The following is a 56051-nucleotide window of genomic DNA, read 5'->3' as shown; positions in this document are numbered from 1 at the left end:
TGTAACCGGCTTCGTAGAGCCGTTGCGCGGCATTCATGCATTGGCGCGCGCCCATGCCGAATTTGCGGCTGGCTTCCTGTTGCAGGGTCGAGGTCATGAACGGGGCCGATGGATTGCGGCTGCCGGGCTTGGCTTCGACCGACTGGACCAGCAGGTCACGGCTGTTGATCGCCTGCACCGCCAGTTCGGCCTGAGTTTCGTTTTCGATGCTGTATTTGTCGAGCTTGTCACCCGCCAGAACGGTCAGGCGGGCTTCGTATTCCTGCCCTCTTGGCGTGGCGAGAATCGCCTTGACCGACCAGTATTCGCGGGCATTGAACGCTTCGATTTCCATCTCGCGTTCCACGATCAGCCGCAGGCAGACCGATTGCACCCGGCCGGCAGACCGTGCGCCGGGCAGTTTGCGCCACAATACCGGGCTGAGGTTGAAGCCGACAAGATAATCAAGCGCCCGCCGTGCCAGATAGGCATGGACCAGGTCGTTATCGACCTGACGCGGGTTCTGCATCGCTTCGGTGACGGCGGTTTTGGTGATCGCGTTGAACACCACACGCGAAACCGGTGTGTCCTTCTTGATCGCGCGGCGTTTGCGCAGTGCTTCTTCCAGATGCCAGCTGATGGCTTCGCCTTCGCGATCGGGGTCAGTCGCGAGGATCAGTTCGTTGTCGTCTTTCAATGCGTCAGCGATGGCTTTGACATGTTTGCGGGAATCGGCCCCGATTTCCCATGTCATGTCGAAATCATGTTCGGTATCCACCGATCCATCCTTGGGCGGCAGGTCGCGGACATGCCCGTAAGATGCCAGAACCGTGTAATCGGACCCCAGATACTTGTTGATGGTTTTGGCTTTGGCCGGGGATTCTACGACAACAACGGGCATTGGTAAGGATAACCTTTCGAAATAAACTCAGCGGGCACTATAGGCGGGGCAAAATGGGCGCAGCCGGCGGGGATTGTCAATCCGCCAGATAATCTGCACCCTTTCGAGGGTAATGTGCCGCGCTGAGACACAGCGCAAGTGAAAGGATAATTGATGAAGATCACAAATACCATTCTGGCGGTGGTTCTGGCGCTGGGCCTGACCGGTGGGTCGGTGGCCTCGGCAGGCGATTGGTATGAACCGCAGCGCGGCACCGCCCTGCGCCAGGACCTGATGGACGCGCTGCGGCCACATGCCTGGTGGCAGCTGGGTAAACCGGTGCAATTCGTCGTGGATGAATTACGGGTGTCGGGCGATGTGGCCTTTGCGATGGTATTGCCGCAGCGCCCCGGCGGAGGTGCGATCGACCCGGCGACGACCCCGATGGCGCAGCGCGGCGACTATTATCCGGACGACACTGACGGGGTCCATATGGAAGCCATTTTCGTCAAGTCGGGAAACATGTGGGTGGTGGTGGAGTTTTCCATCGGCGGAACCGATGCCTGGTGGGCCGGGTGGCCATTCTGTGGCATCTGGCATGATGTGATCCCGGAATATTGTGGCGGTTGAGGCGGTGCCGGCCTCATCACGACAGCGCCAGCAAACCGCCGGGTTGCCGTTTGATCCGGCCTTCGAGTTCGAGATCGGTCAGCACCGGCATAACGGATTGGGCCGGTGCGTGCAGATCGCGGATCAACTGATCCTCGGCCAGCGGTGACGGGCCCAGACGATCGAGAATCTGCCGGTGCAATTCCGCAGTCTGTTTCAGATCGGGTTTACGACGGTCAGGATCGGCCAGCGGCAGTTGGACCTGATCTGCAGGGACCGGTTCAACCCGGACTGAGCGTGGCGGCAAGGCTTCGATCACGTCGTCGGCGTTGCGGACCAATCGCGCGCCGTCGCGGATCAGCATATTGCAGCCGCCGGTCCGGGCATCGAAAGGATGGCCGGGCACGGCCAGCACGTCGCGGCCCTGATCCAGCGCATTGCGGGCGGTGATCAGGCTGCCCGATTTTGCCGCGGCTTCGACGATCACCACCGCCTGAGCCAACCCGGAAATGATCCGGTTGCGGCGCGGGAAATCGCGCGGTCGCGGGCTTAACCCGAAGGCACGTTCGGAAATCCGCGCGCCGTTTTTCGGAATCTCCTGCCCCAGAGCGGCGTTTTCAGAGGGGTAAAGCACATCCACGCCGCCCGCCATCACGGCCACGGTTCCGGTTTGCAGGCTGGCCTGATGCGCGGCGGCATCGACCCCGCGTGCCATGCCTGACACGATGACATATCCCTGTGCCGCCAGATCCTTGGCCAGACCCCGCGCCATGCGGGTGCCAAGCGAAGAGGCATTGCGCGCGCCCACCAGCGCGATCATCGGCTGTCGCAACACGTCCTGCCGCCCAATCAGCCAGAAAAAGGGCGGTGCATCCGGGATTTCGGCCAGCGCGGCGGGATAATCGGCGGAGCCGATGCAGATCATGCTGGCGCCACAGTGGCGGGCAGCCTGCAATTCCGCCTGCGCAACGGGGGCGGGGCAGGGGGTGTAGGTTTCGACGCCAGCGGCTTTGGCCACCTCTGGCAGCGCCTGTAACGCGGCGTGGGCCGATTCGTGTTCGGCCATCAACCGGTAGAAGGTCGACACCCCGACCCGGGGCGACCGCAGCAGTCGAATCCAGGACAACCGGTCATCGTCGGTTTCGGGGGGGCGTATCGGGGCGCGGGAAGGGGGTATCAGTTCGGTCATGATGGGTCCGCCGTGTTGCAGACCCATCTCTACCGCGCTGGTGGTTAATGCGCGGTAAAGCTTGCTGTGGGCTTTACCGCCGCGCGCTGGAGCTCAGGCCGCCGATCCGCCGACGGTCAGGCCGCCGATCATCACCGTCGGCTGGCCGACGCCGACCGGCACCCATTGTCCGGCCTTGCCGCAATTGCCCATGCCGGGGTCCAGCGCCATGTCATTGCCAAGCGCCCGGATCCGTTTGAGCGCATTGGCCCCGTCGCCGATCAGGGTCGCGCCGCGCACCGGCGCACCAACCTTGCCGTTCTGCACCCGATAGGCCTCGGTGCAGGAAAACACGAATTTGCCATTGGTGATGTCAACCTGCCCACCGCCGAAGCCGACCGCATAGATACCGTCCTTCAGATCGGCAACGATATCTTCGGGACGGGCGTCGCCGCCCAGCATGTATGTATTGGTCATCCGTGGCATCGGCGCATGAGCATAGGATTCGCGCCGTCCGTTGCCGGTAGGTTTTACCCCCATCAGCCGGGCGTTTTGCCGGTCCTGCATGTACCCGACAAGAATGCCGTCCTCGATCAGCACATTTTTCCCCGATGGCGTGCCTTCGTCGTCAAAGCTAATCGATCCGCGCCGGTCGGGGATGGTGCCGTCGTCCAGAACCGTCACCCCCTTGGCGGCGACCTGCTGGCCCATCAGCCCGGCAAAGGCGCTTGATCCCTTGCGGTTGAAATCGCCCTCCAGCCCATGCCCGATGGCTTCGTGCAGCAGGATGCCGGGCCAGCCCGGTCCCAGCACCACGTCCATAACCCCGGCCGGGGCCGGTTCCGCATCTAGGTTGACCAACGCGATGCGCAACGCTTCGCGCGCCTTGGCCTGCCAGTCGGCGGGGTCGAGAAGCCCCGACAACCCGACACGTCCGCCGCCGCCGGCAGTGCCGGTTTCGCGGCGGCCATCCTGTTCGACGATGATGCTGACATTGACCCGGGTCATCGGACGTACATCGCGCAGATGGGTGCCGTCGGGGCGCAGGATTTCGACCTCTTGCAGCGATGCTGCGATGGTGGCGGATACCTGTACAACCCGCGAATCAAGGTCGCGCGAAAAGGCATCTATGTCGCGCAAGGTTTCGATCTTAACCGGAAACGATGCCCCGGCGATCGGATCGGAGTCCGTGTATAGCCGTCTGTTCGTGACCTGAGGCGGTTCGGCCAGAATACCGCCGCCGTCGCCCACCGCCAGCCGCGCGGTGGCGCTGGCGCGTTTCAACGCGGCTTGGGAAATTTCGGTGGAATGTGCATAGCCGGTTACTTCGCCCTTAACCGCGCGCAACCCGAATCCTTCGGAGGCATCATAGGACGCATTGCGCACCCGACCATCGTCGAAAACCAACGCTTCGGCCCGGCGCCGTTCAAGAAAAACCTCGCCATCTTCGGCACCTGCGGTCGCTTCGCGCAACGTGCCAAGGGTCTGTTCCAAATCCAGCGCCTGCTCGAACGGGCGGAAAGGCATATCGCTCATACTTGTTTTTCCTGTCTTTCCAGCGGCCCGGATTTGATCTAAATCAAAAAAGCGTCCGTTTGCCGCAATCGGAATTGTTGTTCTGTGACCCAGAATATGATTTCTAGCGACGACAAAACAATGGGATTCCTCCTCAAAAGGCCGGGACCCCTCAGAAAACCGAAGAATACACCGCAACCGATCAGGGTGACATATGCGACTTATCTCTAGCCTCACGGCCGCAGCAGCAACTGCCATCGCGGCTCCGGCCCTTGCCCAGGATGTCGAAACCGTCGGCAAACCCGTTTCCGGCGCGCTGGGCTTTCAACCGCCCGCCACCGAACTGGCCCGCGACCTGCAGTCGCTGGATCATCTGCTTTTGTACATCATCACGGCCATCTGCCTTTTCGTGATTGCGCTGATCGCCGTCGTGATCCTGCGCTATAACCGCAAGGCGAATCCGACCCCGGCGACTTTTACCCATAATTCGCCAGTTGAAATTGCCTGGACCATCATTCCGATTTTGATCCTGGTCGTGATCGGTGCGTTTTCACTGCCGGTTCTGTTCAAGCAGCAGGAAATCCCCGAAGGTGACATTCACATCAAGGTCACCGGGTATCAGTGGTACTGGGGCTATGAATATACCGATCACGATTTCGGCTTTGAAAGCTTCAAACTGGAACGTGAAGAACTGGCCGATTACGGCTATGCCGACGACGAATATCTGCTGGCAACCGACACCAAGGTCGTCGTTCCGATCAACAAGGTCGTGGTCATGGATGTGACCGGTGCCGACGTGATCCATTCGTGGACCATCCCGGCCTTTGGCGTGAAACAGGACGCCGTGCCGGGCCGGATCGCCCAGTTGTGGTTCAAGGCCGAACGCGAAGGCATCTATTTCGGCCAGTGTTCGGAACTGTGCGGCAAGGACCACGCCTATATGCCGATCACCGTCAAGGTGGTGTCGCAGGAAGCCTATGACGAATGGCTGAAAGGCGCAGTCGAAGAATATGCTGGCGATATGTCCACGTTGCCGGGCGTTAAGCTCGCCTCGGCGAACTAAGTCAGTGTCTGGCCGCCCCTTAATAGGCGCGGCCAGACTTTCCCACCGAAGCACCGCGCCGATCGGAGCGGTTTTGGAAGGCAGAAGATGAGCGATGCAAGCCTGAATACCCAGACCCAAACCGGTGAAGCGGGTTTTGGCGATTATTTCGCCCTGCTGAAACCGCGGGTGATGTCGCTGGTGGTGTTTACCGCGCTTGTCGGGTTGTTGGCCGCACCGGTCGGGGTGCATCCATTCATCGCCTTCTGCGCCGTGTTGTTCATCGCCGTCGGCGGCGGGGCATCGGGTGCGCTGAACATGTGGTGGGATGCCGATATCGACGAGGTGATGAAACGCACTTCGTCGCGTCCGATCCCGTCGGGCAAGGTCGCGCCGCAAGAAGCGCTGGCGATCGGAGTCACCCTGTCGGCCTTTGCGGTAATCATGCTGGGTCTGGCGTCGAATTTTGTGGCGGCGGGGCTTTTGGCCTTTACCATCTTCTTCTACGCGGTGGTCTATACCATGTGGTTGAAACGCTGGACGCCGCAGAACATCGTGATCGGTGGCGCTGCGGGGGCATTTCCGCCGATGATTGGCTGGGCGGTTGCCACGGGCGGCGTCAGCCTTGAATCGGTTCTGATGTTCCTGCTGATCTTCATGTGGACGCCACCGCATTTCTGGGCTTTGGCGCTGTTCATGAATTCGGATTACGAAAAGGCGGGTGTGCCGATGCTGACGGTGACCCACGGTCGCCGGACCACGCGCAAGCATATCCTGGTCTACACCATCCTGCTGGCACCGCTGGCGATCGGTGCCGGGCTGACCTCGATCGGTGGCCCGATCTACATGACCGTTTCGGTGGTGCTGAACGCGCTGTTCCTGTTCGGCGCGGTCAAGATCTGGCGCCGGGACGAAGACGCGGCGAGCGCGGACAAATACCGCACCGAGAAAAGCTTTTTCGGACTGTCGCTGATGTATCTATTCCTGCATTTCGGCGCGATTCTGGCCGAAGCTGCTTTGAAACCTTATGGTCTGGGAGGCTGGTAGGATGGGGTTCGAAAAAGTCGAACACGAACTGCACAAGCGCCGATCTGGGCGTAATCTTGGCGTCGGTCTGGTTCTGGTGGGATTCGTTGCCATCGTGTTCGGTCTGACCGTGGTCAAGGTCACACGCGGCGGGCTGGAACCTGCCTATCTGCAAAAACAGCAGGGGAGTAACTGAGCCATGGCGATGGACAGTAAAAACAAAACCGTTGTGATGCTGGTGGGTGTGGTGTTGGTGATGGGCGCGCTGGCCTGGGCGTCGGTGCCATTTTACAACTGGTTCTGTCGGGTCACCGGTTTTGGCGGCACGACCAATGTGGCCGAAGCCGGGTCGGATACGATTCTGGATCAGACCATCACGATACGTTTCGACGCCTCTAAGGATCGCGGTATGCCGTGGGAATTCAAACCCGTGCAGCGGGAAATGACCCTGCGGATCGGCGAAACCGGACTGGCCTTTTTCGAGGCCTACAATCCCACCGACCGTCCCATCGCCGGGCAGGCGGCCTATAATGTCGCGCCCTATTCTGCAGGTGGATATTTCGACAAGATCGACTGCTTTTGCTTCACCGAACAGGTGCTGCAGCCCGGGGAACGGGTCAATATGCCGGTCAGTTTCTTTGTTGACCCGGAAATCGTGAACGACCGCGAAGCGAAATTCGTTCACCAGATCACCCTGTCATATACTTTCTACGAAATCGATCTGCCCGAGGAGCAAGCTTCGCTTTCCACGGGCAGCGACAGCAACCTAAACTAAAAAACCTTCCAACGAGGGAAACGCAATGGCGCACGAGAAAAACCACGATTATCACATTTTGCCCCCCTCTCTGCATCCCCTGATGGGTGCAGTGGCCGGGTTCGTTATGCTGTTTGGAGCAGTGCTGTTCTTCCACGACCACGGTCCCTGGATGCTTCTTGCCGGGTTCGTCGGCGTTCTTTACGTGATGTTCGCGTGGTGGTCGGAAGTCGTCAAAGAAGGCAATACCGGCGATCACACCCCGGTGGTGAAAATCGGCCTGCGCTACGGCTTCATGCTGTTCATCATGTCCGAAGTCATGTTCTTCGCGGCCTGGTTCTGGAGCTTCTTCAAGCACGCGATGTACCCGATGGGGCCGCAATCGCCCGCAGTTGACGGTGTCTGGCCGCCAGTTGGCATCGAAACCTTCGATCCGTGGCACCTGCCGCTGATCAACACGCTGATCCTGCTGTGTTCGGGCGCGGCGGCCACCTGGGCGCACCATGCGATCGCGCATGAAAACAACCGCAAGGACATGATCAACGGTCTGTTGATCGCGGTTCTGCTGGGCGCGTTGTTCACCGTTTTCCAGGTCTATGAATATAGCCACGCGGCGTTTGGTTTCTCGGGCAACATTTATGGTGCCAACTTCTTCATGGCGACCGGGTTCCACGGTTTCCACGTGGTGGTCGGAACCATCTTCCTGTTCGTCTGCATGCTGCGCGCGATGAAGGGGCATTTCACCCCCGAGGCCCATGTCGGGTTCGAAGCCGCCGCCTGGTACTGGCACTTCGTTGACGTGGTCTGGCTGTTCCTGTTCGCCGCAGTTTACATCTGGGGCGGCTGACCGTCAGGATATACGAGAGTTTTGAAACCCGCGCTTCGGCGCGGGTTTTTCATTTCGCAAAGGGGGCGTTGCCCCCGTCTTTGAAAATTTGCAATTTTCAAAGACTCCCCCAGAGTATTTTTACCAAGATGAAAACGTCAGGCGCGCAGAACGGCGCCCGGATTGAGGATTCCATTTGGATCGAAGGCGTTTTTGATCGACCGCATCATCTGCAATTTGACCGGATCGCCATAGCGTTCCAGATCCGCCACTTTCAAACGGCCAACGCCATGTTCGGCGCTGAACGACCCGTTGAATTCATCGACCAGATCATGCACCGCGCGCTGAACAGCGTCGCGTTGATCAAGGTAGTCGGATTTCTGCCGACCCTTGGCAGGAAAGACGTTGTAATGCAGGTTGCCGTCTCCCAGATGGCCGAAACAGTTGATCCGGAAATCCCCCATCCGGCGCAGGATTTCTCCGCCTTTGGCGATGAAATCGGCGATGGTGCTGAGCGGCAGTGAAATGTCGTGTGAACTGATCGAGCCGATCAGTCGATTGGCTTCGGGGATCTGTTCCCGCACTTCCCAGAAATCCTGCCGTTGTTGCTGTGATTGCGCGATCACCCCATCGGACAGCAGGCCCGCTTCCATCCCGGTGGTAAACAGGTCCTCTAACGCTGCGGCGGGGTCGAGGCCGCGCGCAAGTCCGACTTCGATCAGAACCATCCATTCGGGAGCCTGAGCAAAGGGCTGACGCAGTTGCGGCAGCTTTTCTGCGAGAAATTCCAACCCGGTGCGGTGCATCAGTTCGAAGGCGGATACGCCTTCGCCCATCTGATCGCGGGCCAGTGACAACAGGGTCAGTGCGGCAGCCGGGGTTTCGACCACCATCAGCGCGGTGCCCTCGCCCACAGGCCGCGGTGCCAGTTTCAGCGCAGCGGCGGTAATCACGCCAAGCGTGCCTTCGGACCCGATCAGCAAATCGCGCAGATCATATCCGGTATTGTCCTTGCGCAGGCGGGTCAGCCCGTTCCAGATCCGGCCATCGGGCAGCACGGCTTCTAATCCGAGAGTCAGTTCGCGCATATTGCCATAGCGCAGCACGTTGACGCCGCCGGCATTGGTCGCTAGGCAGCCGCCGATCCGCGCCGAACCCTTGGCCGCGATCGACATCGGAAACAGCCGGTCGGCGGCCAGCGCCGCATCGTGGACGTCTTGCAGGATCGCCCCGGCTTCGGCGATCAGAACGTTTTCTTCGGGATAAAGCGCGCGCACCTGCGTCATCCGTTCCAGCGACAGCAGCAGTGGCGCAGGGCCGTCGGCCATGATCTGTCCGCCGACAAGCCCGGTGCCGCCGCCATAAGGCACCACCGGCACGCGGGCCGCGTTCGCGGCTTTGAGGATGGTCGAGACCTGTTCCACCGTGTCCGGTGCGATGATCGCACCGGCCTGACCCTGCCAGCGCCCGCGCGGTTCTTCCAGATAGCGCGGGTCGGCGGGGCGGAAGCAACGGTCCGGAAGGAGGCTTTGCAGCGTGTCGATAAAGGCGGGGGTGACGGGGTGTAAATTCATACCCAAAGGATTAGCAGGATCGGCTGTCCCGTCCAGCCCTCAGCGCAGATAACGCGGTTTCAGCACCACGACCGTGGGTTCGCGCGGCAGGGTTCTGAGCGACAGTTCCAGTGCACTGTCTCCGACATGTTCGATTGCGAAATCGGTGCCTATGCCGCGCAAGAAGGCGGACAGTGTACCGTCGCCAAACCAGTGCATCGGGATCACAACCGAGGATTTGAGCCGCTGCAACACCCGAAGCATCGTCGGAAGGTCCAGCGTCATGCCGCCATCGACCGGCGCCATCACCACGTCGAGCCGCCCGAGCGCGGCATATTGCGCAGCGTCCGGTTCGTGATGCAGGTGACCCAGATGGCCGATGCACAGCCCCGCCACTTCAAAGACGAAGATGGAATTGCCCTCTGGTTCGATTCCGCCGAATGACCGGATATCGGTCGACACGTTACGGATCACCATGTCACCGAGGTCGAGATGATGGTCGATGCCCTTGCCATGTTCCGCACCCCAGCCGCGCAGCACATGCGCGATTGCCGGATCGGGGGCGGCGGTCCAGTGGGTGTCGTGCGCATGGTTCATGGTAACCGCATCAGGGGTGTAATCCACGTTGCCGATGAAACCGGTGTAATCGGTGACCGCGCCGGTACCGCCCGGCGACTGGATCAGGAACGATGCATGGGCGAGGTAGCTGATCCGGACGGTGTAATCGGGCAGGGGATCACGGAACGACGCGTTGTGCAGATATGACAGGCCCGGTGCCGCATCGGCGATGGCGATGCAATGGCTGGGCATGCGGGTCTGGGCCTGGGCTGCGCTGGCCAACAGAAGGGCGATAAGAGCGATGCAGGTTCTGATCACGGGCACGGTCCTCTTTTCTGCGTAGAAAAGATAGACCGGTTTGGGATTTTGTCACGGTCCGATTGTTCAACCGGGGCCGTTGCAGCGATCAGATCGGTTCGGTTCGTCCGCGCCGGTCCAGCCGGATACAGGCATACAGAACATGGGTGCGCCAGCGCCCGTCGATTTCCAGATAGCTTTGCGCCACACCTTCGTATTTGAAACCGCATTTTTCCAGCAGGTCGCGCGACGGTTTGTTTTCCGGCAGGCAGGCGGCCTCGATCCGGCTCAGGTCCATACGGTGAAAGGCATGATAGACCAGCGCGTCGATCGCTTCTCGCATATAGCCCTGGCGGGCGTGGCTTTCGCCGACCCAATAGCCCAGCGTCCCCGACTGCGCCGGACCGCGACGGATATGATCCAGGGTGATCGCGCCCACCAGTTCTGCATCATCGCGGCGGAACATGAACAGTGGCAGCGCGGTGTCGTTCTTGATTGCACGATTGGCCCAATAGACCCGGTTGGCAAAGGCTTTGCGGCCCAAATGATCGTTCGCCCAGGATGGTTCCCACGGTTTCAGGAAGGCGCGGCTGGCGCGGCGCAGGCCGGTCCAGCCACGAAAATCGGCATGCACCGGCGGGCGCAACGTCAGGCGTTCGGTTTCGATCCGGACCTGTCGCTTGGGCCTTAGCATTATGCGGCACGCCTTTGCTGCAGCGTTGCCAATGTCGGGGCATGTTCGACCGGGCCGTAGAGCGCCAGCGCGGCGGGCGCGTTGGTGGCCATGGTTTCGGCGAAATCGCGCACGTCTTTCAGGCTGACATTGTCGATCTTGGCGACCACTTCTGCGACATCCGGCACCCGGCCCCAGATCTGCACCATCCGGGCCAGCCGTTCGGCGCGGTTGGACGGGCTTTCTAGCCCCATCAGAAGCCCGGCTTTCATCTGCACCCGGGCGCGGGCGATTTCTTCTTCGGTCATATCGTCGGCGGCGCGTTTCATTTCGTCCAGCGTGATGGTCGCCAGTTCTTCCAACTGGTCAGCGGACGTGCCGGCATAGATGGTCATCATGCCGGTATCGACATAGGCCCCCGCCTGGGAAAAAATGGTGTAACACAGGCCGCGTTTTTCGCGGATTTCCTGAAACAGGCGGCTCGACATGCCGCCGCCCAGCGCATTGGCATAAACCTGCGCGGCGTGGATCTGATCGCTGCCGTAATCGGGGCTTTCGAAGGCCAGCGCGAAATGCGCCTGTTCCAGTGGTTTGACCTTGCGGAATTCGCCGCCCTGAAATTTGGCACTGTCATGCGTGGTTGTGATCAGCGGTGACAGATGACCGAACAATTTTTCGGCTTCGCGCACCAGCGCGTCATGATCGACGGCACCGGCCGCCGACAGGATCATCTGACCGGGGCCATATTGTTCAGCCACGAAGCGAGCCAGATCTTCGCGGGTAAAGCTGCTGACGCGTTCTGCGGGACCCAGAATGGTGCGGCCAAGCGCCTGACCCGGATAGGCCTGTTCCTGCAGCCAGTCGAAAACCACATCGTCCGGCGTATCCAGTGCCTGACCGATTTCCTGCAGGATCACGCCGCGCTCGATCTCGATTTCGCGTTGATCGAAGATTGGGTTCAGCACGATATCGGCCAGCACATCCAGCGCCAGCGGCACATCGGCCTGCAACACCCGGGCGTAATAGGCCGTCACCTCGCGCGAGGTATAGGCATTCATATAGCCGCCGACATCTTCGATGGTTTCGGCGATCTGCAGCGCGGTCCGCGTTTTGGTGCCCTTGAACGCCATATGTTCCAGAAAATGCGCGATGCCATTCTGTTCCAACCGTTCATGCCGCCCGCCTGCCAGCACCCAGATGCCGATCGAGGCCGACTGCAACCCCGGCATGTTTTCAGAAACGATCCGGAAACCGTTGGAAAGAGTATGAAGCTCTACTGTCACTTGGCAATGCGATCCTTGATCAAATCTTCGATGGCGCCCAAATCGTTTGCGATCCGGCTAACACGTTCCGAACGGTCATACAGGTCGGCCATACGTGTCGGCAAGTCCGGGTGTTGACCGCTGGCGGCTTCGACCGCTGCGGGGAACTTGGCCGGATGCGCGGTCGCCAGGGTGATCATCGGTACATCCGCGTTGCGGAGCTCATTGGCAACCTTGACGCCAACTGCCGAATGCGGACACAGCAATTCGCCGGTGGTGTCGAACAGGGTCTTGATGGTGGCGCTGGTTTCATCTTCGGAACAATGGCCGCTGTCAAAGACTTCGCGCAGTGCCTGCAATGCGCCTTGGCTGATGGTGAATCCGCCCGCGCCGAGTTCTTCCATCAACTGCGCGACCGCTGCGCCGTCCTGATCATAGGCGTAAAACAGCGCCCGTTCGAAATTCGAACTGACCTGGATATCCATCGACGGGCTGATCGACGGGACCACCCCGTCGGGGCGGTAGTCGCCGGTGCTCAGGCAGCGGTGCAGAATGTCATTCTGGTTGGTGGCGACCACCAGCCGGTCGATCGGCAGACCCATCCGCTTGGCGATGTAGCCCGCGAAGATATCGCCGAAGTTGCCGGTTGGCACGGTGAAGCTGACCTTGCGCTGCGGCGCGCCAAGGCTGACGGCGGAGGTGAAGTAATACACCACCTGTGCCAGAACCCGGGCGAAGTTGATCGAATTGACCCCGGCGAGATGCACCCCGTCGCGGAATTCGAAATCGTTGAACATGTCTTTTACGCGGGCCTGGCAATCGTCGAAATGCCCGTCCATCGCCAAAGCATGTACGTTGCTTTCAGCGGGCGTGGTCATCTGCCGCCGCTGGACTTCGGACACGCGGCCATGCGGGAACAGGATGAAAACATCGACTGCGGCAAGTCCTTTGAACGCCTCAATAGCCGCTGATCCGGTGTCGCCGCTGGTGGCGCCCGCTATGGTCACCCGCCCGCCAGAGCGTTTCAGCGAGGCCTGAAACAACTGGCCGATCAGCTGCATCGCGAAATCCTTGAACGCCAAGGTCGGACCGTGGAACAGTTCCAGCAGGAAGTGGTTGCTGTCCAGCTGTACCAGAGGCGCGCGCGCGGCATGACCGAACCCGGCATAGGCCTTTGCGATGATGTCGCGGAATTCGTCGTCGCTGAAGCAGTCGCCGATAAAGGGCTTCATAATGCGGAACGCGGTTTCTTCATAGCTTAACCCGGCCAGCGCGGCGATCTCTTCGGCGCTGAAGGTCGGGATGGTTTCGGGCAGATACAGTCCGCCATCGCGGGCCAGACCGGTCATCATGGCTTGTTCGAAACTCAGAACGGGCGCTTTGCCACGGGTCGAGATATATTTCACGTCTCAGTCCCTTTTTGCGGGTTGCGTGTGGATTTGTACATGCGCCAGAGGAACAGGCCAAGCATCGCCAGCCAAACGGCAGCGAGCCCGTACCATGTAACGGCATATTCGAAATGATCGTTAGGGATGCCTTCGGTGCCGACCGGCAGGGGTGATACCGGGCCGTCGTCGAAGGAGGTGCTGCGCGCGATCAGCATAACCGGTTCAGTGTTCAGTTCTTTTGCCATGATACCGACGTCGCGCGCGAACCAGATATTTTCGGCGCGATCATTTTCCGGCGTGAAACTGTCGCGTTCATCGGGCCAGTGCAGGTTGCCGGTGACGGTGACTTCGGCGGTGGGCGGTTTGGGCGGCTGGACTTCCAGCCGGATAAAGCCGCGATCCACCAGGATCCGCCTGCCTTGTGTCGTCTCCATCGGAGTGATCAGACGGTAGCCCGCCCCGACGGTTTTCTGGCTGACCAGAACCCGGAGTGTGGGGGTATGCATCGTGCCGGTGACGGAGACTGGCAGGAACCGGTCCCGGATCGGGTCGGGGTCGGCCGGCAGGGCGACCGGATCGGCATGGATATGTGCCTCGATCTCGGCCAGAACGCCCTGTTTCCAGTGCAGCCGCTGAACCTGCCAGCTGCCCAGTGCGATCAGCACGGCTGCGCCCAGTAGTCCAAAGAACAAAGGGAAGATCAATCGGCGCATCGGTTCTTTCTGGTCATGGACGAAGGCAAAAAGCGCACAGGCGTGACGCGCTTTGCTTTCTTGCCTGTTGCGGCAGGATTTTCAACCGGAAAGACCGCAGCGGCCTGTGCAAAGGCCGCGACAGTCCGGGCTTGGAAATTATCGTAGCATCCAGGCCACAATTTCCGCGGGCCGCCTTACAGCCCGTCGAAAGCGCAGAGCGCGTGGATATCGAAGCCCATCGCTTGTAGCCGGTCCCGGCCGCCCAGTTCGGGCAGGTCGACGACAAAGGCGCAACCGACGATCTGACCGCCCAGTCGTTCGATCAGTTTGATCCCGGCCTCGGCGGTGCCGCCGGTGGCCAGCAGGTCATCGACCAGCAGGACGGTTTCCCCGGCCTCAATCGCGTCATCGTGGATTTCAACGATCGCTTCGCCATATTCCAGCTGGTATTCTTGGCTGATCGTGGTGTGGGGCAGCTTGCCCTTTTTGCGGATCGGCACGAAGCCGGTGCCCAGCTGATGCGCCACCGCGCCGCCAAGGATGAAACCGCGCGCTTCCAGCCCGACTACCTTGTCGATACGCTGTCCGGCATAGGGGTGCAGCAGCTGGTCGATGCACATGCGGAACCCGCGCGGGTCGGCGAATAGCGTGGTGACATCGCGGAACATGATCCCTTCATGGGGGAAATCGACGATGGTACGGATGTAATCCTTGACGGTTTTGGCGGGCTGACCCATGGCGTGTTCTTTCCTTGAAACGGTTTCCCCGCCGGTTTGACAAGGCTGGGTCATGGTTTCAAGGGCCAGATAGATCAACGCCGCCCGGAAGGCGGCGGCGTTGCTTATTCAGCGGTTATTCGAGAAAAACCGGTAAAACTTGTTCGACAACCAAGGGACATGGGGTTTGCGCCAATCCATGCGGTCGCGCACAAGCATGCTTTTTGCTGAAAGAAGGTTCATTTTATCTTTCCTTTTCGCCTGTAATGCCGCAATGAGTATTTGTGCAGCGTGTTGCTGTATTATGTATATACACTGTATATGCGAAAATTTCAAGCACGAACGGGGATGATGCGTGCCGAAGAAAGATGGCAAGAAATCCAGCAAGAAAGACAGCCAGTTGGTTTTGCGACTGGATAAGGACGAACGGGACCAATTTGTCGAGCTGTGCAAAGAACTCGATACCAGCGCTGCCCGCGAAATCCGCCGCTTCATCCGCGATTTCATGAAGGAAAATTCGGAATAGGCGCGGCGTAGTCGCCAGCGCCTGCCGGTCCGCAGTCAGAAATATATGCCCGGCCCACGGTAGGCCGCCCTAGCCCGGACTAAGTTCCGATTACAGCACCCGGCCCGCGACCGCATCGAGCTTTGCCACCATCGCCGGATCTCGCGCCTCTGGCGCGGTCAGGATGGCGTAATCCAGCGCCCGGTCACAGCCATGTGGGCAGGGCGCGCGATCCGCGCCCAGCAATGCCGGCAGCCGTTTGACCAGATCCCGGCCCTTATCGGCATTGCCTGTCAGGGTCGCGATGATCTGTGAAATATCCACCTCGCCATGATGCGGGTGCCAGCTGTCGTAATCGGTGATCATCGCAACGGAGGCATAGCAAAGCTCGGCTTCGCGGGCGAGTTTCGCTTCGGGCATGTTGGTCATGCCGATCACGTCGCAGCCCCAGTTTTCACGATAGAGTTTCGATTCCGCGAGGCTTGAGAATTGCGGCCCTTCCATCGCCAGATAGGTGCCGCCCTTATGTACGGTGATACCGGCGTCTTTCGCGGCGCTATAGCAGGCCTCCGACAGGCGCGGGCAGGTCGGGTGGGCGACGCTGACATGCGCCACGCAGCCAGTGCCGAAGAAGCTTTTTTCACGCGCGAATGTGCGGTCGATGAATTGATCCACGATCACGAAATCGCCCGGTGCCAATTCTTCGCGGAATGACCCGCAGGCCGATACTGAAATTACGTCCGTTACGCCCAGCCGTTTCAGCGCATCGATATTGGCGCGGTAAGGGACAGTGGAGGGCGAATGGACATGGCCACGGCCATGACGCGGCAGGAACGCCATTTTCACACCATCCAAGCTGCCGGTCAGGATCTGATCCGACGGGGCGCCCCACGGTCCGGACACGCTGGTCCATTCGGCGTTTTCCAATCCATCGATATCATAGATACCCGATCCGCCGATGACGCCGATATATGTGTTCATGATGTTTGACTTCTCCTGTTGTGCGATGCCAGATTACGCAACCTGGGCGCGGGGACAAGTCACGTCAGCCTTTGTCGTCAGGGCGGGACAGCGCAAACAGGTCTTTGACGATTGAATAATCACGATAGCCCAACCGCGCCAGCGGCTGGAACGTGGTGACGTCGAAAATGCCATCCTTCAGGCATTCGTCGCGCAGATGCACGCCGGTCACTTCACCGATCACCATGCGGTTGGCTTCGCCTGCCAGTTCGACAATCTGGCTTAGTTTGCATTCCAGAACCGCCGGAGCATCGACAACATAAGAACACGGAATCGTGCGGCAATCGGCCTTGGTCAGCCCGGCATGGGCGAATTCGTCGTCCACAGCGGCCAGCGAGGCGGAACTGGCATTCATCGCATCGCGTAACGCGTAAGACACCACATTCACCGCGAAGACGCCGGTTTCGCGGATATTGGCGACGCTGTCCTTGCCGTCATCCTGATCCGGTTTGGAGCCGGTTGAACAGAACATCACCTGCGGCGGTACATAGGCGATCGCATTGAAAAAGGAATAGGGTGCCAGATTGTCATGGCCCTCTGCGCTGCGGCTGGAAATCCAGCCGATGGGGCGCGGCGTGACGATGGCGTTGAATGGATTATGCGGCAATCCATGACCGTCTTTGGGTTCGTAAAACAACTGCCCTTCGCCTCCTGTCCGCGTCTGCCCTTTGAGGTTTGTGTCAGACCTAGCGCCGTGCTAGTGGCGTTTCCACCCGAAAGTCAAATCCCAATCGCGAAAATCGAGGCATCTTTGTATACGCTGAACCCTGAAACAGCAGACGACTGGTGGGAGGTCGAGGCGCTTTATGACCTGTGCTTCGCCCCCGGTCGAACGGCGTTGTCGTCCTATCGGTTGCGCGATGGGGTCGATCCGGTCAAGGCGATGTCACTGGTCGCGCGCGACGCTGACGGGACTTTGGCGGGGGCGATCCGGTTCTGGCCGGTGCATGTGGGCGGACAGCCCGCGCTGCTGCTGGGGCCGGTGGCGGTACACCCGACGCGGCAGGGCGAAGGGCTGGGCGGTTTGCTGATCCAGTCGGGGCTGGAACGCGGCCGGGCCGAAGGCTGGGACCGGGTGATGCTGGTGGGCGATGCGCCCTATTATAGCCGGTTCGGATTTAGCAGGCTTGACGGTGTGATCATGCCGCCGCCGACCAACCCGGACCGGGTTTTGGGCTATGCGGTGAGCGAAGGGGCCTGGGACGGTGTCACCGGCGAAGTCACCCGCATTGATGCTTGAAACCTGATCCAGAATAGCCATTTCTGTGACAGGCTAAGCGAAGGGTTCAATCATGCTGATCGAAGACGCTTCGAAAGAAGTTATTGATTTAGACGCGGAATTGGAACTGCTGGCCCAGCGGTATCGCAAGGCCGGGGGCATGGGTATTCAGGTGCTTAACATGATCGGTGGGCAGGCCGATCAATTGTTGAACCGGTTGCCGGACAATATTCGCAACAACCTCGATGGAGCGACCGAAACCGCTTTGGGGCTTGCGATGAAGGCGGCGCATCGTTCGCGCGGGGTGATCGGGGATCAGCCGGGATGGCTGAACACAACCGTCACCACCGCGATGGGAGCGGCGGGCGGGTTCGGCGGTCTGCCTTCGGCAATGGCAGAGCTGCCGGTCACGACAACGATCCTGCTGCGTTCAATTCAGGGCGTTGCGGCCGAACAGGGGTTTGACCCGGCGGCGGAAAACGTGCAGTTCGATTGCGTCCGGGTATTCGCTTCGGCTGGGCCGCTGGACCATGATGACGGCGCCGATCTGGCATTTCTGACCTCTCGAATGGCGCTTCATGGGGGCAGTTTACAGGCGCTGATCGTCAAGATCGCGCCGCGCCTGGCCAATGTTCTGGGCCAGAAGCTGGCCGCACAGGCGGTGCCGGTGCTGGGGGCAATTGCGGGGGCGGCGACGAATTACGCCTATACCAGCTATTATCAGGACATGGCGCATGTGCATTTTCGGCTGCGCCGTCTGGCGATCGAAGCGGATACAGCGCAGGATCAACTGGTCGAGCAATTGCGGCAGAGAGTGACCCCGAGGGTTACCAAAAACTAGCCGGGCAAATGCGGTTCCTGTCAAAACGCTGGACGCTGCCGCGGTCCTGCCCCAATCTTGGCGCGGGGAGGAATGCCAATGTCCAATGCACCAGTCTACGAAATAGATCCTGCCGCTTTCTGGGCGGACCCCTATCCAGATATGGCGCGGATGCGGGCGCAAACGCCGGTTTGCTATGTGCCGCAGCTGGACGCCACGCTGATCACCCGGCGCGACGACATCTTCGTGAATGAAAAAATTGTCGATGTGTTTTCGTCCGATCAACCGCAAGGGCTGATGACAGTTCTGATGGGGCAGAACATGATGCGCAAGGACGGTGCGGACCACCTGTCCGAACGTCGCGCGATTTTCCCCACAGTGTCGCCCAAGACGGTAAAAAACGTTTGGAAAGCCCAGTTCGAAGTGGCGACCGCGCGGGCGCTGGACCGGTTGGCGAACCAAGACGATGCTGACCTGGTCAAGGATTTCGCTATGGAGGTCAGCGCCGAGGCACTAAAATCCATCACCGGGCTGACCAATATGGATTGGCGCGAAATGGACCGCGTCAGTCAGGGTATGATTGACGGTTGCGCCAATTACGCGAACGATCCGGCGGTGACGGCCCATTGCAACGATTGCACGGCTTCGATCGACCGGCATATCAGCGAACGGATGCCGGTATTGCAGAACACCCCCGACCAGTCCCTGATCGCGGTTCAGATGCAGGCGGGTCTGGACGAGGCGCAGATGCGCGCCAATGTGAAACTGGCGATTTCGGGGGGGCAGAATGAACCGCGTGATGCCATCGCAGGGGCGGCTTGGGCACTGCTGACCCATCCAGAGTGGCTTGATGCGGTGCGGTCGGGAGACATCAGCTGGTTGCAGGTATTCGAAGAATATGCCCGCTGGATCAGTCCGATCGGCATGTCCCCCCGACGCATCGCGCGGGATTATGACCTGAACGGGATCAGGCTGGATGCAGAGGATCGGCTGTTTTTCATGTTCGGGTCGGGGAATCGGGACGAAACCGTGTTTGCCCGCCCCGATATTTTCGATCCGACACAGGATATCGCCCCGGCGATTTCCTTTGGCGCCGGGCCGCATTTCTGTGCCGGGGCCTGGGCGTCGCGTTGTCTGATTGCCGAAGTCGCCCTGCCGATGCTGTTTGACCGGTTCGCGGGTATCGCGTTGACGGGCGAAGCACCGTTTGGCGGCTGGGCCTTCCGGGGACCGCTGTCGGTACCGGTGCGGTTGCGGTGATCGGTCAGGTTTGTTTGCGCAGGTAGTCCATCACCGCCGGGCGCACCGACTGATCGCCGTTCATATTGGCCGTTTCGATCACCTTGCGTAGCCCGTCCAGATCGACGCCGCGCAGGATGTTCTTGACCGGGCCGATAGAGGCAGGGCGCATCGACAATGTACGTATTCCCATCGCCGCAAGGCAGACCGCTTCGACCGGGCGACCGGCATCTTCGCCGCAAAAGCTGAGCGCGGTGTTCGACGCCGCGCAACGTTTCACGATGCCTTCTAGAAATGTCAAAAAACTGACATTCAGGGTGTCGTAGCGCCGCCGCACCCGTTCGTTTTCGCGGTCGGCTGCGAAAAAGAACTGTTTCAGGTCGTTGCCACCAATCGACAGGAAATCGACCTCTTCATAGAACCGGTCCGGTGCAAATGCCAAAGACGGCGTTTCCAGCATCGCACCGACTTCGAGATGTTCAGGCACCGCGTGGCCCAGAATGCGTTCGCGTTCCAGCGCCTTTTCCATTTCCCATTTGGCGGCCTTGAATTCTTCATATTGGGCGACAAAGGGGAACATGATCGACATCGGGCGACCCTTGGAGGCCCGCAGCAGCGCCTGTAGCTGCATTCTGAGCACACCCGGTTTGTCCAGGCCAACCCGGATAGCGCGCCAGCCAAGAGCCGGGTTAGGTTCGTCATTGGGCTTCATGTAAGGCAGGACCTTGTCCGATCCGATGTCGAGCGTCCGAAAGACCACCCGTTTGCCTTGGGCGGCATCCAGCACCCGCGAATAGATCGCCGACAGTTCCGACCGTTTTGGCATCTTGTTACGCACCAGGAATTGCAATTCGGTGCGAAACAGCCCCACGCCTTCGGCGCCGGAGCCCTGCAAAGATGGCAGATCGGCCATCAATCCGGCATTCATCAACAATGAAATCGTTTTACCGCATTTGGTGGTGGCGGATTTATCCCGGATCGAGGCATAGCGTTCCTGCGCCTTGGCCTGCATCGCGATTTTATCACGGAAAGCGGCGACGACGGTATCGTCGGGGCGCAGATGCACGATGCCCTGATCGCCATCGACCATGATATGGTTGCCATTGAGCGCTTCGGTGGTGATCCGTCCCGCATGGATGACCAAGGGAATTGCCAAGGCCCGCGCCACGATGGCGGCGTGGCTTCCGACAGAGCCTTCCTCCAGCACGATCCCTTTCAGAGAACGCCCGTAATCCAGCAGTTCGGCCGGACCGATATTGCGGGCTATCAGGATCGGATCGGCGGGCAATTCCGCCCCGGTATCGGTGCCCTGACCGGTCAGGATACGCAGCAACCGGTTCGACAGATCGTCCAGATCGTGCAGCCGGTCGCGCAGATAGGCGTCGTTGACCTGACCCAGGCGCGCACGTGCTGCCGATTGTTCCTTTTCCACCGCCGCTTCGGCCGACAGGCCGCGGCTGATATCTTCTTCCATGCGCCGCATCCAGCCCTTTGAATTGGCGAACATGCGGTAAGCTTCGAGGACCTGAACCTGATCGGCATCTCCGCCCGAAGCCCCGGCCAGCATCTGATCGACGCTGATCCTCAGCGTATCCACTGCTTCATGCAGGCGGGTGAGTTCATTATGCGGATCCTCGGCGATCGGGTTGGTCACGACCACGCGCGGTTCGTGCAGCCAGACATGGCCTTCGGCGGCGCCTTCCTGTCCAGAGGTGCCGCGGATCAGAACGGATTGCTGATGCCGGGCCGACAGGGCCGCCCCTTCGCCGACAAAGGCACCCAGTTCGGTCATTTCGGCCAGAACCATGGCGACGACTTCCAGCGCATAAACTTCGTCAGCAGAAAATTCACGCGCCTGTTTCGACTGCACCACCAGAACGCCCAGTTTTTCGCCCAGCCGCTGAATCGGTACGCCAAGGAAGGAGGAATAGATTTCCTCGCCGGTTTCCGGCATATAGCGGAACCCCTTGGCCGACGGCGCATCGGCCTCGTTCACCACGGTGCCAACTTTGGCGACCCGACCGACAAGCCCTTCGCCCATGCGCATTCGGGTTTGGTGCACGGCCTCGGGTTTCAGCCCTTCGGTGGCGCAAAGTTCCAGCGTTTCAGCGTCGCGGAACAAATAGACCGAACACACTTCGGTGCCCATCGAATCGGCGATCAGATGGGTGATCTCATCCAGCCGCGCCTGACCGGCGCTGTCTCCGGCCATCGCATTTCGCAGCCGTCGCAGCAGTTTGCGGCTTTCGCTTTCGGTCCCATCGGTCATGCACGATTAACCCGTCTTGGTTTCGGCCTGTCGCGTCGGACGCCGGCCCGCGGGCAAGCGTATCGATTCAGGCCGTTTTTTCCAGTTCAAAGGCATCATGCAGCGACTGGACGGCAAGTTCCAAGTATTTCCGGTCAATCAGGACGGAAATTTTTATCTCGGAGGTTGCAATCACCTTGATGTTGATGCCCTCATCCGAGAGTGTCTTGAACATTTTGGCGGCCACACCGGATTGCGACCGCATACCGATCCCCACTGCCGAGACCTTGCAGACATCGGTGTCGGCGATCAAATCATGGAAATTGATATCGCCTTTTTCCTTGGCGCCGTTCAGCGCCTTTTCTGCCCTGAGCACCTGATCGATGGGGCACGAAAAGGTCATGTCTGTCCGGCCTTCTTCGGAAATGTTCTGAATGATCATATCCACGTTCACCCCCGCATCGGACAGGGGGCCAAAAATCGCGGCGGCGATGCCGGGGCGGTCGGCGACCGAGATGAGGGTCATCTTGGCCTCGTCACGCGAATAGGCGATGCCGGATACAGGGCGGTTTTCCATGGTGTCCTCCTCGTCGCAGACAAGCGTACCTGCCTCATCTGACGGTTCTTCGAACGAACTGAGCACGCGCAGTTTGACCTTGTAGCGCATTGCCAGTTCGACCGAACGGGTTTGCAGGACCTTCGCACCAAGCGAGGCCAGTTCGAGCATTTCCTCAAAGGAAATCTTGTGCAGTTTGCGGGCCTTCTGACTGATCCGCGGGTCGGTGGTATAGACGCCGTCCACATCTGTGTAGATGTCGCAGCGTTCCGCGTCGAACGCGGCGGCAAAGGCAACAGCCGTTGTGTCTGATCCGCCCCGGCCCAGCGTGGTAATGCGGCCTTCGGGGCTGATGCCCTGAAACCCGGCGACCACGGCGACCTTCATGCCTTCGGCAAACTTGGCGCTGATGTTTGCCGGTGGGATGTCTTCGATTCGGGCATTGGCATGGGCGTCGGTAGTCTGCACCGGCACCTGCCAACCCTGCCAGCTGCGCGCTGGCACGCCCATTTCCTGCAGCGTCAGCGCCATCAGGCCAGCGGTGACGTTTTCGCCCGAACTGACCACGGCATCATATTCGCGGGCATCATAGAGCGGCGAAGTTTCATTGACCCAGCCGACGAGTTCGTTGGTTTTACCGGACATGGCCGACACGATGACGATCACGTCATAGCCCTTGGCGACTTCCAGCCCCACCCGTTTGGCGGCGCGTTTGATCCGGTCGAGCGTGGCGACGGAAGTGCCGCCGAATTTCATCACGAGAACGGGCATGGTCGGTCCTTGGTCCCTATAATCGCGCCGGGTTTAGTGAAAGGGCGGGGCGAGGGCAAGAGAATTAGAGTGGGATAGAGGCGGTCAGACGCCTTGGTCTAGCGGCTTTCAGATGGGCCATTTCGCCGGTCAATCCCCACCGCTTTGACCGGTGTCAAGGACGCTGTGGCCGTCTTGGCGCAAATCAGGGGCCGGTTGGACGGAAACCATCGAAACCGATTCGCCCGTTGCCGTCTCAATTCGCAGCCTGGTCCATTGCCAAGGAGGAAGGTCATGAAAGTACTGATAGTCTATGCGTCCAGCGAAGGGCAGACACGCAAGATTGCGCGCAAGATCATGGATCGCATTGCCGATAGCGGACAGGCGGTCGAACTGTTGCCGGTGTCCGAAGCAAAAGGCACAGATTTCAGCCGCTTTGACCGGATGATTGTCGCCGCGCCGATCCACGCGGGGCATTATTCGCGTGCGTTGTCGGATTTCCTGTCCCATGAGGTCGAAAACCTAAGCAACGTGCCAATGCTTTTCCTGTCGGTGTCGCTTGCCGCGGCGGGTCATGACGCGGAGGATTGGCGGGGTCTGGATCAGATCCTTGACGATTTCACAGCGGCAACAGGTTGGCAGCCAAGCCGGGTAGAGCAGATCGCAGGGGCCTATAAACCGTCGGAATACGACGTGTTCCGGCGATATATCATGCGCCGTATCCTTGCCGCAAAAGACCCGGATGCCGATCTGGACGCCGACAAGGAATACACTGATTGGGCGGCGCTAGAGGCGCTTGTCGACGAATGGTTGGCACGCGCCGATTAATAAACCGACCAAGACCCGTCTAATTCAGCGCTGCCAGGATCGCGTCGACCGCCTGTTCGGGGGATTGTTTCGCAGTGTCGATCTGCAAATCGGCCTCAGCCCAAGGCTGGTATTCGCGATTTAGCACGCCTTGCCAGTCGGGCAGATTCAATCCGATGATGTCGGGGCGGCGGTTTTCCACCCGGTGGCGGTGTTTGTCGTGATCCGAACAGATCACTTCGACCCTCAGTTGTCGCGCCTCGGCCGCATCGGCGATCGCTGTCCAGATGTCGCGGGTCAGCGCAATCGGATTGACGCTGTCGGCGATCACATGATGGCCCGTAGCCAGATTGCCTTCGGCGACGGCGGCGGCAATCTTGTAGCCGTCCGCCCCCAGATCATGACGTTCGGGCTGTGCTTCGCGCAGACATTGCTCGATCACATCGATCCTGAGCCACATCGCAGGCAGGCGCGGGGCCAGATGGCGGGCGATGGTGCTTTTGCCAGAGCCTGGCAATCCGGCGAACGTGATCAGAACCGCGGTCAAAACGGATGATCCTGACCATCCCATGTGCGAAAACAGCCGCTGCTGTCGGGGCCCAGTTCATCAAACCGCGCTATCAGGCCGCTTGCCGCCTGATCGACCGTGATATCGGCCACTTGGCCGCCCATATCGGTCTGCACCCAGCCCGGATGATAGATGCCAACCGAGATATCCAGCCCCTTCAGATCGACGGCAAAATTGCGGCCAAGGTTCAGCACTGCGGCCTTGGAGGCGCGGTAGATATAGCTGCCGCCGGGTGCGCGCATGTGCGATGCCATTTGCGACGAAATGATTGCGATCTTCGCGCCATCGGTCATCTGCAGATTGGGCAGCAGGGACTGGACAGTCAGGAACACGCCGGTGACATTGGTGGCGAAACTGTCTGCCCACATTTCGGGCGGGTAACCTTCGGCCAGCGATTGGCCCTTGTCCAGATAGACCCCGGCATTGCAGATCAGCAAATCCACCGGCTTGCCATCCTGTGCCCGTGCCAGATTGGCGAACTGATCCGGCTGCGTCACGTCAAGCGGCACGAAACCGTCGGCTGACCGCGCGGTGCCGGTTACTTCGTCGCCGCGATCACAGTATCTGTCATACAGGCTGCGACCTATCCCACGATTGGCACCAGTGATCACAACATGCATTTCAGCACCTCTTTTACGGGGGTCAATTTGTTTTCCGACCGGGGACGAAATGCAGCGGTGTCAGCGGCACGCCTTCATCAATCAGTTGCTTGGCCTCGTCGATCCGCGCTTCGCCATAGATCGACCGTTCCGGTGCGTCGCCGGTATGCATCGCACGGGCTTCGCGGACGAATTTGTCGCCGACATATTCCGAGGTTTCTTCGATCTTGCGCTTCAACTCTGCCAGGGCCTGTTCAGCCGGGTTGGCCGGTGTGCTGAGGCTCGGATTCGGTGCGTCGTCGGGCAGGGGGGTGGTGGACGGAGTGTCCGGCTGGGCGCTTTGAGTGTTGCGGCTGGGGCGGACGCGCGGGGCCATGATGGCTTTTTCCACATCGCTCGATCCGCAAATGCTGCAGGTGACCAGACCGGCGGTGTTGAGCTTGTCAAACGCTTCGGCCGATTGGAACCAGCTGTCGAACCGGTGATCCTGTGCGCATTTCAATGAGTATTGAATCATGAAGATATTCCATGCCTCTGGCACTATATTAAATAGCAGAAAGTCGGGTCGGATCAATCCCGGTTCCGGTCCGCAGCGTCCGGGCGCATGCAATGAAACGCCCGAAACCTTGGTTCCTCTGTTCTGCTAACCGACGCGCCCGAACGCCAACAATGGCCGGTTCGCCAAGTGCAGGCAGGCGCGGTTTCAGGCGCTGGGCGGCGGAGGCGGCAGAATGGTGAAAAGTTGCGCCAACTCGATCACATCGGCTGCTTTTTTCCAACCGTCCTGACCGGGAGTCCAGACATAGGTGTCGCGGTTGATGGTGCCAGAGGACGCCATCCGGCCCATCGACGCCTTGGAAAACGGCCCCTTTGTTTCGCCATTTTCGGCCACATGCCAGACATGTTCGACCGGTGGCGGCGGCGGGGCGACAGAGGTTTGCGGTGCCGGTTGCGGCGCGGCGGTCTGCGGGCGCGGTCCCCACGGGCCCTGATTGGCCATCTGCTGGGCCATCGCCATGCCCATTCCCATGCCAAGCCCGGCCCCCATGTTGGATCCCGGGTTTTGTGCGGCGGCGGTCATTGCCTCGGCGGCGGAATACTGGGTGAATTTGCCCAGATCGCCCGCCAACCCCATTGAGGTCCGCTTGTCCAGCGCTTCTTCGACGGCCGGGGGCAGGCTGATATTCTCGATATAAAGCTCAGGCATTGCCAACCCGTAGTCTGACAGGGTGCCGCTGATTTCCGCTGCGATCAGTTTGCCCAGATCGGCGGTATTGGCTGCCATGTCGAGAACCGGAATGCCCGAACCGGCCACCACGCGGGAAAATTCCTGCACGATGATGTTGCGGATCTGATAGCTGATTTCATCCATGGTGAATTCGCCGTCCGTACCGACGATTTCGGTCAGGAACCGGGCCGGGTCTGTGACCCGCACCGAATAGGTACCAAAGGCGCGGATGCGCACCGGGCCGAATTCAGGGTCACGGCAGATGATCGGGTTCTTCGTGCCCCATTTCAGATCGTTGAAACGGGTGGTGTTGACGAAATAAATTTCCGATTTGAACGGTGACTGAAACCCGTGATCCCAATGCTGCAGCGTCGTCAGGATCGGCATGTTGTTGGTTTCCAACATGTAAAGGCCGGGCGTGAACACATCGGCCAACTGGCCTTCGTGGACGAATACCGCAGCCTGACCTTCGCGCACGGTCAGCTTGGCGCCGTATTTGATTTCATGCCCTTCGCGTTCGAACCGCCACACCATCGTGTCGCGGGTATCGTCGACCCAGTGAATGACATCGATGAATTCACCGGTGAGAAAATCGAAAATGCCCATGGAAACCTCCTTCATGCGCGCAGGGCGACTATAGCTACCTGCAAAATCGTTTCTAGACCCAACGGGCCGCTTCTTCAGCTTCGGCCGCCGGTCAGTTCCTCGGCGATCTGCCGGATGATCGGATGGGCCTGACGCAGCGACATGCCGGGGCGCAGGCGCGGATCGTAAAGGATGCGCAGCAGCATTTCATCATGCGTGGTCAGCAATGAAAATTCGTCGTCATCATTGAAAATCGAGGGCCGTGCGCGCGGGCTGTCATTGGCCAGACCCAATCCCTGCGCCAGTTCTTCATGGATACAGGATTTGCGCAGCAGTTCAGGGTGTTCGGCTCGTATCAGCGCGATCGCTTCGCGGTAATCGCTGCTATTGCCAGTGGCCGAAAAGGCGATCACCAGACAATGAATCGACTGCGGGATATCGCGCAGGATCTGCATTGAGGCGGGATTGATATTGGGCACGATCTGTTGCACCCGGGTCAGCATCTGGGCGCGGTCGTCTTCGCCCATGAACAAAACGTGGAAATTGGCCTTGGCGCCGGACACGGATATCGGATGCCCGGTCACCCGGGACAGGCGGGCAGCATAGGATTGCACATTGGCGCGGTCGGTGATCCGCTGCGCCTGCGGCACCGAGGCACCGAATTCGACACCGAACCGCACCGGCACAGTCCAGCGGCGCAGAAAACCCGGCCCGCTATGGGCATTGCGCAACCCAGCGCCGCGTTCATATTCGTCGTAGAATGCGATGGTTTCGAAATTGCGCACCAAATCGGTGGCGGTGAACGGTGTGTCCGGCCCCCCGCCATCGGTCCGCAGCAGCCCCTGCGCCAGCAGATCGGCCTGCACCTTGCGGAAATAGGCGGCCAGTTCGCGGCTGCGGGCGGACGCGTCCGCCGGATCCGGCCGTGCCAGCCCAGCCGGGCGGGCCTGCGGAACCGCCGACCGCTGCAAGCCCAGCGGGGTACAGGCTGTCAGCAGGCACAGCGCGCCGGCAAGGGACAGTCCGAGGGTGTGTCGCAACTTCATTCCGATCTCAGCTTGACGGCACGGCAGTACCCGCAGTGTCACCTAACCCGGTTTTGCGGGCCTTGGCCGACGCCAGCGTGTCACGCAATTCCGCTTCCATTTTCTTCAGCTCTTCCTCGGCGGCAGCGCGGCGTACCTTGCCTTCGTCCGCAATCGCCAGACTTTCATTGATGGTGGCGACCAGATCGGCATTGGCTTGCTTCACCGCTTCGATATCAAACACACCGCGTTCCATTTCTTCGCGGATCATCTTGTTGCTTTCGCGCAGATTGGCCGCATTTGCCGTCAGCAATTCGTTGGTCAGGTCATTGGCCTCGCGCACGGCGGCGGCGGCTTCGGCGCTGCGCTGGATGGTCAGCGCCTGGGCCAGTTGAGTTTCCCACAGAGGCACGGTGTTCACCATGGTCGAGTTGATCTTGGTGACCAGCGATTTGTCGTTTTCCTGCACCAACCGGATCGAAGGCAGCGATTGCATGGTGACCTGACGGGTCAGTTTGAGATCATGCACCCGGCGTTCCAGATCGTCGCGCGCCGCGCGCATGTCGCGCAATTCCTGTGCTGCCATCACCTGATCGTTTTCAGGTGCGGCCTGCACCGCAGCTTCCTTGGCCGGAATCGCGGTTTCATCCAGCTCTTTCATCTTGGCTTCGCCAGCTGCGATGTAAAGCGCCAGCTCGTCATAAAAGGCCAGTGTCTTTTCATACAGCATGTCCAGCGATTTGATGTCTTTCAGCAGGACATGTTCATGTTTCAGCAGGTTGTCGGTGATCTTGTCGATCTGGCCTTGCACGGTTTCATAGCGGGCGGTGAATTTGGCAAACGGCGCGGCGCGGCCCAGCAGCTTTTCCCAAAAGCTGCGCTTGCGCCGCACGTCCAGTTCGCTGACAGAAAAACCGCGGATCGCGGTGACGATGTCGCGCAGGCTGTCACCGGCGGGGCCGACATCCTTGTTGCGCACATCGGTCAGCATCGCCTGGCTGATTTCCTGCAATTCGGCCTGCGCGGCCGATCCAAAGGATACGATGGAATTGGTGTCCGACATATCCAGTTCGTCCATCCGTGACCGGATCTCCGCGCCCACTGGTGCATCCGCTTCATCAAGGGCGGTGACCGCTTCGGCTTTTTGCGGTTCCGGCAGGATAACAGCGGTGACTTGTTCCACCATGGCCAGGTCGGCCGCGGCTTTCTGCTGAATTGTTTCAGACATAGGTTCCCCTTCGATACCAATGGCAGGTGGCGGCTATTCCGCTCGAATGCCTTCTCGTTTAAGCCGGTCCCGCAATACTTCGATCTCGATATTCAGATCGCTACGGTCATCCAGCAACATTTTTTGCGTGCGGGCGGCGAAGTTTTGCTCAAGATCGTCAAGCAATGCCATATAATCGGCCCTGGCCTGCGCATCGCGCGACCTGCCGTAAATATCGGCGAACTTGATCGTCGCATCACGTGCGCCCATCAAATAGACCGACATGTATTTTCGCGCCGCAGTCAGATCGCGGGGATCTTCCTCGACGGTGCGGAACAGATCGCGTGCGGCGGTTTGAAACCGCTCCAGCCGCGCGGCCGCATCGCGGTCGCCGGCGCGTTTCATTGCGTCGGTCATCGCCGCCAGATATTGTTCTGCTTCTTCCACGGCGCGCGCCACGCGGTCGGTCTGAAACGTATCGACGCCTTCCATGCCCTTGTCTTTGAGTGGGTCCATCCCAAAGGCCAACCCATGCAGAACGGTGCCGAGAACCGCGAAGATTACCGCCTCTAGAGGACCGAAGCCGGTGAATCCGGCCAAGCCCAGACCCAGCCCGGTCAAAACCGAGCCGATTATCTTGCGCGGCAGGACGGGGCGGCGGGCGATTTTGCGCGCCTCATAGCTTTCCTGCGCGAGCATCCCTTCGCGGGTCAGCCAAGCGGCCAGTATCATCAGGCCAAGCGCGACCAGATATTGCGCCATCGCCACGGGGTCCGACGTGAACGCCTTCCAGATCAGCGGCAGCGGGGTGAGAAACAGCAGGTTGACCCGGCCACCTGCACGGGTGCGTTTCGCATCGCGGTAAGCCCCCGGCGCGGAGGCGGTGTCGGTCGTTTTCCCATTGGGGCTGTATTGGCCGCCATAGCGTTGAGCCATCACATGCCTCCTGCGATGGTCACGTAGAGGGTCAGGAACACAAGCAAAATAAAAGCCAGTTTTTGTAATCCGGTGCCAGACATGCAGCGCCTCGCGTAAAAAAGGACAGGTCGTATAAAGGGTAAGCGGCGCGGGGCGCATTTGCTAGGGGGAAGATTGCCGCAAAGATGTCATGCAGGGATGACGCAAGGGCAGGTGGACGATCCGCCGCGGCACAGGCCCGGCGGTTTACGGCCTTGTTCTTGACCGGATCGTTGACTTAGCGTTTCGGCGTCCCGCCGCCGGGTTTCCTGCCTTTTGATGCGTTTGGTTTGCGCTGGCCCGGCTTTTTGCCGCGCTCTGCGCCGGGCCGACCACCTGCATCGGGCCAGTCGACCGCGCGGTGTTTGCCTCCGGCACCGGGTTTGCCGCCCGCACCGGGTCGACCACGCAGGCCGGGCTTTTTGCTTGTGCCGGGCTTGCCGCCGTCGCTTCGTTTTTCAGCACCGCCGCGCTTGATCTGCGGGCCGCGCCCGCGCGGCTGTTGCGGTTGTTCCGGTTCCGCCGGGTCCAGACCTAATTGATCGCGTAACACCTTGCGGCGTAACTCTTCGACTTCGCCTGATTTCAACTGACCCAGTTGGAACGGCCCGTAAGACACCCGGATCAGCCGGTTTACCACCAGCCCGACGGCTTCCATTGCGCGGCGGATTTCACGGTTTTTACCTTCGCGCAGCCCCACGGTCAGCCAGGCGTTGGCGCCTTGTTGACGGTCAAAACTGACGATCATCGGCTGGAACCGCTCGCCTTCGACACTGATCCCCTTGCGCAGCGGTTCCAAAATGTCGTCACGCACGTTGCCTTTGACCCTGACCCGGTATTTGCGCAGCCAGCCGGTCGAAGGCAGTTCCAGCTTGCGCTTGAGCTCGCCATCATTGGTCAACAGAAGTAGCCCTTCGGAATTCAGGTCAAGCCGCCCCACACTCATCACCCGGGGCAGGTCGTCGGGCAGTCTGTCATAAATCGTAGGCCGGCCCTGTTCATCCTTGTGGCTTGTCACCAGCCCGGTGGGTTTGTGATACAACCAAAGGCGCGCCGGTTCCGGCGCGTCGAGCGGTTTGCCGTTGACCACCACCTTGTCCTTTGGAGTGACGTTCAGCGCCGGGCTGTCGATCGGTTTGCCATTCACCGTCACCCGACCCTCTGCGATCAGTTTCTCGGCCTCGCGCCGACTGGCCACCCCGGCACGGGCGATGACCTTGGCGATGCGTTCTCCTGCGGGCGTCGTGTCGGACATGGGCGGACCTTTTCGGGATGGGAAGGCCGAGGCTTAGCGCAAAATTCGCCATTGCGAAAGCACCGATCGCGGGGCAAGGAAGGACATGGTTTTTCGCAGTTTCATGGATATCGCCCTGCAAGAGGCGCGGGCGGCTGCCGATCGCGGCGAAGTTCCGGTCGGTGCCGTTATGGTTTCGCCGGACGGGAATGTCGTGGCGCAGGCGGGCAACCGCACACGCGAATTGAACGATCCCACCGCTCATGCTGAGATATTGGTTATCCGCGCCGCCTGTACGCTGGCAGGCAGCGAACGATTGCCAGGCTATGACCTGTACGTGACGCTGGAACCTTGTCCGATGTGCGCCACCGCGATTTCGGCGGCCCGGATCGCACGACTGTATTACGGTGCGGCAGACCCGAAAAGCGGTGGGGTGGCGCATGGCCCGCGCATTTTCAGCCACAAGCAATGCCATCACGTGCCCGAGGTCTATGACCATATCGACGCCAAGCCGTCCGAGGCGTTGCTCAAAGCGTTCTTCGCCAAGCGCCGCTGAGGCCGTGGGGGGCAGGCCCCCCCCGGCCGGTAGTAATCGTGCAGACCGCCAGAGCGATCTCAGACCGTGATCGCTTCCATCACTTGCGGTTCGATCACATTGACGCCGGGCAGGCCTTTTGCCAACTCCTCTGCCGACTGTTCCAGGATTGGGAAGGTGCGGTAATGACACGGGATCACCGTCTTGAAATCAAAGAAGGTTTTTGCCGCATAGGCCGCGCGTTTCATATCCATTGTGAAATGGCCGCCAGCGCACAGGATGCCGATATCGGGCGCGTGAAGATCGTTGAAAACCTTCATATCCGCCATCACATCGGTGTCGCCAGTGAAATAGATCACATGCCCATCGCCCGCGATCATGTAGCCCGATTCTGTTCCGGCATAGACCGGCCCGTTTTCACCGCCGATTGACGAGGAATGAGAGGCGTTCACCATCGTGACCGCGACATCGCCCAGCCGGACTGTGCCGCCTTTGTTGAAGCCGATGACCTTGGCGTCTTCGCTGGCTTCCCAGTAGCTCATCAAATCGTAGATTCCGACGATGGGAATATCCAGTTCCTTGGAAATCGCCAAAGCATCGGCGGAATGATCGCCATGCCCGTGGCTTACCAGGATCGCCGTCGCGCCTTGAATGGCGGCATTGCGGCTGCTTTCGGGGAACATCGGGTTGCCGCTGAGCCAGGGATCCACCAGCAGCACCTGATCGGCGATTTCCATGCGGAAGCTGGAATGGCCCAACCATGTAATTTTCATCTCTCACCTCCTGTATTGATTTTGACGTCAACCTAGCATGGGCGGCGCGGCTGACAACATGCGGATTTCAGCGTCGATTTCACGCTTGCAATGCCTGCGTTCAGCTTTCATGACATGTCAAAGGGGGACGCGATTGTGAACATGTCGACGCTTGTTATCCGGTATGCCGGGTTCGCCGCAGTGGCGACGCTGATCAATCTGGCGGCGCAGCGCGGGGTGCTTTGGGCCAACGGGGAATGGTTTTTCCCGGCGATGATTGCGGGCACCGGGTCGGGGCTGATCGCAAAGTATCTCCTCGACAAGCGTTGGATTTTTTACGATGTCGCCCGACCGGCACGCGAAGAGGGGCGCAAGTTCCTGCTGTATACCACCACGGGGATTGGCACGACGCTGCTGTTCTGGGGCTGTGAAAGCGCCTTCTGGTTCGTGTGGCAGACCGATGCGATGCGCGAATTGGGGGCGGTGATCGGGCTGAGCATTGGATATCTGGTGAAATACAATCTGGACCGTAGGTTCGTTTTTCTGAACACCGACGGACCGCGCTGACCGGGGTCAGGCGGCCAGAACCACCAACACGATGGCGGCCAGAATGATCGCCATGCCAACACGGTCATGCAGAACGAACCGCACGGGGTCGAAATCTTCCAGCCCTTGCAGGCTAAGCCGGACCACACGGAACAGCCAGACCACTAGCGGCACCGCCGCAAGTGACAGCAATAGCTGATGGTCGTATAGCTGCGCTGCTTCGGACCCGAATACATAAAGCAAGAACAGCCCGGCCGACACCGGGATTGCGCCAAAAGAGGCCCATTCCAGCCAGCGCAGATCGGATGGCCGATAGCCGCGCCGGGGCAGTTGGCCATCGACATGCAGGCGGCTGAGCGCGGTGATCCGTTTGACGCAGGCCAGCACGAAAAACGCCACGAAGGCAAAGGCCAGCAACGGTAACGGCACCGTGACCTCAACCGAAACGGCCCCGGTCAGCAGCCGCAAGAGGAACAGGCAGGCCAGTGTGATCACATCCAGCCAGCGCCATTTCTTGAGCCACAAAGAATAGCTCAGGCTGCCGGTCATATAGAGTGCGGTCAGCGCCGCCACTGCGGGGCTGACCATCAGCGCCAGCGCAAGGGCGAGCAGCACCAAGGCCGCACTGGCCCGGGTCGCCGCCGGGATCGGCAAGGCACCCGATGCGATCGGGCGGTAGCGCTTTTCCGGGTGGCGGCGGTCGCCGTCGAGATCGAGAAGATCGTTCAGAATATAGATCGCCGACGCCCCAAGGCTGAACCCGGCAAAGGCCAGTGCAGCCTGCAGCATTGGCGCAGCTTCGAACCGATGCGCCGCCAGCAGCGGCACGAAGAGCAGGATGTTCTTGATCCATTGATGCGGCCGCATCTCGCGCAGCAATGCGCCCCAGGTCCAGCCATCCTCGATGACATCGACGGGCTTTTTTACCTGCGCCAGTTTCTGAGGGTGCCGGTTCGATCCCGTCACGGCGGTGGCCTGTCGCGCAAGATCCCAGATTTCGGGATCTTCGTCGGGGCCGCCGATATAATCGAACCCGCCCGTCCCGAACCGGGATCTCAGGAAATCCGCCAATGTGGCACCGTTCAGGTCGCGGTCGGGGTCGATCCCGAAATGTGGCCCCGGCAAGCTTAGCCGCGCCGCCACCGCCTCGATCAGCGCCTGATCCGCGCCGGATATCAGGTGCACCTGACGGCCTTCGGCAATTGCGGCGCGGGCGCGGTCGGCGATATCGTCGTGTAATGGCAGGTGTTCGGCCGCAGGCGCGGCGATCCCGGCCAGCGATTGCACACTGGCACCCGCCGCGATGTGCCGCAAAGTGACCGGCACGTCATGCCCCAGGGCGGCCCAGAAGCTTTCGTAGCTCAGGTCGGTCCGTAACAGGGCGCCTTCCAGATGCAGGATCAGCGGCACCTTTTCCAGATGCTGGGAAGCTGGGGTCATTTTCATTCTGGGCGCGCCTGTTAAGCTGTGTCGTTGTAGCAGAGGGGACGGTGTTTCACCGATGATATCCCCGGCATCGGGGAATACCAACCGGGTCTCTGGCATCCCTTGATACAGATCATGTCCGACCGGGCGGCTTTGTTCCAACTTGGGGTGGAAACGAATACGCGAACAGGATCGGCGGCGCAGATGGCCGCTGACCAAAAGAGGCATGACAATGGAGAAAAAACGCTTTCTTGTAACTGGCGGCGCCGGCTTCATGGGGATCAATCTGGTGCGCTATCTGCTGGACCGCGGCCACGAGGTGCGCAGCTATGACATCGCGCCTTTCAGCTATCCCGAAGCGGACCGGATATCGGTGTTGCAGGGCGACGTCCGCGACCGGTCGTTGCACGATACGGCCTTTGAGGGCATCGACGTGGTGGTGCATTGCGCCGCCGCTTTGCCGCTGGCAGATCCGGGGGAAATCCATTCCACCAATGTCGACGGGACAAGGGCCATGCTGGAGGCCGCGCGGGAACGCGGTATCGACCGGTTCATCCATATTTCCTCGACCGCCGTGTACGGCATTCCCGACCATCATCCGCTGATCGAAAGCGATGAGATGATCGGGGTGGGGCCTTATGGCGAATCCAAGGTACAGGCTGAACATGTCTGCATCGAAGCCCGCGACAAGGGGCTGACCGTTTCGGTTCTGCGACCGAAAAGCTTTGTCGGGCCGGAACGGCTGGGCGCGTTCGAACTGCTGTATGAATTCGCGGCTGATGGACATGGTTTCCCGGTACTGGGATCAGGCGACAACCTTTATCAGCTTCTCGATGTCGAGGATCTGAATCAGGCGGTGTACCTGTGTGCCCACGGCGAAGCGGATGTGGTCAATGATGTGTTCAACGTCGGGGCGGAACGCTTCGGCAGCTTGCGGCAAAGTTTTCAGGCGGTGCTGGACCGGGCCGGTTTCGGCAAGCGTATCATCGGATTTCCTGCCGCCCCCGCGATCTGGACGCTGAGGGCGCTTGAGGCGCTGCACCTGTCGCCGCTGTATAAGTGGATTTATGAAACCGCGGGCAAGGACAGTTTCGTCAGCATCGACAAGGCCAAGGACAGGTTGGGCTACAAGCCCGAACATTCCAACGAAGAAGCGCTGATCCGCAATTACGAATGGTATCTGGCCAATCGTGACCGCATTTCGGCGCAAACCGGGGTGACCCACCGGGTGCCGTGGAAGAAAGGCGCGCTGGCGATGCTGCGCTGGGTGATTTGAGATGGTGTGCGTGACAATGAGACGAATCGCGTTGGGGTTGGCGACCATGGCCTTGGCCGGGGCGGCAGTTGCACAGGATACGGATAGGCTGGCGCTTCAGCGCGATGCCTATGACGCGGTGCAGGCCAAATCCGTGATCGACCTGCAGATGTTCCGCGACACGACGGCGGCCACTGATGCCGCGACCGGCCAACATGTGACGCTGATATCGCTCAATCCCGGTGTCGGGGCATGGTATCTGCTGCAATTGCGCGACGACCCCGAAGGCAAAGCCGACGACTATCACCTCGAAAACCCCGCCCCTGACAGTCAAAGCGTTGTCCTGCGCCCCGGCAGCACCCCGGCGCTGATCGTCACCACGGCCAAAGGCGAGGTGACCTGCACCCCTTGGGCCGACGGCGCTGCGGCGCTGATCGAAGCGCGCAAAAGCGGGGTGGCCTATGCGCCGATCTGCGACGGGGCATTGTTCCTGCGCAACCGGGTGACCGGGGCGCGGACCAGTATCGAAACCGCGACCGATTTCCTGCGTGACAATGTCTGGGGCGGTGAAACCATCGTGCGGTTCGTGCGTGACAATTTTTACAAGGATTCACAGCTTGAAACCAGCATTGCGCTGGGCACTGGCGGCGAGGGCGGCGTCAATGCCGGTCCCGTCCCGATGCGTGGCAAGGACGCGCCGGAAGACCAGCCAGTGATATCCACCCTGCTTGATTTTGGGCTGGCGGGGGCTGAACCGGGCCGGATGACCATCGGGCAATGGTACCGCGTGGACGGGATTGACGGTGTATTCGCAAGCGCCTTCCAGCCGCGCGCGATCAGCGATGACGTGTTCGCCACCGCTGGCGCGAACCGGCTGGACGGGGTCGAATCCCGGGCCACCGGGTATATGGTCGCCTTCGATCTTGGGCTGTACGATATCGGCTATGCGGTGGGCACCGATCATCCGGCACTGGGGTGGTCTTCTCGGCCACCCTATTCGGTCCGTCCTCGCGGTCTGCCGGGACCGGACGGGATCGACACCGCCAAGCCGCTGGTCACGTTGGGCATGGTCAATCCGGTGATCGCCAGCCGTGCGGTGGCCACCTTTACCGGCGGCTTCAAGCGTCAGCATGGCGCGTTCAAATACGGCGATTATGCGGGGACCAATCTGGGCCATCATTACGGCTTTATCGAAAAGGGCGTGGTTCTGAGCAAATTGCAGCCCGACCTGTCGACACTGTACCGGCTGACCGACGGCACCATCGCGATGAAGACCTGGCAGGAAAGCGATAACGCGCTGCTGCCCAAGATCGTCTTTGCCCGGCAAAACGGTGTGCCCTTGGTGGTGACTGACCCCGCCACCGGTCAGCCGGTGCCGGGCGACCGGGTGACCCAATGGGGGCCGGGTAACTGGTCCGGATCGGCCGATGCGGATTTGCGCACGCTGCGCGCCGGGGCCTGTATGGCGACGGCGAATGACCGCCGGTACCTGATCTACGGGTATTTCTCGACCGCTACGCCGTCTGCCATGGCGCGGACTTTTCAGGCCTATGGCTGCAATTATGCTATGCTGCTGGACATGAACGCGCTCGAACATACCTATCTGGCGCTTTACGTGCCGCAGGGCGGTAAGCGGCATGTCGAACATCTGGTACCGGGCATGTCGCTGATCGAAAAGAAGGCCCGTGGCGGCACAATCGTCCCCCGGTTCATCGGTTTCGCCGATAACCGCGATCTGTTTTACCTGACCCGGAAGGAACCCAAGCCATGACTGCACGTTTTGTCTTTGCGATCCTCGCCGTCTTGCTGAATCTCACTGCCCCGGCGCGGGCGGAAACGCTGCAAGAGGCCAACGAGGTTCTGTTCAAACAGCTGAAATCAGAGCACCGGCTTAGCGATGCCGAAATGCAGCGGGTGAAACAGATATTTGCCCGTTCGGGTTTCATGGGGCAGGGCAACCCGGCGATCACCCGGCATCCGATGACGCCTGCGGAATGCCGTGACCGCATTCCCGGCGGCGTGAGCCGGTATAACAACGCCCGCAACACCCGGATTTGCGGCGATAAATATATGGCGCCGCTATACGATCCGCGCCGCGAACGGCCCGAAGATGCCAAGGCCTGCATCGACATGTTCGAATTTCCCAACATCCCCTGCACCTATCCGGTGGTCTGGACCAAGGCCAAGGAGGCGGCCGAGGTCTGCGCCGCCATCGGCAAGCGGATCTGCGATGCCCATGAATGGGAAGGCGCCTGCGCCGGGGCGCTGGAACCGCCAGATTACTATTTTGGTCTGGGATCGGTGGCGGCAATGCGCAGCGCCCATAACGCCAAATACGGGGCCAGCAAAAGCTGGGCTTATGGTCCGGAGTTTCAGCGCGGTGTCTGTGCCCAGAACAGCCAGAAAAGCGCCAGTTGCGGCGGTGGTGGTTTTGGCAGCTGCGGATCGAATACCTATCCGACCGGGGCTTTCCCCAACTGCGTCAGCAAGTTGGGTGTTTATGATCAGCACGGCAATGCGGCCGAACACATGAACCTGCCGATGGCGCCGGATCAGATGGCCAGCACGGGCAGCACCAAGCTGGGCGTCACCGAGATGAAAGGCAGCTGGTTCATCTGGGACAAATACCGCGCCCATCCCGATTGGTGCCGCTGGCGCGCGCCGTATTGGCACGGGTCGCGGGTGATGAGCCCGGCCAGCCATGAGAATTACCATCTCAGTTTCCGCTGCTGTAAAACGATCGACTAAACCGGGGTCCGGCGCTTTGGTGCCGTTTACGCTTGGTTTAGGGGCTGAAACCCAGAAACGAGAAACGCCAAGGGCATTATCAGCCCTTGGCGTTTTCTGTTTTGTGTCAGAAAGGCGCGGTTCAGTATTGCCGGGCCAGCAGCTTCTGGGGATCAGAGATCGGGCCTTCACTGCTGACGATATAAGACAGTTCGCGGTCCTGCATCAGCTTGGTCAGGTCTTCCGCCTTGCCGTTTACAAAGGCGGTGCGGCTGATCAACCGGACGCCGTGGCTGTAATCGGCATAAGATGCGCCATGAACAGTGCTTAGCGGTTGGATCGGCTTGCCGTTGGGACGGTGCCAGCCGTAGATCGCCACCCGGCCCGGTTTCTGACGCAGCCGGTTGGTCAGCACGATGTCTTTCTTCTGACCAGCGGTCAGTTCGGCCATATCGCGGCTTTCCTGTGCGCGCTGCGTGTCCAGCGTGTGGTTGTGTTCCAGCAGATAGGCAGTGGATTCCATCTGCGAGGTGGGTTTCATCGGGCGCGGGGCCAGATGGACGCGGGCCTGACTGTAAATCGCATCCACCATCTTGGTCGTCGGCAGCAGGAACCCGGTTTCATTGGCGATCCGCGCCGCCGCGGCCAGTCCCATCGGCACCCGGACGAAATCGCGGTCATCGCCCACCGCCAGATATTCCGGCATCACGCACAGGGTGACGCGCACCTCTTCGCCGTTTTTGCGGGTGCCGGTGATTTCGACCGGTTTAAGCTGCCGCAGGAAGGACGGAATATTGCCAGCCAGAACCTGGCCCAGCACTTCATGATCCCGTTTGGTGCCGCTGACTTTCTGCAGGTGGGACATGACTTCGCTGCCCGAGGGGGCGCGCAGGGCACGTTGCGGGATGTCCGCAGTCAACGGTTTGGGGCAGGTCACTGCCGCCTGTGCCACCGTCGCCCCCATGAAAAAGATCGCAAAAGAAACCAACGCGCCTGCACTGCGCGCAACAAAACCATTGCCTGCCATATCTCGCCACTCGCCTGCCAATATAAATGTCTCCGCATAGGTCACAGGTTCCCGGTCCCGGATCAAGATGTCGGCTCTGGTATGCGCAAGAACCTGCCGAAACCTGAGAAAACCTGCCGATTTCTGCCGATACACACCTGGGCCATCCGGAAGATTGCCTGCAAGTTCTTTGCCAAATGCTGTGGGGTATTGCGCTAAATGGAGGTAACCGGGCCGTCCGGTGCTGAACCCGGGAAGGTTCCAAACAGTCAAGCCCGCCCCCTTGCCAGGCTGGGGTATTTTCGGCACCGCTGTGATGTGAGTATTTCCGGCAAGATGAAAGGGCGGTGCGATGGATTGGCTGCGTGCAGTGGATGGATATTGCGAACGCGCCGGGCCGGAATACTGGGCCGAGCCAGTGAATGCGCTGACCAATCTTGGTTTCGTGTTGGCCGCGGCAATCCTGTGGCCACGCATGGCCGGGCTGGGGGTGGGACGGGCGCTGAGCGCCAACCTGGCGCTGATCGGGATCGGGTCATGGCTGTTTCACACCCATGCGCAGGTCTGGGCCGGGCTGGCCGATACGCCGCCGATCCTGATCTTCGTGCTGATCTATATCTTCGCCGCTCACCGGGATTTCTGGCACCTCTCGCCGGGGCGGGCCTTCGCTACCACGCTTCTGTTCTTTCCCTATGCGGCGCTGACGGTGCCACTGTTCCAGTTACTGCCGGGGTTGGGATCATCGGCGGGATACGCGCCGGTGCCGCTGCTGATCGCGATTCATGCGCTGCTGCTGCGCCGCCGCGCGCCCGCCACGGCGCGGGGGCTGGGCATCGGCGCGGCGATCCTGACCGTCTCGATCACCTTCCGCAGCCTTGACGAGCCGCTTTGCGCGTATTGGCCGCAGGGCACGCATTTCGTCTGGCATTTGCTCAACGCCATCATGCTGGGCTGGATGATCGAGGTCTATCGCCGTCACATGCTTGCGGATGGATCGCCACGGCGCTAAACGCTGTTGCAACTGGAAAACGGAGATCTGCAGATGTCGATCGACACCAAAACCGCCGCCAAGGTGGCTAAGCTCGCCCGGATCAAGGTCGAGGACGAGGCGCTGCCGGCGCTGGCCAATGAATTCAACACCATTCTGGGCTTCATCGAGCAGCTCAACGAGGTGGATGTGGACGGGATCGAACCGATGACCTCGGTCACGCCGATGCGACTGAAGCGGCGCGAAGACGTGGTTACGGACGGCAATATGCAAGACAAGATACTGTCCAACGCGCCCGATGCGCGTGAAGGCTTTTTCGCGGTTCCGAAGGTGGTGGAATAATGACCGATCTGAACAAGTTCACCCTCGCCGAGGCCCGCGACAAGCTGCGCGCCAAGGACGTCACCAGCGTCGAGCTGACCGAAGCCTGCCTTGCCGCCATCGACAAGGCCGATGCGTTGAACGCCTTCGTGCACAAGACGCCGGAGATCGCGCTGGAACAGGCCAAGGCGGCCGATGCGCGAATCGCCGCGGGCGACGCACCGTCGATGTGCGGTCTGCCGGTGGGCATCAAGGATCTGTTCTGCACCAAGGGCGTGCCGAGCCAGGCTGCCAGCCGCATCCTGGAAGGGTTCAAGCCGGAATACGAATCCACCGTGTCTTCGAACCTGTTCACTGCAGGCGCGGTCATGCTGGGCAAGCTGAACATGGACGAATTCGCCATGGGATCGTCCAACGAAACCTCCTGCTATGGAAACGCGGTCAACCCGTGGCGGCGCGGCAATGACGATACGCCGCTGACCCCGGGCGGGTCTTCGGGCGGGTCTGCGAGCGCCGTTGCGGCCGATTTGTGCCTTGCCGCGACCGGCACCGATACCGGCGGGTCGATCCGCCAGCCTGCCGCCTTTACCGGCACGGTGGGCATCAAGCCGACCTATGGCCGTTGTTCGCGCTGGGGGATCGTTGCCTTTGCCTCGTCGCTGGATCAGGCCGGGCCGATGACCAAGACAGTACGTGATGCCGCGATCATGCTGGAAACCATGTGCGGTCATGACATGAAGGATTCCACCAGCGCCGACATCCCGGTGCCGGATTTCGAAGCGATGCTGACCGGCGATATCAAGGGCAAGAAAATCGGTATTCCGAAAGAGTACCGCATGGACGGTATGCCCGCCGAGATCGATCAGCTCTGGGCCGATGGTCGCGCGATGCTGAAAGATGCCGGTGCCGAGATCGTCGACATTTCGCTGCCGCATACCAAATACGCGCTGCCCGCCTATTACGTGATTGCCCCCGCCGAAGCGTCGTCGAACCTGGCGCGCTATGACGGTGTACGTTACGGCCACCGCGCCAAGCTGGACGCAGGCGATGGCATCACCGAGATGTATGAAAAGACCCGCGCCGAAGGCTTCGGTCACGAGGTGCAGCGCCGTGTCATGGTCGGCACCTACGTGTTGTCGGCCGGGTTTTACGATGCCTATTACAACCGCGCCCGCCGGGTGCGTGCGCTGATCAAGAAGGACTTCGACGATGTGTTTGCCGCCGGGATCGACGCGATCCTGACCCCGGCAACACCGTCGGCTGCCTTTGGCCTGGGCGAAATGACCGATGCCGATCCGGTGCAAATGTATCTCAACGACGTTTTCACCGTGACGGTGAACCTGGCCGGTTTGCCGGGCGTCAGCGTTCCTGCGGGGCTGGATGCGCAAGGTCTGCCGCTGGGGCTGCAACTGATCGGTCGCCCCTGGGAAGAGGGCGATTTGCTGAATACCGCCTATGCCTTGGAAAAGGCCGCCGGTTTTGTGGCAAAACCGGGTAAATGGTGGTAAACCTTCGGGCAAACAAACACGGGCAGGATTTCACGATGCGGTTTATCCTTTGTTCTATGGCGCTTCTCGGGCTGGCGGCCTGCGATGCGTCGATCCCCGACAGCAATCCCGGCGTCGGTTTCGGCAGCTATTCCGATCAGCGGCAACAGCAGGCCGCGCGTGATGCCGCGCTGGCCGGTCAGGGGCAGCCTTTGGCGGCCCCGATGGCGGTGTCCCAGGAACAACCTGCCATTGCCAGCGCCAATCGCGCGGTGCCCCTTGGAACCGATGAAAGCGAAGCCGAACGGTTGGCTGCGGAAACTGCGGCTGCGTTGAATTCGGGCGAAACGCCGGTCAATGCCACCCCGGCGAACCCGGCACCGCAGGTTGCGCTCGGACCGAGCGGGATGTCCAAGGAAAATGATTTCGAGAATGTCTCGACCTTGCGGTCTATCGAAAGCGATGCGCAGAAGATCGAACAGAACCGGGCGCAGTATGAAGTGGTCCAGCCGACCGCGCTGCCGACGCGCCCCGGGGACGAAGGACCCAATATCGTTAATTATGCGCTGTCGACGTCGAACCCGGTGGGACAGCAAATGTATTCGCGCTTCGCGGCCAGCGAAGGCCGGGCAAGACGCAACTGTGCCAAATACCCGTCGCCCGATCAGGCGCAGGCTGCGTTCCTGAAAAAAGGCGGTCCACAGAAGGACCGTCTGGGCGTTGACCCCGATGGCGATGGTTATGCCTGTTCCTGGAATCCCGCACCATTCCGTCAGGTCAGCGGTGGCTGACAGGCCGGCCCTGATCCAGCACCCTTCACCGAATTTCGGGCCCCGCCGCCAAGCTGCGCGGCCCGATTTGATCGTTTTGCACTATACCGCGATGACCAGCGCCAGAGCGGCGCTGGATCGCCTTTGCGACCCTAAGGCCGAGGTTTCGGCCCATTACCTGATCTGCGAACGCGGCCGGATATGGCAGATGGTCGAAGAAGAGATGCGCGCCTGGCATGCCGGGGCAGGGCAATGGGGGGCTGTCGCGGACGTCAATTCACGCTCGATCGGGATCGAATTGGCCAATCTGGGCACCCATCCGTTTTCCGAACCGCAAATGGCGGCACTTGAGGCGCTGCTGCCGGGGATCATGGCGCGTTGGCAGGTCCCGCCCGAGCGGGTGATCGGCCATTCCGATATGGCACCGGATCGCAAACACGATCCCGGTCCGCGCTTCGACTGGCAGAGGCTGGCCCGGCAGGGGCTGTCGATCTGGCCGGAAGCCGCCGAGCCGGGGGATTTTGTCACCGATGCCACGCGGTTTGGGTATTCTTGCGAGTGTTTCGATGCTGATACGGTCCTGGGGGCCTTCCGCGATCGGTTCCGGCCCGGCGTGACCGGCGCGCTGGATCAAACTGACCGGGCCTTAATGGCTGATCTGGCGGTGCGCTTCCCCGTTGACCATTCCGCCCCGACCGCCTAGATCACTCAGGCGCGGAGGGCCGGATGGCCGCTTGGGCTCAGGCCCGGGAGGAAAGTCCGGACTCCACAAGGTAAGGGTGCCGGGTAACGCCCGGCGGGGGCAACCCCAGGGAAAGCGCCACAGAGAACAAACCGCCCCTGTCCGCAGGGGTAAGGGTGAAACGGTGGGGTAAGAGCCCACCGCGGGACTGGTAACAGGACCGGCACGGCAAGCCCCACCCGGAGCAATGCCGAATAGGGGCCTCGCGCGGGCATGATCCGGGTTCCCGGATATCACCGCAGGGTCTGCCTTGACCCAGAGGCCCGGGTTGGCAGCTATAGGCGGATCGGTAACGGTTCGTTCAGAGGAATGGTCATCTCGGGCGGGGCAACCCGCCTATGACAGAATCCGGCTTACAGGCCCTCCGCGCGTTTCTGGCCTGGCCTGACGCGACGATCGCAGCGGGGCTTGGCAGCGGGCGTTCTGGCTGTCAGCTTAAGGAATTCGATCTGCCGTGGCGGGAACGTCAAATAGCGGTTGACTCGGAGCGCGGAAGCCTTACAAGGCGGGCTTCAAGGATTCCACGGGCGGCCCGACTGACCCGTTTCGAATGAGACTGGAGAAATACCAATGGCGAAGCCAACGACGATCAAAATCCGTCTGAACTCGACCGCAGACACGGGCCACTTCTACGTGACCAAGAAGAACGCCCGTACCATGACCGAAAAGATGGTTGTACGTAAATACGATCCGGTTGTGCGCAAGCATGTCGAATACAAGGAAGGCAAGATCAAATAAGATCTTCCCTGACCTGAGTTTCGAAAACGCCGCGCAGCCCCGGGCCGCGCGGCGTTTTTTTGTGTCGCGCTGGCATGATTTGAAAGACTGCCTGATGTCGCAAACGATCCCGTCCCTGACCGTGCGTCGCAGTACTGCCGACGATATGATCGCAGTGGATATGCTGCTGTCGCGCAGTTATCCGGCGCTGTTGAAGGCCGATTACCCGGCTTCGGTTTTGGTCACCGCGCTGCCGATCATATCCCGTGCCCAGCCTGACCTGTTGCGGTCAGGCACTTATTTCGTCGTCGAAAAAGACGGAAATATCTGCGGCGCAGGTGGATGGACCCGTGCCGCGCCGCAACGAGGTGAGGATGCCGCGCAAACGGGTCATATCCGCCATGTTGTGACCGACCATCGTCAGACCCGTCAGGGCATCGGACGGGCGCTGATGACGACCGTTCTGGCCGATGCTAAAGAACATGGCATGCTGAACCTGCACTGTCAGGCCACGCTGACGGCGGTACCGTTTTATACCGCGCTGGGGTTCCTTCCTCAGCATCGGATCGACGTACCGTTGCGCCCGGGCATAACATTCCCGGCAATGTTTATGCTAAGGGCGCTTTAAGTCGCAGCCCAACCACACAAGTTTACTCTCAACAAGGCCCCGGCAATCGCATATCCCATTGCTGAAGCAGGAGAAGACGATGCCGAAAGAAGGCCATTACATCAATCGCAGCAGTTGGCTGCGCGCCTCTGTCCTTGGGGCAAATGACGGGATCGTTTCGACCGCAAGCCTGTTGGTCGGTGTTCTGGCGGCGGGGATGGACCGGTCGGGTGTGTTGCTGACCGGGTTGGCGGGGGTGACCGCGGGGGCATTTTCGATGGCGGCAGGGGAATATGTGTCGGTGTCCGCCCAATCCGATGCCGAAGCCGCAGATCTGGCGCGCGAACTTCAGGCGCTGGAAGAAGATCCGGAATACGAACTTTATGAATTGTCGCAAGGATTGCAGTCGCGCGGCGTGTCGCCGGAGCTGGCCCTGCAAGTGGCGCATGAGATGACCGAGCACGATGCGCTCGATGCCCATGCCCGAGAAGAGCTGGGCCTGACCGAATTGGCCAGTTCCAATCCTCTGGAGGCGGCCATCGCGTCAGCGCTGGCCTTCGCGATTGGTGGCGTCCTGCCGCTGGCCGGGGCGGTGTTCGCGCCGCATGACCTTGGTATGCCGGTGATTGCCACGATCACCATGCTGGCGCTGGCGCTGCTGGGCAGTACGGGCGCTTGGCTGGGTGGTGCCCCCAAGGGGCCTGGCATCGTGCGGGTGCTGTTCTGGGGCGGTCTGGCGATGACTGTGACCTTCGTGGTGGGGCTGGTTTTCGATATGGCCGTTTGATCCGCTGAATACACGGCTCGAGCAGCAATTTCGGTGAATTCCAAGATTGTGCTATCCTGCGGAGGATACGCCATAAGGAGTGTCGCCATGAAGGTTTCTGTCATTCAGCAGCCGCCGGTTTATCTTAACCTCGGAAAATCCTTGGAAAGGGCCGTTGACCTGATCGGTCAATCTGCCGGGCAGGGGGCCGAACTGGTGGTCTTTCCCGAAGCCTGGCTGTCCGGCTATCCGACATTCGTCTGGCGCCTGCAGCCGGGAGCGGGCATGGGCAAGACCGACGCCCTGTTTTCGAAATTGCAGGCGAATTCGGTTGATCTCAGCCAAGACGGGCTGCAACCGATCCGAGACGCGGCGCGAGATCATGGCGTCGTGGTGGTGCTGGGATATCAGGAACTCGACGGTGAAATCAGCGGTAGTACCCTGTATAACAGCTGCGCCATCATTGATGCGGATGGTCGGCTTGCCAATAATCACCGCAAATTGATGCCGACAAATCCCGAACGCATGGTCTGGGGGTTTGGCGACGGGTCAGGACTGAACGTGGTGGAAACCGCAGTGGGCCGGATCGGTGCGTTGATCTGTTGGGAAAGCTACATGCCGTTGGCGCGCTACGCGCTCTATGCCCAGAATATCGATATCTATGTCGCGCCGACCTGGGACAGTGGCGCGACCTGGTTGGCCACGATGCAGCATATTGCCCGCGAAGGCGGTTGCTGGGTGATCAGTTGCGCCACGGCGTTGGAGGCGGCTGACATTCCCAAAGATGTGCCTAGCCGCGACGAACTGTTCCCGAACGAAGACGAATGGATCAACCCCGGCGACGCGGTAATTTACCGTCCTTTCGGTGGGGTCGTGGTTGGCCCTATGCATGAGGAAAAGGGCCTGCTGCTGCATGATATCGACGTGTCCGAGGCGCGGGCTTCGCGCCGCAAATTCGACGCCTGCGGTCACTATGCAAGGCCGGATGTCTTTACGCTGCACGTAGATCGCAATCCGCAAAGCCCGGTCAAATTCGAATAGCCCAACAAAAAGGCCGCCCCGAAGGGCGGCCCAGTGATCTATTATCCGTCAGGACTTATTCGCGGTTGCCCAACAGTTGCAGCAGCATCATGAACAGGTTGATGAAGTCCAGATAAAGGCTCAACGCCCCCATGATTGCCGCCTTGCCGAGCCATTCGCTATCGCCGCTATGGGCATGCTGGAGATAGGTCGACTTGATGTTCTGCGTGTCGTAGGCGGTCAGGCCGGCAAAGATCAGCACGCCGATGATCGAGATCGCGAAATTGATCGCTGGCGACCCAAGGAACATATTGATGATCGAAGCAACGATGATGCCGATCAGCCCCATGATCAGGAACGATCCCCAACCGGAGATATCTTTCTTCGTGGTGTAGCCCCAAAGCGACAGGCCAGCGAAAGAAATCGAGGTGACGAGGAAGACCTGCGCGATCGAGAAGCCGGTGAAGGCCACGAAGATCCAGCTCAGGCTAAGCCCCATTATCGCCGCGAAGACGTAGAAGAAGGTTTGCGCGCCAGCCGCCGACAGGCGGTTCAGCGCCGCGCTGAAGGCAAACACCATGATCAGGGGGGCGAACATGACGATATACCCCAAGATATTGGGCTTCAGGGTCATCGGATCGCGCAGGATACCCAGTAGTTCGGGTGACGTGCCGACCGCCCATGCAACCGCGAAGGTCAGCAACAGGCCGATGGACATGGTGCCATAGACCTTGTTCATATGGGCGCGTAGACCCTCGTCAATCTGGGTCGCGCGGGCGCCCGCAACGTTCCGGATCGTGTCGAATTCAGCCATAAAAGCCTCCGATTGGTAAACTGTTTTGCCCCATTAGAGGGGCTTATAGCGAATATCGGTGACCTTGTTGCCGTTTTCAAGTTTCCGGCGCGGCTGATCTGCGCTTTTTCGCGTTTATTTGATCCAGGTGTTGGGGACGTCCCAAATCGGGCGGCGTGCTTCGGCATCGGCCTGTTCGCGGCTCAGCCCCAGATCTTCCAGCCTAGCTTGGTCCAGATTGCGCAGGGCATGGCGCTGACGCATCAAGGCATTGACCTGTATCAGACGGGTGAAAAGGGACAGGGTCCGGCCCTTGGCAGGACGGCAGTTTACTTGGGTATTGATCATTGTTGACATCTTGTCGCCTTCCTATTCGTGATTGATTGAGGGTTTCTCATCATTTCTGTTGATGTATATGGGGAAGTATGAGACATTTTGAAAACGAATGTTTTTGAATTGATGCATCAAAAGGTTTGATGAATGCGAAATCTGGATATCACGACGTTGCGGTCTTTCGTTTCGGTGGCCGAACTGGGCGGGGTGACCCGCGCGGCGGGGTTCCTCAATCTGACGCAATCGGCGGTTTCAATGCAGTTGAAGCGGCTTGAGGAAATGCTGGGTCTGGCGCTGCTGGAACGGTCCGGGCGCGGCGTCAGTCTGACCGCAGCGGGGGAACAGTTGCTCAGCTATGCCCGCCGGATGGTCGATCTGAATGACGAAGCTTTCGCGCGGTTGACCCATAAGGATTATGCCGGGGAAATCCATCTCGGTGTGCCGCATGACATCGTCTATCCGGTCATCCCGAAGGTGCTGCAGCGGTTTGCTGCGGAAATGCCGCGGATGCGGGTGCAGTTGAACGCCAGCCATACCAACAAGTTGAAGGAAATGTTCGACCGGGGGGAACTGGACGTGATCCTGACCACCGAAGGCAAGCTGGACCGGGATGGCGAAACCTTGAATGAAATCCCGCTGCGCTGGGTCGGGGCGCCGGGAGCACAGGTTTGGAAGCAGCGGCCACTGCGGATCGCCCAAGGGCGCCTGTGCGCTTTCAGGACCGATCTGATTTCGACGCTGGACAATGCAGGCGTGTCCTGGACTTCGGTTGTGGATACCGACAGCGACCGTACGATCGAAGCAACGGTCAGCGCCGATCTGGCTGTTTGTACCATGCTGGAAGGCACCGCACCGCCGCAACTGAGCGAACTGGACGGTACCGACCTGCCCGATCTGGGCGTTTACAGGATCAACATGTATACAGCCGGGAAGCGGCCGAGCGAACCGGTCGCACGGTTGGCCGATATGATCCGGATCGGTTACGAACCCGTGCGAATGCCCGAACCGCTCAGGGCGTGATCACAACCTTGCCGGTGGACTGGCGTTTGCGCAACAGCTCCAGCCCCTCGGCGGCGCGGTCCAGCGGCAGAACATGGCTGACATGGGGCTTCAGCCGCCCCTGATCGTACCAGCTCAGCAAAGTTTTCATACTGTCGGTCAGCACATCGGGACGGAATTTCAGATATCCGCCCCAGTACAGTCCCAGCACGGTCAGGTTTTTGACCAGCAGGTGATTGGCCGGGATTTGCGGCACCTCACCGCTGGCAAAGCCAATCGGGATCAGCCGCGCTTCGGGCTTACAAGCGCGAAACGCTGCCTGCCATTGTTCGCCGCCAACCGGATCGTAAACCACGTCGGCGCCACCCAATGCCTTGACCGTTTCACGGATGTCTTCGGTTCTGGCGTCGATCAAATGGTCAGCCCCGGCGGCCTTGGCCGCCTGTAGTTTCTCCACGCCGCGGGCGCAGGCGATGACTGTGGCGCCCATCAGTTTGCCGATTTCGACAGCCGTCAATCCGACCCCGCCAGCCGCCCCAAGAACCAGAAGCGTTTCGCCGGGGCGCATCTGCGCACGATGGTCCAGCGCGACATGGCTGGTGCCATAGGCGATCTGAAAGGCTGCGGCGTCTTCGAAACTCATGCCATCAGGAATTTCTACCAGCCGGTGGACCGGGAAATAGCCCCGTTCGGCCAATCCTCCCTGACCGCTGTAGATCGCCACCCGGCTGCCCGGGGCAGGGCCGTCGGTGTCGGGGCCAAGTTCCTCCACTACCCCGGCCATTTCCAGCCCGAGGATGAATGGTGCCTCTGGCGTGTCCTGATACTTGCCCTTGATCATCAACAGGTCGGCGAAATTCAGACCGCAGGCCCTGATTCTCACCAAAGCCTCGCCTTTTACGGGAATTGGATCGGGCAGGTCGCAGACTTCAGGCTGTGCGCCTTTTTCGGAAATATAATAGGCTTTCATGATATCCTCCGTTGTTCGCCTTATGCGAAGCGAAAAAGGCTAAGTCAAATAAGGGCATTGGCCGATTTTGATCAAGTTGCAAAGTAAGGCCCTAAGATTGTGTTTTTAACGGAAAACTTCACCCAATAGATGTGTTTGTTCTTGATTGAGATATGAAAGCCAGTACAATTTGAATATGTAACGAGCCATACAACCCTTGGGGAAACGCTGTATTGAACCGGTGTGGGGGTGAGTCTGGTGCCTAGGAATGGTATGAAGGAGTCGCTCGATGGCACACCCTGTGGATGTGCATGTTGGCAAACGTATTCGACACCGCCGTTGGTTGGTGGGAATGACGCAACAGCAATTGGCCGAGCAGGTCGGAATCAAATTTCAACAAATCCAAAAATACGAAACAGGCACTAACCGGGTCAGCGCATCGCGTCTTTGGGATATTGCCGAAGCATTGGACGTCGCGGTGAGCTTTTTCTTTGCCGGTCTCGAAGGCGATGAGGGTGAAGGGGATGTTGCCCAAGTCTTTCCGTCCGATTTGATTGCCGACAAAGAAGCGTTGGATTTGGTGCGCAGTTATTACGCGATTCCCGAACATCAGCGCAAACGCCTGTTCGAACTGGCGCGTTGCCTGTCTGACGTGGCTTGAGCACGACCGGGCCCTGAGTTACCCATGCGTCAGACAGCGCAGTGGGGGACTTATGGCTGAACAAACGGATGTACAAAGTGTGATCGACACCGCACATGCGCTGGCCGATGCTGCGCGCGCGGTGATTTTGCCGTATTTCCGGTCGCCCGGACTGACCGCTGACAACAAGGCAGCAGCGGGATTCGACCCTGTGACCGCAGCCGACCGCGCCGCTGAACAAGCGATGCGCGCGGTTCTGGCCGAACGCCGACCCGCGGATACTGTTGTTGGTGAAGAATTCGGCACGACCACAGGCAGCAGCGGATTGTCCTGGGTGCTTGATCCGATCGATGGCACCCGCGGGTTCATGAGCGGTACACCGACCTGGGGGGTGTTGATCGCGGTTTCTGACGACACCGGTCCGATTTATGGCCTGATCGATCAGCCCTATATAGGTGAGAGATTCGAAGGCGGGCTGGGGCGGGCCTGCATGACAGGGCCGCGCGGCCCCGTCGATCTGGTCGCCCGATCCGACCGGTCGCTTGCCGAATCGATTCTGTTCACAACCTTCCCTGAGGTTGGAAACCCGAATGAAATGAAGGGATTTCAGGACGTCGCGGCGCAAGTCAAGCTGACCCGCTACGGGATGGATTGCTATGCTTACGCGCTGCTGGCCACCGGGCAGATCGATCTGGTGATCGAAGCGGGGTTGTCGAATTACGACATTCAGGCGCCCATCGCGGTGATCGAAGCCGCTGGCGGCATCGTCACCGATTGGCAGGGCGGTCCGGCGTATCAGGGCGGGCGGGTAATCGCCGCGGCGTCGCGGCAGCAGCATAAAGAGGCGCTGGCGATCCTGTCGCGCGTACCGGTTGAATAATCCCGCCGATCTGGCAGATTAGAACGACTGCGCGAGTCCTTCGCCCCTTTCTGTCGCGCATTTCCACACACTGGAACCGAAAGGGGCGGATACGTGTGTGGGGACTGACATGACCGAATTCACCATTAAAAACGCCGATACCGTTCTGACCATGGACGATGGGCGGCGCGAACTAAAGCGCGCGGATATTCACCTGAAAAACGGGGTGATCGCCGAGATTGGGCAGAACCTGCCGGATCGGGGCGAAATCGTTCTGGCGCGGGGCTGCGTGGTGACGCCGGGATTGGTGAACACCCATCATCATTTGTATCAGACGTTGACCCGTGCGGTGCCGGGCGGGCAGGATGCGCTGCTGTTTGGCTGGCTGCAGACGCTTTATCCGATCTGGTCCCGGTTTGGACCAGAAGAAATGCGGGTTTCGGCCCAGATCGGGCTGGCAGAGCTGGCGCTGTCGGGTTGCACGCTCAGTTCGGATCACCTGTACCTTTATCCCAACGGCGCACGGCTGGACGACACGATAGAGGCGGCGGCGGAAATCGGGCTTCGCTTCCACCCGACCCGCGGCGCGATGAGCATCGGCGAAAGCGAAGGCGGCTTGCCGCCTGATGGCCTGGTGGAACGCGAAGAAATCATCCTCAATGACTGCATCCGCGTTATCGACCGGTTTCACGATGCGTCCGAGGGATCGATGTGCCGGGTTGGCGTTGCCCCCTGTTCACCGTTTTCGGTCAGCCGCGAATTGATGCGCGACTCCGCGCTGCTGGCGCGCGACAAGGGCGTGATGCTGCACACCCATCTGGCCGAAAACGACGAAGACATTTCTTATTCACTGGAAAAGTTCGGTTGCCGTCCGGGGCAATATGCCGAAGATCTGGGTTGGACCGGCGATGATGTCTGGCATGCTCATTGCGTGAAACTGGACGGGTCTGAAATCGACCTTTTCGCCCGCACCCGGACCGGGGTGGCGCATTGTCCCTGTTCCAATTGTCGGCTTGGATCGGGCATCGCGCCGGTGCGCGCCATGCGCGACGCCGGGGTCAAGGTCGGGCTGGGCGTCGACGGATCAGCCAGCAATGACAGCGGCAACCTGATCGTCGAAGCCCGGCAATCGATGCTGTTACAGCGTGTGGCCAGAGGAGCCGCCGCGATGAGCGCCCGCGAAGCGCTGGAAATCGCCACCCGTGGCGGGGCAGAGGTACTGAACCGGCCCGATTGCGGTCAGATCGCCGTTGGCAAGCGCGCCGATATCGCGATCTGGGACATCAGCGGTATCGAAAGCGCTGGCAGTTGGGACCCGGCGGCGCTGTTGCTGGCCGGGCCGATGAAGGTCCGCGACCTGTTCGTCGAAGCACGGCAAGTGGTGCGCGACGGCAATCTGCTGACCCTTCCTTTGGATATGTTGATTGCAACTCAGCAACGGTTAGTATCGAAATTAATGGAATAGCCGGAGGGTCGCATGTTTGGCAGAAAAATGACCGCAGTTGTCGCGCTGGCTGCTTTTATCGCCATCGGTGCGCCTGCCTTGCTGACCGGACGGGCCGCACCGGCGCAGGCCGATACCGTTGCCGCGGTAGCGGACCTGCTGAATGCCGAACGGACCCGGCGCGGACTGCAACCGTTGCAATCGGATGCCTCGCTGAACAGGGCCGCGGCCGGCCATGCCCGGGATATGGCGAAACGGGGGTACTTCAACCATCGAAGTCAGGATGGCCGAACGTTTTCCGACCGGATAAAGGCCGCCGGGTATTGCCGCGCTGCGATGGCCGAAAACATTGCGCTGGGCCAAAATTCAGTCGCCAAAGCGATCTCAAGCTGGATGGATTCGCCGCCACACCGCAAAAACATGATGAATCGGCGCTATTCCCGTTTTGGTATTGGCAAGTCCAATACCTATTGGGTGCTGACGCTGGCGGGACCTTGCACCTGACGACCGGCGATATAGGTCGCAGAAATCGCCCGGTCGTCCCCCATCATGATAGTGGGAAAAACCGCTTCCCAGATGTCGTTTGCGCGGGTTGCGCGCTGTGCAATATCGGGGGTCGAGGCCAGATCAAGAACCACCAGATCAGCCTCCATTCCCGGGGCAATATTGCCGATGCGGTCGTCCATCCGGAGAGCCCGCGCTGACCCGGCAGTGGCCAGCCACAGCAATTGCGCCGGGTGGAGAGGGGCGTGCCTGAGCTGACCGATTTCATACGCCGCCGCCATCGTGCGCAGCATGGAAAAGCTCGATCCGCCGCCGGTATCCGTGGCCAGTCCGATGCGATGTCCCGCAGCCATCAAACCGCCCATGTCGAACAGGCCCGAGCCGATAAAGGTGTTCGAGGTCGGGCAATGGATCAGCGCCGCGTCGACCTCCTTCAGCCGGTCTTTTTCCCGATCTTCCAGATGGATCGCATGACCGTACAGCCCTCCGGGGCGTAACAATCCGTGTGCTTCGTAGGTGTCCAGATAATCCCTTGCCTGCGGATACAGCGATTTCACCCACGCGATTTCATCGACCTGTTCGGACAGATGCGTCTGCATCAAGCAATCGGGATGTTCCCCCCAAAGCGCGCCAAGCGCGTCCAACTGCTCTGGCGTCGAGGTGGGGGAAAACCGTGGCGTGATCGCATAGCTCAGACGGTCCACCCCGTGCCATTTTTCCAGCAACGCCTTGCTGTCGTCATAGGCCGATTGCGCGCTGTCGCGCAGCCCATCGGGGGCGGTGTCGCGATCCATGCAGGTCTTGCCTGCCACTACCCGTTGCCCGCGCGCCTGCGCGGCGTTGAAAAACGCCTCGACACTGGTCGGATGAATGGTGCAGTAGCTGACTACCGTAGTGGTGCCATGCGCCAGTGTAAGGTCGAGGTAGCGCTCCGAGATTTCCGCCGCATAAGCGGGGTCGAAAAACCGGGTTTCTTCGGGAAAGGTATAGCTGTTGAGCCAATCGATCAGCCGCTTGCCCCAGCTGGCGATGATGCCGGTCTGCGGATAATGGGCATGGGCGTCGACGAACCCGGCGAGAATCAGTTTGTCGCCGTGATCGACGATTTCCGCGTTTGGGTGATCCCGGCGCATAGCCTCGGCCGTTCCGGTCGCGGCGATTTTGCCGTCCCGGATCAGCACTCCCCCGCGCCGTTCATACCGCGCTGCATCAATACCGGTCTCGAACGGAGTCCCGTCAAAGCTCAGCACCTGCCCGATCAGCAAAATATCCCGCACGATTGCACCTTCCTTTCTCAGTCATGATATTCTGCGCGAAAAGATCGGTAAATTCCCAGTCTGCACCTGTTTCCTTGAAGCTGCTTCGGTTATGAGGAGAAAACAGGCGAAAGGGGGCGGTATGAGCGAAGAATTCGACCAAAGGGAAACGCAACCCGACAGCGCCACCGAAGGCGACTATAGCATCAGCCGCCGCGATATTGCCGCGATTCTTTATGCAGTGGACGCCGGGGATCAGGCCAAGCTGATCGAATTGACGGAACCGCTGCACGCGGCCGACATCGCCGACTTTCTGGAACAGCTTAATCCTTATGATCGCCGCCGGCTGGTGCAGCTTTACGGCCGTGAATTCGACGGTGAAATCCTGTCGGAACTCGAAGAGGGTCTGCGCGAGGAAATTATCAGCGTCCTACACCCGGACGTTCTGGCCGAAGCGGTCCGGGAGCTGGAATCGGACGACGTGGTCGACCTGGTCGAAGATCTGGACGAACCGCAGCAGGAAGCGATCCTCGACGCGCTGGAAGATTCTGACCGGGTCGCGGTAGAACAGGCGCTGGCCTATCCCGAAACGTCCGCCGGACGCCTGATGCAGCGCGAAGTGGTGGTGGCGCCGGATCATTGGACGGTGGGCGAAGCCATTGATTTCCTGCGCAATGCCGAAGAACTGCCGGAACAGTTTTATCACGTCGTTCTGGTCGATCCTCGTATGCACCCGGTGGGTAACGTCACGCTGGGCAAGCTGATGAGTTCGCGCCGCAATGTGCGGCTGACGGAAATCGTCGAGGATGTGTTTCAGGTTATTCCGGTGCTGCAGGATGAGGCCGACGTTGCCTATGCGTTCAATCAGTATCACCTGATTTCTGCCCCCGTGGTCGACGAAGACGATCGTCTGGTCGGCGTCATCACCATTGATGACGCGATGACGGTTCTGGATGAAGAACACGAAGAAGACATCCTGCGTCTTGCCGGCGTCGGCGACGAAGCCAGCCTGACCGATACCATTTTCGAGGCGGCCAAGGGCCGGGCCTTGTGGCTGTTCGTGAACTTGTTGACGGCGATCCTGGCGTCCCTCGTGATCGAC

The 56051-nt window shown here is 60.3% G+C and carries 60 protein-coding genes and 1 other RNA gene (2 of these 61 only partly in view); 32 read left to right on the top strand and 29 right to left on the bottom strand.

Translation table 11 applies throughout. The features are described 5' to 3' along the window. On the bottom strand, positions 1-880 hold the 5' portion of the coding sequence (gene topA / locus VOI23_RS17085) for a type I DNA topoisomerase (RefSeq protein WP_323786205.1). It extends 1715 nt beyond the left edge of the window; 880 of the gene's 2595 nt are visible here — the first part of the coding sequence; it begins with the start codon at positions 878-880; its stop codon lies beyond the left edge, outside the window. Positions 881-1033: 153 nt separating this feature from the next. Between topA and VOI23_RS17080 the strand changes: the two genes are divergently transcribed. Beyond that, positions 1034-1489, top strand: coding sequence for a hypothetical protein (locus VOI23_RS17080; RefSeq protein ID WP_323786203.1), 456 nt, complete (start codon positions 1034-1036; stop codon positions 1487-1489). A gap of 16 nt (positions 1490-1505) precedes the next feature. On the opposite strand, the gene dprA is transcribed toward VOI23_RS17080, so the two are convergent. Further along, a complete protein-coding gene (gene dprA, locus VOI23_RS17075; RefSeq protein ID WP_323786202.1) occupies positions 1506-2657 on the bottom strand; it encodes a DNA-processing protein DprA in 1152 nt (383 codons plus the stop codon). A 93-nt stretch (positions 2658-2750) separates the two neighbouring features. Beyond that, on the bottom strand, positions 2751-4172 hold the full coding sequence (tldD, locus tag VOI23_RS17070; RefSeq protein ID WP_323786200.1) for a metalloprotease TldD: 1422 nt from the start codon (positions 4170-4172) through the stop codon (positions 2751-2753). A 193-nt stretch (positions 4173-4365) separates the two neighbouring features. On the opposite strand from tldD, the gene coxB reads away from it, so the two are divergent. From coxB to VOI23_RS17045, 5 genes are all read left to right on the top strand, one after another. Continuing rightward, entirely contained in the window at positions 4366-5214 is an 849-nt protein-coding gene (coxB, locus tag VOI23_RS17065) for a cytochrome c oxidase subunit II (RefSeq protein ID WP_323786199.1), read from the top strand. 87 nt (positions 5215-5301) lie between these two features. Continuing rightward, positions 5302-6240 (top strand): heme o synthase, encoded by a 939-nt coding sequence (gene cyoE, locus VOI23_RS17060; protein ID WP_323786198.1) that lies wholly within the window; start codon positions 5302-5304, stop codon positions 6238-6240. A gap of 1 nt (position 6241) precedes the next feature. Continuing rightward, entirely contained in the window at positions 6242-6415 is a 174-nt protein-coding gene (locus VOI23_RS17055; protein ID WP_323786197.1) for a hypothetical protein, read from the top strand. Between the two features lie 3 nt (positions 6416-6418). Then, positions 6419-6994 carry a cytochrome c oxidase assembly protein gene (locus VOI23_RS17050; RefSeq protein WP_323786196.1) on the top strand — a complete coding sequence of 192 codons (576 nt, stop codon included), beginning with the start codon at positions 6419-6421 and terminating at the stop codon, positions 6992-6994. 25 nt (positions 6995-7019) lie between these two features. Beyond that, entirely contained in the window at positions 7020-7820 is an 801-nt protein-coding gene (locus tag VOI23_RS17045; protein WP_323786195.1) for a cytochrome c oxidase subunit 3, read from the top strand. Positions 7821-7957: 137 nt separating this feature from the next. On the opposite strand, the gene VOI23_RS17040 is transcribed toward VOI23_RS17045, so the two are convergent. From VOI23_RS17040 to VOI23_RS17010, 7 genes are all read right to left on the bottom strand, one after another. After that, complete coding sequence (locus tag VOI23_RS17040) at positions 7958-9373, bottom strand: FAD-binding oxidoreductase (protein ID WP_323786194.1); 1416 nt, start codon at positions 9371-9373, stop codon at positions 7958-7960. Between the two features lie 39 nt (positions 9374-9412). Continuing rightward, positions 9413-10228, bottom strand: coding sequence for an MBL fold metallo-hydrolase (locus tag VOI23_RS17035; RefSeq protein WP_323786193.1), 816 nt, complete (start codon positions 10226-10228; stop codon positions 9413-9415). An 88-nt stretch (positions 10229-10316) separates the two neighbouring features. Beyond that, entirely contained in the window at positions 10317-10901 is a 585-nt protein-coding gene (locus VOI23_RS17030) for a GNAT family protein (RefSeq protein ID WP_323786192.1), read from the bottom strand. Beyond that, the gene (locus VOI23_RS17025) at positions 10901-12163 is read right to left on the bottom strand and encodes a pitrilysin family protein (RefSeq protein ID WP_323786191.1); all 1263 of its coding nucleotides are present in this window, start codon (positions 12161-12163) and stop codon (positions 10901-10903) included. The genes VOI23_RS17030 and VOI23_RS17025 overlap by 1 nt, the downstream gene beginning before the upstream one ends. Further along, positions 12160-13548, bottom strand: a complete 1389-nt coding sequence (thrC, locus tag VOI23_RS17020) for a threonine synthase (RefSeq protein WP_323786190.1) — start codon at positions 13546-13548, stop codon at positions 12160-12162. Before thrC ends, VOI23_RS17025 begins: the two co-directional genes overlap by 4 nt. Next, positions 13545-14243, bottom strand: coding sequence for an SURF1 family protein (locus VOI23_RS17015; protein ID WP_323786189.1), 699 nt, complete (start codon positions 14241-14243; stop codon positions 13545-13547). Before VOI23_RS17015 ends, thrC begins: the two co-directional genes overlap by 4 nt. A gap of 176 nt (positions 14244-14419) precedes the next feature. Then, on the bottom strand, positions 14420-14962 hold the full coding sequence (locus VOI23_RS17010) for an adenine phosphoribosyltransferase (protein WP_323786188.1): 543 nt from the start codon (positions 14960-14962) through the stop codon (positions 14420-14422). Between the two features lie 334 nt (positions 14963-15296). On the opposite strand from VOI23_RS17010, the gene VOI23_RS17005 reads away from it, so the two are divergent. Further along, entirely contained in the window at positions 15297-15467 is a 171-nt protein-coding gene (locus tag VOI23_RS17005; protein ID WP_323786187.1) for a hypothetical protein, read from the top strand. 90 nt (positions 15468-15557) lie between these two features. Here the strand turns inward: VOI23_RS17005 and VOI23_RS17000 are convergent, their stop codons facing one another. Both VOI23_RS17000 and VOI23_RS16995 read right to left on the bottom strand, forming a co-directional pair. Beyond that, positions 15558-16427, bottom strand: a complete 870-nt coding sequence (locus VOI23_RS17000) for an S-methyl-5'-thioadenosine phosphorylase (protein WP_416376544.1) — start codon at positions 16425-16427, stop codon at positions 15558-15560. Positions 16428-16491: 64 nt separating this feature from the next. Further along, complete coding sequence (locus tag VOI23_RS16995) at positions 16492-17103, bottom strand: flavin reductase family protein (RefSeq protein ID WP_323786185.1); 612 nt, start codon at positions 17101-17103, stop codon at positions 16492-16494. A 114-nt stretch (positions 17104-17217) separates the two neighbouring features. Between VOI23_RS16995 and VOI23_RS16990 the strand changes: the two genes are divergently transcribed. The 3 genes from VOI23_RS16990 (at position 17218) to VOI23_RS16980 (ending at position 19765) form a co-directional block, all read left to right on the top strand. Continuing rightward, the gene (locus VOI23_RS16990) at positions 17218-17706 is read left to right on the top strand and encodes an N-acetyltransferase (RefSeq protein ID WP_323786184.1); all 489 of its coding nucleotides are present in this window, start codon (positions 17218-17220) and stop codon (positions 17704-17706) included. Between the two features lie 52 nt (positions 17707-17758). Then, positions 17759-18526: an EcsC family protein gene (locus VOI23_RS16985; RefSeq protein ID WP_323786183.1), complete on the top strand. Its 768-nt coding sequence runs from the start codon at positions 17759-17761 to the stop codon at positions 18524-18526. Positions 18527-18604: 78 nt separating this feature from the next. Beyond that, entirely contained in the window at positions 18605-19765 is a 1161-nt protein-coding gene (locus VOI23_RS16980) for a cytochrome P450 (protein WP_323786182.1), read from the top strand. A gap of 4 nt (positions 19766-19769) precedes the next feature. On the opposite strand, the gene ptsP is transcribed toward VOI23_RS16980, so the two are convergent. After that, positions 19770-22013 (bottom strand): phosphoenolpyruvate--protein phosphotransferase, encoded by a 2244-nt coding sequence (gene ptsP, locus VOI23_RS16975; RefSeq protein WP_323786181.1) that lies wholly within the window; start codon positions 22011-22013, stop codon positions 19770-19772. Positions 22014-22080: 67 nt separating this feature from the next. Beyond that, complete coding sequence (locus VOI23_RS16970) at positions 22081-23319, bottom strand: aspartate kinase (RefSeq protein ID WP_323786179.1); 1239 nt, start codon at positions 23317-23319, stop codon at positions 22081-22083. Positions 23320-23592: 273 nt separating this feature from the next. Here VOI23_RS16970 and VOI23_RS16965 point away from each other — a divergent pair, with 273 nt between their 5' ends. Continuing rightward, positions 23593-24126: a flavodoxin domain-containing protein gene (locus VOI23_RS16965; protein ID WP_323786177.1), complete on the top strand. Its 534-nt coding sequence runs from the start codon at positions 23593-23595 to the stop codon at positions 24124-24126. A gap of 19 nt (positions 24127-24145) precedes the next feature. Here the strand turns inward: VOI23_RS16965 and VOI23_RS16960 are convergent, their stop codons facing one another. From VOI23_RS16960 to VOI23_RS16925, 8 genes are all read right to left on the bottom strand, one after another. Then, on the bottom strand, positions 24146-24652 hold the full coding sequence (locus VOI23_RS16960) for an AAA family ATPase (protein ID WP_323786176.1): 507 nt from the start codon (positions 24650-24652) through the stop codon (positions 24146-24148). After that, on the bottom strand, positions 24649-25293 hold the full coding sequence (locus VOI23_RS16955) for an SDR family NAD(P)-dependent oxidoreductase (RefSeq protein WP_323786175.1): 645 nt from the start codon (positions 25291-25293) through the stop codon (positions 24649-24651). Before VOI23_RS16955 ends, VOI23_RS16960 begins: the two co-directional genes overlap by 4 nt. Before the next feature lie 22 nt (positions 25294-25315). Further along, positions 25316-25789: a DUF1178 family protein gene (locus tag VOI23_RS16950; protein WP_323786174.1), complete on the bottom strand. Its 474-nt coding sequence runs from the start codon at positions 25787-25789 to the stop codon at positions 25316-25318. Positions 25790-25975: 186 nt separating this feature from the next. After that, positions 25976-27106: an SPFH domain-containing protein gene (locus VOI23_RS16945; RefSeq protein ID WP_323786173.1), complete on the bottom strand. Its 1131-nt coding sequence runs from the start codon at positions 27104-27106 to the stop codon at positions 25976-25978. Positions 27107-27180: 74 nt separating this feature from the next. Continuing rightward, positions 27181-28131, bottom strand: a complete 951-nt coding sequence (locus VOI23_RS16940; RefSeq protein WP_323786171.1) for a DUF2927 domain-containing protein — start codon at positions 28129-28131, stop codon at positions 27181-27183. A 7-nt stretch (positions 28132-28138) separates the two neighbouring features. Then, entirely contained in the window at positions 28139-29338 is a 1200-nt protein-coding gene (locus VOI23_RS16935) for a toxic anion resistance protein (protein WP_323786170.1), read from the bottom strand. Between the two features lie 33 nt (positions 29339-29371). Then, positions 29372-30253, bottom strand: a complete 882-nt coding sequence (locus tag VOI23_RS16930; RefSeq protein ID WP_323786169.1) for a 5-bromo-4-chloroindolyl phosphate hydrolysis family protein — start codon at positions 30251-30253, stop codon at positions 29372-29374. A 259-nt stretch (positions 30254-30512) separates the two neighbouring features. Next, the gene (locus tag VOI23_RS16925; protein WP_323786168.1) at positions 30513-31529 is read right to left on the bottom strand and encodes a pseudouridine synthase; all 1017 of its coding nucleotides are present in this window, start codon (positions 31527-31529) and stop codon (positions 30513-30515) included. Positions 31530-31614: 85 nt separating this feature from the next. On the opposite strand from VOI23_RS16925, the gene VOI23_RS16920 reads away from it, so the two are divergent. Then, positions 31615-32064, top strand: a complete 450-nt coding sequence (locus VOI23_RS16920; RefSeq protein ID WP_323786167.1) for a nucleoside deaminase — start codon at positions 31615-31617, stop codon at positions 32062-32064. Between the two features lie 59 nt (positions 32065-32123). Here VOI23_RS16920 and VOI23_RS16915 read toward each other — a convergent pair whose 3' ends face one another. Next, positions 32124-32816, bottom strand: coding sequence for a metal-dependent hydrolase (locus tag VOI23_RS16915; protein ID WP_323786166.1), 693 nt, complete (start codon positions 32814-32816; stop codon positions 32124-32126). 141 nt (positions 32817-32957) lie between these two features. Here VOI23_RS16915 and VOI23_RS16910 point away from each other — a divergent pair, with 141 nt between their 5' ends. Next, entirely contained in the window at positions 32958-33362 is a 405-nt protein-coding gene (locus tag VOI23_RS16910; RefSeq protein WP_323786165.1) for a GtrA family protein, read from the top strand. A 6-nt stretch (positions 33363-33368) separates the two neighbouring features. On the opposite strand, the gene VOI23_RS16905 is transcribed toward VOI23_RS16910, so the two are convergent. Next, positions 33369-34787, bottom strand: a complete 1419-nt coding sequence (locus tag VOI23_RS16905) for a UbiA family prenyltransferase (RefSeq protein WP_323786164.1) — start codon at positions 34785-34787, stop codon at positions 33369-33371. 211 nt (positions 34788-34998) lie between these two features. On the opposite strand from VOI23_RS16905, the gene VOI23_RS16900 reads away from it, so the two are divergent. Genes VOI23_RS16900 through VOI23_RS16890 form a run of 3 tightly spaced genes read left to right on the top strand, consistent with a single transcriptional unit; the run spans position 34999 to position 38769 of the window. Next, complete coding sequence (locus VOI23_RS16900) at positions 34999-36042, top strand: NAD-dependent epimerase/dehydratase family protein (RefSeq protein WP_323786163.1); 1044 nt, start codon at positions 34999-35001, stop codon at positions 36040-36042. A gap of 16 nt (positions 36043-36058) precedes the next feature. After that, entirely contained in the window at positions 36059-37792 is a 1734-nt protein-coding gene (locus VOI23_RS16895) for a hypothetical protein (protein WP_323786162.1), read from the top strand. After that, positions 37789-38769, top strand: coding sequence for a hypothetical protein (locus VOI23_RS16890; protein WP_323786161.1), 981 nt, complete (start codon positions 37789-37791; stop codon positions 38767-38769). Before VOI23_RS16895 ends, VOI23_RS16890 begins: the two co-directional genes overlap by 4 nt. Before the next feature lie 121 nt (positions 38770-38890). Here VOI23_RS16890 and VOI23_RS16885 read toward each other — a convergent pair whose 3' ends face one another. Next, positions 38891-39775 (bottom strand): hypothetical protein, encoded by an 885-nt coding sequence (locus VOI23_RS16885; protein ID WP_323786160.1) that lies wholly within the window; start codon positions 39773-39775, stop codon positions 38891-38893. A gap of 331 nt (positions 39776-40106) precedes the next feature. Here VOI23_RS16885 and VOI23_RS16880 point away from each other — a divergent pair, with 331 nt between their 5' ends. From VOI23_RS16880 to VOI23_RS16835, 10 genes are all read left to right on the top strand, one after another. Beyond that, positions 40107-40763 (top strand): ceramidase domain-containing protein, encoded by a 657-nt coding sequence (locus VOI23_RS16880; RefSeq protein WP_323786159.1) that lies wholly within the window; start codon positions 40107-40109, stop codon positions 40761-40763. A gap of 33 nt (positions 40764-40796) precedes the next feature. Beyond that, positions 40797-41084 carry an Asp-tRNA(Asn)/Glu-tRNA(Gln) amidotransferase subunit GatC gene (gatC, locus tag VOI23_RS16875; RefSeq protein WP_323786158.1) on the top strand — a complete coding sequence of 96 codons (288 nt, stop codon included), beginning with the start codon at positions 40797-40799 and terminating at the stop codon, positions 41082-41084. Beyond that, positions 41084-42571 carry an Asp-tRNA(Asn)/Glu-tRNA(Gln) amidotransferase subunit GatA gene (gene gatA / locus VOI23_RS16870; protein ID WP_323786157.1) on the top strand — a complete coding sequence of 496 codons (1488 nt, stop codon included), beginning with the start codon at positions 41084-41086 and terminating at the stop codon, positions 42569-42571. The genes gatC and gatA overlap by 1 nt, the downstream gene beginning before the upstream one ends. A 35-nt stretch (positions 42572-42606) precedes the next feature. Continuing rightward, on the top strand, positions 42607-43341 hold the full coding sequence (locus VOI23_RS16865) for a hypothetical protein (protein ID WP_323786156.1): 735 nt from the start codon (positions 42607-42609) through the stop codon (positions 43339-43341). A 67-nt stretch (positions 43342-43408) separates the two neighbouring features. After that, a complete protein-coding gene (locus VOI23_RS16860) occupies positions 43409-44023 on the top strand; it encodes an N-acetylmuramoyl-L-alanine amidase (protein ID WP_323786211.1) in 615 nt (204 codons plus the stop codon). Positions 44024-44034: 11 nt separating this feature from the next. After that, positions 44035-44434, top strand: an RNA gene (rnpB, locus tag VOI23_RS16855) — RNase P RNA component class A. A 198-nt stretch (positions 44435-44632) separates the two neighbouring features. Beyond that, the gene (rpmG, locus tag VOI23_RS16850) at positions 44633-44800 is read left to right on the top strand and encodes a 50S ribosomal protein L33 (protein WP_058261865.1); all 168 of its coding nucleotides are present in this window, start codon (positions 44633-44635) and stop codon (positions 44798-44800) included. A gap of 94 nt (positions 44801-44894) precedes the next feature. Further along, complete coding sequence (locus VOI23_RS16845) at positions 44895-45407, top strand: GNAT family N-acetyltransferase (protein ID WP_323786155.1); 513 nt, start codon at positions 44895-44897, stop codon at positions 45405-45407. A gap of 79 nt (positions 45408-45486) precedes the next feature. After that, positions 45487-46173, top strand: a complete 687-nt coding sequence (locus VOI23_RS16840; RefSeq protein WP_323786154.1) for a VIT family protein — start codon at positions 45487-45489, stop codon at positions 46171-46173. An 87-nt stretch (positions 46174-46260) separates the two neighbouring features. Beyond that, positions 46261-47193 carry a carbon-nitrogen hydrolase family protein gene (locus VOI23_RS16835; RefSeq protein ID WP_323786153.1) on the top strand — a complete coding sequence of 311 codons (933 nt, stop codon included), beginning with the start codon at positions 46261-46263 and terminating at the stop codon, positions 47191-47193. 55 nt (positions 47194-47248) lie between these two features. On the opposite strand, the gene VOI23_RS16830 is transcribed toward VOI23_RS16835, so the two are convergent. Both VOI23_RS16830 and VOI23_RS16825 read right to left on the bottom strand, forming a co-directional pair. Further along, complete coding sequence (locus VOI23_RS16830) at positions 47249-47986, bottom strand: Bax inhibitor-1/YccA family protein (protein WP_323786152.1); 738 nt, start codon at positions 47984-47986, stop codon at positions 47249-47251. Between the two features lie 114 nt (positions 47987-48100). Then, positions 48101-48322 carry a hypothetical protein gene (locus VOI23_RS16825; RefSeq protein WP_323786151.1) on the bottom strand — a complete coding sequence of 74 codons (222 nt, stop codon included), beginning with the start codon at positions 48320-48322 and terminating at the stop codon, positions 48101-48103. 123 nt (positions 48323-48445) lie between these two features. Here VOI23_RS16825 and VOI23_RS16820 point away from each other — a divergent pair, with 123 nt between their 5' ends. Next, positions 48446-49318, top strand: a complete 873-nt coding sequence (locus VOI23_RS16820) for a LysR family transcriptional regulator (RefSeq protein ID WP_323786150.1) — start codon at positions 48446-48448, stop codon at positions 49316-49318. Here VOI23_RS16820 and VOI23_RS16815 read toward each other — a convergent pair. Next, positions 49308-50267 (bottom strand): NADPH:quinone oxidoreductase family protein, encoded by a 960-nt coding sequence (locus tag VOI23_RS16815; RefSeq protein ID WP_323786149.1) that lies wholly within the window; start codon positions 50265-50267, stop codon positions 49308-49310. The genes VOI23_RS16820 and VOI23_RS16815 overlap by 11 nt on opposite strands. 268 nt (positions 50268-50535) lie before the next feature. On the opposite strand from VOI23_RS16815, the gene VOI23_RS16810 reads away from it, so the two are divergent. The 4 genes from VOI23_RS16810 (at position 50536) to VOI23_RS16795 (ending at position 53693) form a co-directional block, all read left to right on the top strand. After that, positions 50536-50907 carry a helix-turn-helix transcriptional regulator gene (locus VOI23_RS16810; protein WP_323786148.1) on the top strand — a complete coding sequence of 124 codons (372 nt, stop codon included), beginning with the start codon at positions 50536-50538 and terminating at the stop codon, positions 50905-50907. Between the two features lie 52 nt (positions 50908-50959). Further along, entirely contained in the window at positions 50960-51766 is an 807-nt protein-coding gene (locus tag VOI23_RS16805) for an inositol monophosphatase family protein (RefSeq protein ID WP_323786147.1), read from the top strand. A 109-nt stretch (positions 51767-51875) separates the two neighbouring features. Beyond that, positions 51876-53210: an 8-oxoguanine deaminase gene (locus tag VOI23_RS16800; protein ID WP_323786146.1), complete on the top strand. Its 1335-nt coding sequence runs from the start codon at positions 51876-51878 to the stop codon at positions 53208-53210. Between the two features lie 12 nt (positions 53211-53222). Then, on the top strand, positions 53223-53693 hold the full coding sequence (locus VOI23_RS16795; RefSeq protein WP_323786145.1) for a CAP domain-containing protein: 471 nt from the start codon (positions 53223-53225) through the stop codon (positions 53691-53693). On the opposite strand, the gene guaD is transcribed toward VOI23_RS16795, so the two are convergent. Beyond that, complete coding sequence (guaD, locus tag VOI23_RS16790; protein WP_416376543.1) at positions 53657-54970, bottom strand: guanine deaminase; 1314 nt, start codon at positions 54968-54970, stop codon at positions 53657-53659. The two genes, VOI23_RS16795 and guaD, sit on opposite strands and share 37 nt — an antisense overlap. A 121-nt stretch (positions 54971-55091) precedes the next feature. Here guaD and mgtE point away from each other — a divergent pair, with 121 nt between their 5' ends. Beyond that, on the top strand, positions 55092-56051 hold the 5' portion of the coding sequence (gene mgtE, locus VOI23_RS16785) for a magnesium transporter (protein WP_323786144.1). The gene runs 438 nt beyond the window's last position; 960 of the gene's 1398 nt are visible here — the first part of the coding sequence; the start codon lies at positions 55092-55094; its stop codon lies off the right edge, out of view.

The sequence above is a fragment of the Thalassovita sp. genome (assembly GCF_034670005.1).
Classification (GTDB): domain Bacteria; phylum Pseudomonadota; class Alphaproteobacteria; order Rhodobacterales; family Rhodobacteraceae; genus Thalassobius.
The sequence above is the reverse complement of the archived record's forward strand: the minus strand, read 5'-3'. Positions and strand labels throughout refer to the sequence as shown.

Excerpts from the sequence above, each read along its gene's own strand:
- VOI23_RS17080 (WP_323786203.1), top strand. The coding sequence starts at position 1,034 with ATGAAGATCACAAATACCATTCTGGCGGTGGTTCTGGCGCTGGGCCTG.
- dprA (WP_323786202.1), bottom strand. The coding sequence starts at position 2,657 with ATGACCGAACTGATACCCCCTTCCCGCGCCCCGATACGCCCCCCCGAA.
- tldD (WP_323786200.1), bottom strand. The coding sequence starts at position 4,172 with ATGAGCGATATGCCTTTCCGCCCGTTCGAGCAGGCGCTGGATTTGGAA.
- coxB (WP_323786199.1), top strand. The coding sequence starts at position 4,366 with ATGCGACTTATCTCTAGCCTCACGGCCGCAGCAGCAACTGCCATCGCG.
- cyoE (WP_323786198.1), top strand. The coding sequence starts at position 5,302 with ATGAGCGATGCAAGCCTGAATACCCAGACCCAAACCGGTGAAGCGGGT.
- VOI23_RS17055 (WP_323786197.1), top strand. The coding sequence starts at position 6,242 with ATGGGGTTCGAAAAAGTCGAACACGAACTGCACAAGCGCCGATCTGGG.
- VOI23_RS17050 (WP_323786196.1), top strand. The coding sequence starts at position 6,419 with ATGGCGATGGACAGTAAAAACAAAACCGTTGTGATGCTGGTGGGTGTG.
- VOI23_RS17045 (WP_323786195.1), top strand. The coding sequence starts at position 7,020 with ATGGCGCACGAGAAAAACCACGATTATCACATTTTGCCCCCCTCTCTG.
- VOI23_RS17040 (WP_323786194.1), bottom strand. The coding sequence starts at position 9,373 with ATGAATTTACACCCCGTCACCCCCGCCTTTATCGACACGCTGCAAAGC.
- VOI23_RS17030 (WP_323786192.1), bottom strand. The coding sequence starts at position 10,901 with ATGCTAAGGCCCAAGCGACAGGTCCGGATCGAAACCGAACGCCTGACG.
- VOI23_RS17015 (WP_323786189.1), bottom strand. The coding sequence starts at position 14,243 with ATGCGCCGATTGATCTTCCCTTTGTTCTTTGGACTACTGGGCGCAGCC.
- VOI23_RS17010 (WP_323786188.1), bottom strand. The coding sequence starts at position 14,962 with ATGGGTCAGCCCGCCAAAACCGTCAAGGATTACATCCGTACCATCGTC.
- VOI23_RS17000 (WP_416376544.1), bottom strand. The coding sequence starts at position 16,427 with ATGAACACATATATCGGCGTCATCGGCGGATCGGGTATCTATGATATC.
- VOI23_RS16985 (WP_323786183.1), top strand. The coding sequence starts at position 17,759 with ATGCTGATCGAAGACGCTTCGAAAGAAGTTATTGATTTAGACGCGGAA.
- VOI23_RS16980 (WP_323786182.1), top strand. The coding sequence starts at position 18,605 with ATGTCCAATGCACCAGTCTACGAAATAGATCCTGCCGCTTTCTGGGCG.
- ptsP (WP_323786181.1), bottom strand. The coding sequence starts at position 22,013 with ATGACCGATGGGACCGAAAGCGAAAGCCGCAAACTGCTGCGACGGCTG.
- VOI23_RS16970 (WP_323786179.1), bottom strand. The coding sequence starts at position 23,319 with ATGCCCGTTCTCGTGATGAAATTCGGCGGCACTTCCGTCGCCACGCTC.
- VOI23_RS16965 (WP_323786177.1), top strand. The coding sequence starts at position 23,593 with ATGAAAGTACTGATAGTCTATGCGTCCAGCGAAGGGCAGACACGCAAG.
- VOI23_RS16955 (WP_323786175.1), bottom strand. The coding sequence starts at position 25,293 with ATGCATGTTGTGATCACTGGTGCCAATCGTGGGATAGGTCGCAGCCTG.
- VOI23_RS16950 (WP_323786174.1), bottom strand. The coding sequence starts at position 25,789 with ATGATTCAATACTCATTGAAATGCGCACAGGATCACCGGTTCGACAGC.
- VOI23_RS16945 (WP_323786173.1), bottom strand. The coding sequence starts at position 27,106 with ATGGGCATTTTCGATTTTCTCACCGGTGAATTCATCGATGTCATTCAC.
- VOI23_RS16940 (WP_323786171.1), bottom strand. The coding sequence starts at position 28,131 with ATGAAGTTGCGACACACCCTCGGACTGTCCCTTGCCGGCGCGCTGTGC.
- VOI23_RS16935 (WP_323786170.1), bottom strand. The coding sequence starts at position 29,338 with ATGTCTGAAACAATTCAGCAGAAAGCCGCGGCCGACCTGGCCATGGTG.
- VOI23_RS16930 (WP_323786169.1), bottom strand. The coding sequence starts at position 30,253 with ATGGCTCAACGCTATGGCGGCCAATACAGCCCCAATGGGAAAACGACC.
- VOI23_RS16925 (WP_323786168.1), bottom strand. The coding sequence starts at position 31,529 with ATGTCCGACACGACGCCCGCAGGAGAACGCATCGCCAAGGTCATCGCC.
- VOI23_RS16920 (WP_323786167.1), top strand. The coding sequence starts at position 31,615 with ATGGTTTTTCGCAGTTTCATGGATATCGCCCTGCAAGAGGCGCGGGCG.
- VOI23_RS16915 (WP_323786166.1), bottom strand. The coding sequence starts at position 32,816 with ATGAAAATTACATGGTTGGGCCATTCCAGCTTCCGCATGGAAATCGCC.
- VOI23_RS16910 (WP_323786165.1), top strand. The coding sequence starts at position 32,958 with ATGTCGACGCTTGTTATCCGGTATGCCGGGTTCGCCGCAGTGGCGACG.
- VOI23_RS16905 (WP_323786164.1), bottom strand. The coding sequence starts at position 34,787 with ATGAAAATGACCCCAGCTTCCCAGCATCTGGAAAAGGTGCCGCTGATC.
- VOI23_RS16900 (WP_323786163.1), top strand. The coding sequence starts at position 34,999 with ATGGAGAAAAAACGCTTTCTTGTAACTGGCGGCGCCGGCTTCATGGGG.
- VOI23_RS16895 (WP_323786162.1), top strand. The coding sequence starts at position 36,059 with ATGAGACGAATCGCGTTGGGGTTGGCGACCATGGCCTTGGCCGGGGCG.
- VOI23_RS16890 (WP_323786161.1), top strand. The coding sequence starts at position 37,789 with ATGACTGCACGTTTTGTCTTTGCGATCCTCGCCGTCTTGCTGAATCTC.
- VOI23_RS16885 (WP_323786160.1), bottom strand. The coding sequence starts at position 39,775 with ATGGCAGGCAATGGTTTTGTTGCGCGCAGTGCAGGCGCGTTGGTTTCT.
- VOI23_RS16880 (WP_323786159.1), top strand. The coding sequence starts at position 40,107 with ATGGATTGGCTGCGTGCAGTGGATGGATATTGCGAACGCGCCGGGCCG.
- gatC (WP_323786158.1), top strand. The coding sequence starts at position 40,797 with ATGTCGATCGACACCAAAACCGCCGCCAAGGTGGCTAAGCTCGCCCGG.
- gatA (WP_323786157.1), top strand. The coding sequence starts at position 41,084 with ATGACCGATCTGAACAAGTTCACCCTCGCCGAGGCCCGCGACAAGCTG.
- VOI23_RS16865 (WP_323786156.1), top strand. The coding sequence starts at position 42,607 with ATGCGGTTTATCCTTTGTTCTATGGCGCTTCTCGGGCTGGCGGCCTGC.
- rpmG (WP_058261865.1), top strand. The coding sequence starts at position 44,633 with ATGGCGAAGCCAACGACGATCAAAATCCGTCTGAACTCGACCGCAGAC.
- VOI23_RS16845 (WP_323786155.1), top strand. The coding sequence starts at position 44,895 with ATGTCGCAAACGATCCCGTCCCTGACCGTGCGTCGCAGTACTGCCGAC.
- VOI23_RS16840 (WP_323786154.1), top strand. The coding sequence starts at position 45,487 with ATGCCGAAAGAAGGCCATTACATCAATCGCAGCAGTTGGCTGCGCGCC.
- VOI23_RS16835 (WP_323786153.1), top strand. The coding sequence starts at position 46,261 with ATGAAGGTTTCTGTCATTCAGCAGCCGCCGGTTTATCTTAACCTCGGA.
- VOI23_RS16830 (WP_323786152.1), bottom strand. The coding sequence starts at position 47,986 with ATGGCTGAATTCGACACGATCCGGAACGTTGCGGGCGCCCGCGCGACC.
- VOI23_RS16825 (WP_323786151.1), bottom strand. The coding sequence starts at position 48,322 with ATGTCAACAATGATCAATACCCAAGTAAACTGCCGTCCTGCCAAGGGC.
- VOI23_RS16820 (WP_323786150.1), top strand. The coding sequence starts at position 48,446 with ATGCGAAATCTGGATATCACGACGTTGCGGTCTTTCGTTTCGGTGGCC.
- VOI23_RS16815 (WP_323786149.1), bottom strand. The coding sequence starts at position 50,267 with ATGAAAGCCTATTATATTTCCGAAAAAGGCGCACAGCCTGAAGTCTGC.
- VOI23_RS16810 (WP_323786148.1), top strand. The coding sequence starts at position 50,536 with ATGGCACACCCTGTGGATGTGCATGTTGGCAAACGTATTCGACACCGC.
- VOI23_RS16805 (WP_323786147.1), top strand. The coding sequence starts at position 50,960 with ATGGCTGAACAAACGGATGTACAAAGTGTGATCGACACCGCACATGCG.
- VOI23_RS16800 (WP_323786146.1), top strand. The coding sequence starts at position 51,876 with ATGACCGAATTCACCATTAAAAACGCCGATACCGTTCTGACCATGGAC.
- VOI23_RS16795 (WP_323786145.1), top strand. The coding sequence starts at position 53,223 with ATGTTTGGCAGAAAAATGACCGCAGTTGTCGCGCTGGCTGCTTTTATC.